The following is a 57671-nucleotide window of genomic DNA, read 5'->3' on the forward strand; positions in this document are numbered from 1 at the left end:
TTAACCACAACCTCCCCGGATGTGGGTTTCAATATACCGTTGAAGTGAAGAAAGAGTGTTGATTTACCAGCACCATTGGGTCCAAGAAGAGCAACGATCTTACCATTATCAACCTTGAAGTTAACGTTTTCAAGGGCCTTCGTACCGTCAGGATACTCATATACAATATCCTTTGTTTCAATAACATTCATTTTATCACCCTATTCCATTTTATACAAAATAAATAACTTTAAATAGTCTGGAATATTTATTAAACTCATTAATTGTTTTATTGTGCTCAGTATGGCCTTGTTTAAAAAAAATGTTAGAAAAAGCTGAGATATATTGTTCTATCAGAAGATACTGAAACTGGCTGTGAGGTAAGTTCCAATTGAGAGTGTGACTTCAAATAGAACTAATAAAATCAGGTTTCGAACTCCCATACTTTTTATGCTTCCAACTTCTCCCATGGTCCTGATTGAACCATCATAGCATCTTGATTCCATTGAAACATATACCTGTTCTCCTTTCATCCATGTTTTTATAAATATGTTGCTTGCAAGCATTCCCATGGATTTGTAGGATTGTTTGAAGCTTGAGTACCCAAGGCGTGTTTCCTGGGAGTGGTACATGTTGATTCCCTCTTCTAAAAACACGAATATGTACCGGTACATGAGCATGGATATTTCAATGACAACTTTGGGAACCTTCAGGCGTTCAAATATTGAAAATAGTTCAGTCATGGGTGTGGTAAGGGCAATAAATGCCATGCATGAAAATCCACCCATGATCCTTGCAAATACAAGGAAACCTCTGTTGAACCCATCCACAGTCACAGCAATGTTAAAAATTCCCATATCATATATTGGAGCACCAACTCCAAAGAACAGGGCCATGAAAACAAAGGTTATAAATGCAAATATGAATGGAACAAAAAGGAACTTCAAATAAAATTTGTAGGGAATTTTAGCAGGAAACAGTATTAATAAGGTTAAAAATAAAAATATGAAAAGGGGTACAATGGGCGATGTGGACACTAAACTCACAAGCATGGTTATTATGGCAAATAGTACTTTAAAGTAGGTATTTACATTTCTAATTCCATTTGAATGAGCATAGTTGTCCAGAGTGTTTTCAAACATCTTATCACCAATCGTGTTCGTTACAGCAGTTTAACTGAGGTTTGCTTCCACCAGTTTTCATGAATCCCTCAGTTTTCCACTGTCTTTCCCATATTATTTTTCAGCTTTCTGAGTTTCCCCTTCTTCTTCCCTTTTTCTCTTCATGTTTGCCTGGCACTGCCAGTATCCAAAAACGTACCCAATTATGATGGCACCTATTGCTGCCTGAAGTGCGAAGAGAAGGCTTTCAATTTCACCACTTGGTGGTTCCCATAATGATTGGGTCCATGGCACGTAACCTGTTGATTCTATCTGTTCACTTCCCTGATCATCTGCTCCACTGAAGTAACCCTGATCCTCACCTTTACCATTGTAAAGAGCTAGTGGGAATATTACAATTACTGCAACCAGAGCCAGAAGGAGGATTGCTCTTTTATTCACCATTTATAATGCCCCCTTCAAGGTTTCCTTGATCTTTGGCCCAATAACCTTTAAATTTTCCAGTATATCTGGTCGAAGGTTCATTATGTACTCGAATATGACCACAGTTAAAAGACCCTCTGCTATTGCAAGTGGTACCTGGGTGTATGCGTAGATCACTATGAACTTCACGAATGCTGAGCCGAAGGTTGGTATTGGGAAAGCCAGTGAGAGTTGTACCGCTGTTGTAACGTAGGTGAGCCAGTCACCTGCAACTGCTGCAAAGAATATTCCCAGTGATGGGGACCATCCTGCTTTCTGACAGCCCTTGTAGATTATCCATGCTGCAACTGGTCCCACAATACCCATTGAAAATACGTTGGCACCTAAAGTTGTTATTCCCCCATGGGCAAGAAGCAGTGCCTGAAAAACCAGTACAATTGCTGCTAAAACACTTGCAACTGCAGGTCCAAATAGTACTGCACCTAAAGCGTTACCACAAGGATGAGAGCAGCTTCCTGTTACAGAGGGCATCTTTAACGACGATAAAATGAACATAAATGCGCCTGAAACTGCGAGCAATGGTTTTGACTCCGGATGTTCTTCTGTTATCTTTTTTATCTGGATCACACCGTAGGCAATGACTGGTAATGCCAGTGCATACCAGAACACGCACCAGTACCACGGTAAGAATCCTTCCATTATGTGCATCTTTTCTATCTCCTTTGATTTTTTTGAATCTGTTTCTTCAAGCTTTTAAACTTTACTTTAATTTTCTAAAAATTTACTTTAATTTAAGTTTTACTTTAATTTCTATAAAGTAAAATTGAATAAATGTTGTATTTAAAGGTTGTTATTCTCTCTTCAAAAAGAAGTGATAGCACATTTTACTGTCCTTTTAAATTAATGAGAAAAATATCCTAAGGGAGTTGTAAAAAGAGTTTTAAAATTAAAAATTTTTTATTATAAAAAGTAATTTTACCCGTAAAAAATGAGGTATTGAAAAAAGTAACCAAAAATTAAGAAAAAGGTATTTAAAATCATTATAATACAAAAAAAACTAAAATTCAGCTTCTTTTTAAAATTGAATAAACAGAGTATGCAGCAGCCACACCTATTAAAAAACCTATGGTTGCAAGTAATCTGTGCCCCTCCAAATTGGTGTCCAGAGGATAACCCATTAAATAGTACAGGAGTTCAATTGAAACCAGACTGACCACTGTGAAGGTTATAAAGGCAGCTGAGAGTTCCCACATCCTCTTTTGATCCATGTTTTTTACACCCTTGAAAAAGAATTTTGTACAGTATCTTATGTTACTTGTTATCTTTACCTTTGATACTGGTTTATTTATTGTATTGTTAATCTTCAATTTAAGATTTGATCCTGAATTTCTTTAATTCAATGGGTTTTGATCCAACTATGCCCAAAAATCATTTAAAGAATTTCAACCCAATAGAATTTCATGGAAGTTAAAAACAGGATAATACTGGCCCTTGACGTTAAAACCATGGAAAAGGCCTTTGAAGTAGCAGATGCAGTTTCAGATTACATAGACACCATAAAAATCGGATACCCACTTGCACTTGCAGAGGGCCTTGACTCAATATCCAGGATCAAGGAGGAGTTCGGCTCAAAGATCATAGCAGACTTCAAGGTTGCAGACATCCCTGAGACCAACAGTAAAATAGCAGATCTCACCTTTGAATCTGGAGCTGATGCGATCATAGTACATGGATTCGTTGGGGCGGACAGTGTGAAGGCCTGCATGGAATCTGCAGATGAACATGGAGGTGAGGTTTTCTTACTCACGGAAATGTCACATCCTGGAGCTTCAGCATTTCTACAGCCTGCAGCTGAGCGCATTGCAGAGATGGGTGTTGAACTTGGCATTGAAAACTACGTTGCACCTGCAACCAAGATCAACCGCCTTGAAACCATCAGAAACATGGTTGGTAGGGATGCATTCATAATATCTCCGGGAGTTGGAGCGCAGGGTGGAGAAGCATCCAGTACACTGGATTTTGCTGATGCTGCAATAGTTGGAAGATCAATCTACCTTTCTCAGGACCCTGAAAATGCTGTTAAGACCCTTATAAATGGAATCAAACTTTGAACCTGCAACTTCATAAAACACATCAAAGAGTATGAAGTAGATTATTGTTTGGGGCTGGAAGTACTGCAGCCCATTTATATAACTTAAGGGTAGAAAGATTTGAAGGAATCCCAGTACTGAGAAAACTAAAACCGCAATTTTAAGGGTGAACCTGTACTCGAAGAAGGTTTCCATAAAACTGCTTTTTTCTGCAATCCAATCATTATCATGCCCAATTTCATCAATGAATGCTGCAGCTGTGCATATTATAAGTGTTATTATTCCTATGGAGGGTATTCCAAAAATAAATAGTATTGTGCTCAGTATAATTATTGAGAGAATGTGGTTTAGTGTGTCAACCTTGAATGCCAGTAAATTTCCAATCAAAACCCCAATGAATATGCATGCTGCATCTGAACTTGAAACAGCAAGGTAACTAATGCAAAGAACGCACAGAAGTCCTGTGGTTACTGCCAGAAATTTGTTGATTTTTACATCAGAAAAATCATCGGACAGCTTCATTAAAAATCCTGCCAGGGCATAAAAAATGAGGTAGAGTTCCAAAATAAACATCACTTCTCTTTTAATTCAAGTATCATATTTTTTTAATTCAATTGTACCATATAACTTCTTATTTCTGCTTTTTATTTATCATTGCCCTTGCACCTGCAACCATAAGTGGGAAAACTATGGTTGCATCCCCAATAACCGTTACAAGGTTTGAACCTGCCTTTGCCTTTGCCCATGACTTGGCCTCCTCAAGGGGTGCACCACTGAGGCTTCCTCCTTCACTGCGATCCAGTGTTATCTGAATACCTGCGTCCACTCCACCCTTGAGGATGTTCGATGCAAGTGCGTAGTGTTTTGGAAGTCCTCCTCCAAGCATTACAGTTGCAACCTTCTTCGAGTCGTACACAATGTCTGAAAGTTCGTGCATGTCTCCTGATGCGTCCAGATGGAGTTCATGGTCCTGGGTGAACATCCAGAGCTGTAGTCCAAGCATGCTGTCGATCATACCCGGTGCGTAGATTGGAACTCCCTTCTTCGCGGCTGTGTGGAGTATTGATGCTTCATCATCCACCATGCCTCCAATTTTTGAGAGAAATTCCCTTATTGTGAGGTGGGATTTTTCCTCGGCAATCGTAGACATTATATCAGTTATTCTGGTTTCAAAGACTTCAAAATCCTCAGATTTTGTGTAAAGGTCTGCTATCCTTCCCATTCCCATTTGACAGAGGTCTTCATCATCCTTCTCAATACCCCTGTAGTGTCTGCCACCGAAGGCTTCAAGGAGGTCATGGGTAAGGTTTGCACCGCTTGTTATCATAACGTCAATGTATCCATCATCTATCAGATCTCTGATTACGTTTCTAAGGCCGCCGGGTACCATGGGGCCTGCAACACTTAGAAAAACTGCCGTGTCTTCATCAGCCATTACATCTGCAAGGAGCTCTGTGGCCCTGTAAAGTCTTCCAGCACCTAGAACACCTGATTTTCCCATTTGTTCAACGAGTTCCAGTACGCTCATTTTGTCCTGGATTTTCATGTGGTTTATCTTCAGTTTAAGCATCTCCAAAAATTTTAATTCAAAAAAGAATAAGATTTCAAGCTGAAATCCCTGTAAAATTCATTGAATGAGTATTGATCTTTAAAAATAGTTTAGGTTTTGATGTATTTAAAATTAATTTTTCCATGAAAAAATTTTATAAAATTTTATAAAAAGTAGTGTGTATTATTTAATTCCTGCTATTTTATCCAGGAGATCCGTTCTTGTAACGATACCAAATGATTTATCGTCTACAACCACGATCAACCTTCCTATATGGTTTTTGTTCATGATCTCTATGGCATCTGCAATCATCACGTCTTTTTCAACGGTTATTAGGTGTTTGGACATGACTTCAGTTACCTGGGAGTGCTCATTACCCTCTGCAAGGGCCTTTGTAATATCGCTGAGGGTTAAAATTCCTAAAATTTTATTTTCATCATCTGTTACTGGCGCTCCCTCTATATTTTCATGGGTTAAAAGTTTTGCAGCTTCTTTTAGACTCATGGAATGATTTATCTTTATGATTTCAAAGGTTGCAATTTCCATGACAGTTTTTTTAGGTATGCTCCGTATTGCAGTTGTGTCGAGAAGCAGGATGTTGTCCATGTCGTCCCTTCCAACAATGACCCCATCAACAATGAGCTTGTTTACAGGTGTTGGTCCCACCCTTATCTTGTCACCCAGGTCCAGGGTCTTGATGTTTCCAACGGCCTTTACAGCTGCTTCACATTCACCTGGATGTGGCACACTTGTGAACTCTATCTTGGCAACTGAAATGTCTTTGAGCTTTTTACCACCTTTATATATGGGTACATGGGATTCCTTGTTGCTGTCTGAGATGTTAAGGGTGTGATAAGCTTTCACAGTTGGTTTGTAACCTCCTCTTGGGCCTGGAACACCTTTTACAAGACCTAAACTTCGGAGAGACTGCATCTGATTCCTTATTGTACCGGGATTACGGTTCATTACCTCAGCTATTTCCTCGCCCTTAATGGACTTACCTTCAGCATTCCTGTACAAATTTATGAGACTTTGCAGTATTTCTTTCTGAACCGATGTGAGCATTCAAACCACCTTTAATATTTATTATTATTTATAATTATAATTATAAATTTATCATGGTTATACATATATAAGTCTTTTTAAATATTTTTGAGTTGGGCTGTGCTGTATGAAGGAAATGATAATTGAGTAATGGACTTTAAGCTCAATATTATTGCACCATAGCTAATTCAGGAAGCTAAAAAAGAGTTTTTCAATGTGTGAATGTGGGGTTGTCGTGAAAGGGATTGGAGACCTTACTTTGATAAATGTAAATATAAACAATAACTACCCAAAATTCCTATAAAAATCAATAATAATATAGTTATTCCAAAAAATATAGAGTCATAACCTTTAAAATAGCCTTTAACAATATTAAGAGCTATGATAGAAGGTATGAGCAAACCTATTAACCATTTTATAGTTCCTTTTTTATTTTCTACATTAGAAGGAGAGTGATTAATAGAAGAGGAGTTAGTAAGATTTGTTTCAGGCTTAAAAAAAATTCTTGTCCTTATTTGTCTAATCAACCTATTTGTTAACTTTATAAAGTTCTCAATAGATTTTATAAGAGAAAGAAGACTTAAAATTTTAGCTTCATATTGAATATGAGGAGGGACCTTAACACCCTGAGATAATGCAAGACTATCCCTTGTAGCATAATGAGTTGGTCTTAAACCACGTATTATATCTCCTTGTGAAAATTTCCATTTAATATTCTCAATTTCTTCGAGAATTTCAATTTCTTTATCAAATTTATCAAAAGTTCTAATAAAAGACAAATCAGAACACACTGAAGTATGCAAATCTTCCTTCTGAATTTTATTTAAAGAAGTTTCAATTTTATTTAAAGAAGTTCCATGATATTTCTTTTCAATAGCCCTAATTACATCAGCATATGTTTTTTCTTCCCAATTGGGTTGAGATCTATGTTGTAAACCCCACTCTGAATCAAATCTTTCATTAATAGGAGGTCGTTCAAAATTTTTATAATATAAATCCGCATGATAACCAATCCAAGAACCACTCCAAGATTCTTGAATTTGATTTATGATATCTAAAAGAGCATTTAAATCTTTTTTATAAGATAAAGCCTTTTTTATATTTTTATTAAAGTTATCTAACTCTTTCTGAAGATTATCAAGAAATTCAATCTTTTCGTTATTTTGAGCCATATAATCCCTAAAATAAATTTAATTGACCTTGAAACCCAATAAATGTTGGAATTGAGTTTAACAAGTTAAATAATCAAAATTATTACACAAAGCCATTATTCTTAAGGTTTAATTAAAATTAGATTAATTAAAAGTAATATAAAAAGTTAATCTTTTATCCCTCCATTTTGAACTTACTATTTTAATAGTAATTACTACTGAAATTCCAGTACATGGACCCTAAAACTATTCTCGAAAAACTTGAAAACACCCTCAAAAATAACGATATTGAGTTTAAGAAAGATATTGAAGGTTTAGGCCAAGTTGATGCAACAGAAAAACGATCAAATGGATACCAATTTACATTACAAGACCACTTGAGAGGTTTAATCTTAGCGTTACTCAGTAATCAACACCCTTGGAAACCCATAGCAAATAACCTTGACAACCTAGAAACAATATTCCTCGATTATCAACCAGAAAAACTCAGAAAAACAGACTCTAAAGACATTATAAATACAAATTAGGGTTATTAACTGTCATCAAAAAGATCGATCTAACCATCTACTCGTATCGCATACATTAATTGATTAAAGTGATATCAAAAAGATCCTGAAAAAAAGAGTTAAGATGGTTTGTGGATTGAATTCAACTCATTTACTTGCTTAATTTATTTTTAATCTTTTTAAATTGAGCGATAAGTAAGATATTGCATAAAAATTGGTTTATACTTGAAAAACAAACTAATAACTTAATTAAAGTTGTAATGGAGGTTGTTTTATGAAGATAAGTGCAAGGAATGCTTTAGAAGGAACGGTTGAAAATGTGGAGATCGGGGCAGTTATGGCCAGTGTAAAAATTAACATAGAAAATCCTGGTGTTATAACAGCTGTAATAACCAAAGAATCTGTTGAAAAGCTTGGAATAAAAAAAGGAGATAATGTTTCCGCAATAATTAAATCAACAGAAGTCATGGTTGGAAAGGATTAACCACCTAAAAACCAATTTCTATTTTATTTTAAAAAGAAACTTGAAAATTTATTTCTGAAGATTATTCTTAATTTGAATATTTAAATTTTTCTTTATTCTACTCAATTCTTTAATAAAAAGCCAAAAAACAGTTATTCAGGCAAAACTAAATCTTTCAAGAATTTAAGAGTAAAATATAAAGCAAAGCACTAAAAAAAGAATAAAAAAGTGAAATATGGTTTATTTCCTTCTTGGCACTATAAATCCACTGATGACAGCTAGAACAGCCAGTATCAAATAGTTTATTGGCATACCTGTTTTCTGCATTCCAATTGTTCCTTCTTCAGTTGATGCTGCTTCTACTGTTGGAGCTTGGAGTATATTTACTCCTGCGGATAGTGTTTGATTTCCATCTGTTCCTGTTACTGTTGCCATTCCAGGACCTTCATCACCTCTTAAAATGGCAAATGCCGATCCAAGACTCCAAGGAACTGTAACAGATTTACTGCCAACGTTACCAAGGTCTGTTTTGAAGGTTACCTCTGGACCGCTGAAGAATTGTGCGGCATCAGCACTGTGATCAACACCATTCGAATCTGTGTAAACATTTACAGTGACCTTAGAGGTTTGACCTGTGTAGATTGTGGACGGATCTGCTGGTTTGATGTTCATGACAAGCCATGGGCTGTACATGGTACTCTGCATATTAGTATCTACGATGTAGATTCTTCCTGCTGCTGGTCCCGAGTTGGAACCCCACCAGTTGAGTGTGGCATTCTGTAAACCACCGTAACGGGAATAGATATCTTTACCTAAACTTGTTGCATTGTTTCCAACAAAGCGGCTGTACTTAACAGTTAAAATATCATAAGCACTGCAGATTGCTCCACCATTGTTGCCTGCAGTGTTTTTGTTGAAGTTACAGCCAGTAATGGCAATACTCCAGTAACTGTATACAGCACCACCATCAGTTGTTGCATTGTTTTGGTCGAAAATACTGTTGTTGATTACTGTGGTTGCAAGTAACCCTGAATCAGTCCAAACGGCACCACCATACTCTGCACTGTTACCTGTGAAAGTACAGTCTGTGATTGTCATTCTTCCATCACAGTGGTAAACTGCACCACCATACTCTGCAGTGTTACCTGTGAAAGTACAGTGATTTATGGTCATATCTCCATCGTTACCAATAGCTCCTCCGTAATCCCCGCTATTATTTTTGAAAGTACAAGAGTTTATCGTCATATTGGCGTTATAATTGTTGTATATTGCACCCCCAAACCCGTTTGTCGCGTTAAAGAATGTTAGGTTCTGGATTGTAACACCAATAGCATTGTTGTAGAATATCTGGTTTCCTGCTCCGTTTATTATGGTTCTGTTCTGGCTTTGACCTTGTATTGTAATTGGCTGGTTAATTGTAATTTGATTGTTTCCTGTTCCACTGTACGTTCCATCTGCAATGTTTACAGTATCACCTGCTACCGCGGTACTTACTCCTTTTTCTATTGTGAGAAAGGGATTTTCTGAGGTACCGTTTCCAGTAGTATCATTTCCAGTGGTATTCACATAAATATCAGCAGCACTAACTGCAGAAACAGAAAGCAAAACAGCAATTAAAGCAAGTGTAATCAGTGTTATTTGTTTTTGCATCTTTTCACCTCCTTCATGCTCGATCATCGTGCCACTCCTTTTAGAGAACCTTGCTTTTTTAATGGCACTTCAGATGAAAGCTGTTTTATGAAAATCTCCACTAAAAGTTACAGCAAAGGTTACTAATGAGTGATACACACTAATATGAAAAGTTGCAATTCATATTAATATTTAACTAAATAAATCATGATACAAACCTTTAAATATTAGACATATCCGCAAAAATTCATTGAAAAAGTGAACATTCCCCAATCTACTATTTTAATTCTTAGACACATTCCATGACAGAACCATTAACAAAAAAAATTCCAAAAAACTAGGATTTTATAATTTCATTACTATCTGGCCAAGATCCATTCTAAAAAATAAAATTATGCCAAAATAAAAAAAAATAGAACAGTTTAATCTTTCTTTTCAATATCACAACCTTATTATACAATCTATACAATTTGTTCTGTTACTCTAAAAGAAGAAATTCTTATTAAAACCCCCACTTTTAGGTCAGTAAGGAAGGAGTAATGTTCTGGTGTGTCATGTAATGTGCACGACAATTGTAGATCTTTTTAAAACTATAAATGGTCCTTTATCCACATTCATTTTTATGTTTGTGTTGCCTTCTCCACTGTAAACACCATTTTGATATGTGAACAGTTCCATTTTCAGCAACTGATCCCACTCCCTTAGCAATTGTAAGGTATGGAGCCTCTGCACTTCCATTGTTGGTGTCTGAACCATTGGTACTCACATAAACCTGTGAAGAAGTTGGCAATGGAGAATCACTGCCACTGGGCACTGAAATCAAAATAGCAAAGATGGCAAGTATAATGAACATAAATCGTGTTTTAGTAGGTTTTACTTGTTTTTGCATCTTTTCATGCTTGTTCTTAATATGATATTATTACATTATCATATTCAAATCAGAATAATACATTCACAATAATAAAACTTATGGTTTTCTCTTCAAAATACGGATGTTCAAAGCAAATAAAGACATTTAAGAAAATTTAACAACTTCCCAAGAAATAATACTTTGAAATTAAACACCTTTACATATAGCAACTAGAATATAAAAATAAAATTCCAGAATACCATGTAAAAACTGATTAACTAAATACAAAACACCACAAAAACATTAAAACTGTTCAATCACAACAAAAAGGACTATTCACAAAGATACAAATAGAAAAAAAGAGATAATTTGAATTTTGCTTCAGATCAGTGAAAAATAACTTTTGACAATCATGATGCGGCATTATAGTTTATGTCAGTGCGTGCAACATAAAAAAACTATTAAAAGCACCATAAATCAATTTAATCAACATATTCCTATTTATATTTTATATGAGAAAATATACGAACGAATTTAGTTGATAATACGTCGCATGTGAGATAAAAAGCAAAAAAAGATTAAAAAACTTTAAAAAATTCAAATAAACAACATTGAAGACGTTTTAAATTATAGGTGAATAAAAAAATGTTAGATATAGCTTTTAAAGATTTTAAGGCCAAAAAAGGCCGCACAGCCATGTGCATTATCGGTATTGTGGTGTGTGTTTTACTAATTGGTACCGTTAACCTGGTTTTGTATGAAATGGAATCCGGACTCAAGGGTGACCTTGGAACAGTCAACGGAAAATTATACTTCGAAAAAAATGGGACAAGCTACCCGCCATCTGGGAGCATAATCTCAGAGAGTCTTGGAAATGAACTATTAAACCGTAGCGAAGTTGATCAGTCTAAGAGTACAAAAGCTTTATTTGTACCAATTCAGGGAAGTGACAATGCTCAGTACACAATGATGGTAGGTATCACACCAGGTAAGGAACAGGCTTTCATACAAAATGCCAAAGTAACTGGTAAAAGTTCACTGGTGGGTGAAAGTGACAATGCCGTTATCATTGGATCAGAAACTGCCAAAAACTACAATGCAACAGTGGGAAGCACAATAACTGTTCAGGGAAACAAATACAAAGTCATTGGCATAATGAAAAAGGTGGGCAGTGGATGGCCCCTTACCATTGACAATTCCATTATCATGTCCCTTTCACATGCACAGTCAGTCATGGACATGTCTGGACTGGTATCCACAGTTATAATCTCACCCACAGGATCCATTGACAATGCAGAGACCAGCCTACAGGATGCATATCCCAATTACACCATCTACTCACAGAAAGACACCCAGAAAACAATTGATGACAATCTAAGCCAGATCAGGATATTCATGAACATGATCAGTACCTTCATATTCGTGGTTTCGGTGATCATCATCATGATCGTTATGATGATGTCAGTCAAGGAAAGGACCAAGGAAATAGGGACTATGAGGGCTATTGGAACCAGTAAAAAGAAGATTTTGGCACTGATAATTTATGAATCACTCATCTTGAGTTTGATCGGTGGTGTTATTGGAATCCTGCTCATGTCCCCTACATACAGCATGTTGGGTGTTTTGATGGGTGCGAAAAATGTCAATTTCCTCAGTTTCAACATACCCAGTGCAATAGTCACCCAAATACTGGCGATAGTCTTTGTCATTGGAACGTTCAGCGGACTCATACCAGCTTACATTGCCACCCGTATCAGTCCCATAGATGCTTTAAGATATGAATAAAGGAGGTGTGTTAAATATGAAAAGTTTAGTAAAGGGAGAAGGACTTTGGAAAACCTATAAGCTCGACAGCACCGAAGTCCACGCCCTTAAAGGATTGAATATAACCGTTGATGAGGGTGAATTTGTATCCATAATGGGACCATCCGGTTCAGGAAAATCAACACTCCTCAACATGATCGGGGGTCTGGACACCCCTACCAAGGGAGATCTTTACATAGGGGATAGAAAAAAATCCTCAATGAAGGATTCAGAACTTACAAAGATGCGAGCAGAGAATATAGGATATATATTCCAGACTTTTAACCTTTTACCTGCCCTGACTGTCCGGGGTAATGTGGAATTCCCCATGAGGAACCTATCCGGTGATAAAAAACTCAATAAACAGTCCAGAATTAAAAGGGCTGAAGAATGTGTAGAAATGGTTGGCCTGGGTCACAGGATGAATCAGCTTCCATCCAAGCTTTCTGGAGGGGAAAGGCAGAGGGTGGCTATTGCCCGTTCACTGGTTAACCATCCAAAATTCATTTTAGCAGATGAACCAACAGGAAACCTGGACAGCATAGCCACTGCTAACATAATTGAACTCCTCCATCAGGTTAACGACGAAGGAACCAACGTGATCATGGTTACCCATGACGTGGAAACCACTAAAGATACACGGGTGATGCGTATTAAGGATGGATTGATCGAAGATTAAATCCACCTTTAACCTTATTTTTTAGTATTCCCGGATATAATATTTTGACCAATAGCATCTCTGAAGCGCCTACCTAAAATCACAAATTAGCCTCATTTTTCATCCCCCTCCTTTTTCTACTGTAGAACTTAATTTTCCAGTGAAGGTTTTAACATATTTATTCATCAGACAAAGTGTTTCAATGATTATAACTGGCTTGGAGTTGGATCTTTTCATTTTTCTTCCATCCAATTGTTCTCACATATATTTAAAGCTCGATTTACAAAATAACATACAGGAGTGATAGTATGGATTTTGAAGATTGTATAAAATTTGCAAATGAAACACCTGTTTGCTACCTTGCAACTGCAGACAGAGACCAGCCCCGTGTAAGGGCACTTGGATTCTGGTTCGCAGATGAAACTGGATTCTACTTTCAGATAGGATCCATGAAAGATATGTACGGACAGCTGCAAGCAAATCCTAAAGTTGAAGCATGTTTCTGGCAGCCAGATGAACAGACAGGGACCATGATGAGGGTTGCAGGTGAAATAGAATTTGTGAATGACCCAGAACTTAAAAAGAAGGTTTTAGAAGACAGACCATTTTTAAAGGAGTTTGGGATGACATTCGATCATCCAGGACTGATAATTTTCAGAATTGCCAAAGGTGAAGCATACTTCTGGACCATGCAGACCAACTTCGAACCTAAAAAGATGATTGAGTTCTGAAATCACTGCAAATCCCAGTTTTGAATTAAAATAAAAGTTATTTTATAATTTATTTTAAAATTAATTCTTTTTTTATGAAATTAATAGGAATAGTACTACTAAATAAAAAAAATAAAAAAGTGAGAGATTTTATTTCCTTCTTGGCACTACAAATCCACTGATCACAGCTAAAATAGCCAGTACAAGATAGTTCAATGGTAAACCTGTGTTCTGCATTGCTACTGTGTTGCTTGTTGTGCTGCTTGCTGCATTGGCAGTTGGAACTTCAAGAATGTTGACACTACCTGAGAGTGTTTGAGCATCAACATTGGCTGTTATGAATGCCATTCCACTTACTGGGTCGCCTGCTGCGTTCCAAGCCCTTAAAACTGCGGTTGCAATACCATTAACAGTGTACTTGGTTATGGTTTGACTTCCAACCTGTCCAAGGCTTGTGGTGAATGTTACCGGAGTTCCATCTGGTACGTGGCCGTTTGCAGGGTCGTGGTAAGTCCCATTACTATCGTAGAGGAAGTTTGCTGTTAATGTGGTTGTTGTGCCCCCATTCATAAGGACCTTTGTTGGATTTAAATTCATAACAATCCACGGAGCATAGTAAGTTGACTCTAAATTAGTTTTATCCGCCCCTACAGTGTTAGGACCACTGTTACTACCCCACCAGTTGTACTTAGCGTCCAGAACCTGACTTGATGAAACAGGTGCTGCAGAGAGTAATTTAGGCATCATACTAGTGGTGTTGTTGTAGTATACTCCATATGGAGTGTTTCCATAGAACCTGTTGAAGTTGATCAATAGTTCGTTGGTAATTGGATTACTGTCTTTCAAAAAACTAAACATTGGAGTCTGGAAGTTTTGGATGTATATGCCACTTCCAACGTTGCTCAGGAACTGGTTACCGATTATCTTATAGGAGTAATTACTTCTTGGACTTAAATACAGTCCTCCACCCAAACTTGCTGATTCTTCTTTGTTTTGTTGTTCAACTGCTTTATTGTTCTTTAATGTACTGTTTGTCATGTTAAACGTAACATCATAACCATAAGGATTAGCTATAGCACCACCACGTGATGCAGTGTTACCCGTGAATGTACAGCTTGTGATCGTTGTAGTAGTCTGAGAATCCATGTAGATGGCACCACCTTCATAATATGCAGTGTTACCTGTGAATGTAGATTCCGTGATTGTTGCTGTTCCATCGCATTGGTAAATTGCACCACCTTCATAAGCACTGTTACCTATGAATGTAGAACGATTTACAGTTAAATTTCCATCATTCATGATGGCTCCACCATATTCAGATCCGGTGTTGCCTTTGAAAGTACAGTCCTTTATTATTGCAGTAGCATCCTCATAGTTGTAGATTGCACCACCACCATAGTTATTGACAGAATAATCGCCATTGTTAGTTCCGTTTATGAATGTTAAATTCTGAATTGTAACAGTTCCACTGTGAATGTTGAATATCCAATTAGTGCCTGCTCCGTTTATTATGGTTCCTGTTTGGCTTTGACCAATGAGGTTCATACTGTAACCGATTGTTATGTTTGTGTTGCCTTCTCCACTGTAAACACCATTTGCTATGTGCACAGTTCCGTTTTCAGCAGCTGATCCAACTCCCTTCTGTATTGTAAGATAAGGAGCCTCTGCACTTCCATTGTTGGTGTCTGAACCATTGGTACTCACATAAACCTGGGAAGCAGTACCAACAGGAATAGCACTGACACTGGATACTGAAACCAGAATAGCAAAAATAGCAAGCATAATGAACATAAACTGTGTTTTAGTAGGTTTTATTTGTTTTTGCATCTTTTCACCTCCTTTATGCTCGATCAGTGTAGCACTCCTTTTAAAGAACCTTGCTTTTTTTAATGGCACACTTGAAACAATGGTTTTAAGTGAAAAACTCCACTAAAAATTGCAACAAAGTTTATTAGTAAGTGATACACACTAATATGAAAAGTTATAACTTATATTAATATTTAACTAAAAAAATCCCAATAAAAGACTTTAAATACTGCAACAATCACCAAAAATTCATTAAAAAAGTGAACATCCTCCCAAGGTAGAATCATATATTTCATCCCATTATCATTTCAGTTTTTAAATACCTTCCCTGAAAAAACACTTATAAATATTAATACCAAAAATTCTCAACCCTTTTAAGATTCCTAAATTCAATTAAATAACGTAATATCGTGAAATATATCTTAAAAATAAGATTTCATGTTAAACATTGATTATACATTAAAATTTAATAAAAAAAAGGTTATTTTTAAGTTTTAATATTCTCCTTAGCTGGATCCAAAGACTGTTCAAAGCCCCTCAACGAACCTAACGATGTAATCAACTGTAATATCCTGCTGTTTTTCCCTTGTTATGGTGCTGTTGTTGTCACCAGCCTGCACACCGTAGTCACCGAAGTTGTAGTGGTTGCCTCCAGGTATGGTTATGAAGGTGGTGTTTGCAGGGAACTTGTCCAGATTTTTAGAGATATCTTCAGCTGTTGCCAGCCCGTCAAGGGATCCCCTGATTGAAAGGGCTTTGAAAGTGGCATTTGATGCATTTGTGGAGGGATAAGCTGCCAGGTATATGACTCCTCTGATTTTATCCTGATGCTTCATGGCGTATTCAGATGCAAAAACTCCACCGAGTGAATGACCCCCAATCACCCATTCATCGATCTCTCCATGTTTAGCTATGACAGCACCTGCTTTATCACTACCAAAAAATGCCAGGTTGAATGGCATTTTAACAATGATTGTTGTGTATCCTTTTTGAGCAAGTTTAGAAGCCATGACTGAGTAAGCTTCAGCCTGAATCTTGGCTCCAGGGTAAATTATGATTCCAGTTGTGCTCTTATTTGTGGTGGGAGTGAATGTGATGTAATCAGAGCTATCTGATACACTGTAAGTTTCTGTTGATTTAAGCGCAGTTAAAGCCTTGCTATCAGCGTGATAGTAATCAGAAACATAGAAAGTGAATGCTGCAGCTATTATGAGAAATACAGCTAAAACAGTTAGTAAAATCAGCTTCTTTTTGGAATTTACATATTTCATGATTATGTCTCCCATTCAGAAGGTACCTGACTCTTATTTTAATTAGATCTACAGCCACTAAACATTTTTTTAAATTCAAAGGCATCTGCAGGAAGTATGACTTAAAATTTTGTCTTTAAGTTCAAATTTACTGATTTTTTTAAGTATTCAAAGTTTGTCACTTGTTTTTTGAAGAAATTCTGTTTATATCTTTTAGATTTCAAACATGAAAAAGATTAGGGTTTAGTGAGATTGAATCTTTGGTTAAATGGATGGATTGATTTGTAAATTTGAAAAAGAGCATCATGAATACAATGCCAAGCCTAATTGATAATTAAAAACATCTAATTTTTTAAAAATTGAGTTTATGCAACTATTTCTAATGTACTGGTATTTCTAAAATTCCCTGCTCGTATTTTTGATGTATTTGATTTTTCTGAACTTTAAAACCGCATTTACTGCATTTAATTGATTTTTTAGTCTTTGTGGGTATCATAACACCCCGATCTTTTTTGTGAATTAACTCACTCATTATTCATCACCTTTTAAGTTAATAGTATCATAGGTTTAATAATTAATAAATATTCCGATTTTAACCGCTCCAAATGGAGTAAAATAACTAGAATGTTGATAGTATAATTAGATCAATAATATTTCATAAACCTTATGTTCCTTTTACAAATTTCAGGACATTAAAACAGATATAAAACTCGGAGAAAGTTTAGAGGAAAATTTATAAAAAATTATAGGATTCAGATCATTTTTAGTTAATAGAAAGGTTCAGTTTTAACATGGAAAAAATGTATCGAATTTTCTTAACTATCCACTACACTACCTAATATGTTTTCAGTAGCTTTAAAGCTTCGGTTTTTTTAAGGGAAGTTTTTCTAATTTTCATGAAACTTTTAGAGGAAATGCTCCAGAATGCCCATAACAATTTATTGGTTCGGTTAAAGATATAAAAACAAAACCCTGTGAAACTCAGTGAATTGGATGAAAAGAATGAGATTTTATGGGTTTGGGAGTAATACTATGACAGAACACAAACAGGTCGAAGTTGAGGTAGATGAAGATTTTTGCATCCTTGTGGATGAGGGACTGGAGGATATTGTTAAGAACTTCTTTCACTGGGAGATCGAAACCTGCAACTCTTGTATAGATTATAAAGGTTCAGTATGGATAGAATTTTGTGACTTTCATGATTGGGAGCAGTTTTTAGAGTTATCATTGAGAAACAACATTGCAGTAAACGGAAATGGTTACAAACGTGAAACTCTATGGACTTTTCTCCAGGAAAAATCCAAGGCAAAGGTTGTATTCGATGAGGAAGTCATAGACAATCCAAATGAGGAAGATGGATTTGTAGGAACAGGAGTTCTTGTGATCTGTGTTGGTTTGAACTTTCCCAATGAACTGCTGAATGAATTTAAAGAGCTGTTATTTGAGGTTTTACCCCTTGAATGATCCTATTTTTTTTAATTCAAGTAGCCAATACACCATCCCATGCCGAGTTTCAAATGGAGTAACAAAGTAATATATTTCACTAAAAGAAGATGTTTTATAATTTGCATCCACATAATTAAGTAAAATACCCATTTATCAGTTTAAAGCTTTGAAGAGGTTGTAAATGCCGTGAATAGAGTGTTTATCTAATATTTTTGGCTTTTGTTTTAGCATATACCTCTTTCATATTCACATTTATCCTGATTTATCGTCTTTCAGACAAGACAGAAATAAAGTCTTTTTATCAATTTAGGAAAAATCTTAAAAATAAGTGATAATGACCAATAAATGCACGTGACAGACCCTTAATCTGCCCATTAAAGACTATTTTAAAACCATTTAAACTGTATTTGAAGAACAAGCTGATCCCCTCTGTGTAGAAAGATTTGGTCAATCGGCCTGACTCGGTAAAGACCTGGAGCTGAACCCCCCCCTTGGGTGCAGCACCCTATTTACTTGTGTAATGACCCAATTTTTACCCAATAAGCTGCACTCCCCTTCACCCCCATTTTTTTCTATGTCTAATATTGTTTGGATTGGACAATTTCAAATGTAATAATAGTTACTATCTTCAATTTCAGCTTGGGGTGCTATACTCAAATATATATTATGTTAATTTTGAAAATATAATATTACAATTTTTTTAAAGGGAGGTTAAAATGCAATTTAAAAGAAAGACTGAGGGAAAAAATTCCATTTCAAAAATTGTTAACTGGAAATTATATATAATTTTACTAATTGCAAGTATCTTTGGAGCGATAGCTATATGGCCATACATTCTCACGCTTCAAGGAGACTTACTTCAAAGTTCATCAATACCTTTATACAAGGTCGTGGCTGCTCAGCTTATCCAGACCATGGCCCTGTCTGCTTTTACCATCTTTATTGGCCTTTATCTTGCCAAAAAAGTTGGACTTGGACTTCCAATCCTTGAAGGATGGCTTGAAGGCAGGGAAGTTAAAAGCTATTTGAAATCCATACTTGGAATATCCATTGGGCTTGGATTATTAGCTGGTATCCTGATAATCGGACTTGATTATTTCTTTTCCTTTGCAGGTGTGTCAATCAATCTAACTCAATCTTCAATAAATCCTCCTGCATGGCAGGGATTCCTAGCATCTTTCTATGGTGGAATAAATGAAGAAATCCTGTTAAGATTATTCTTAATGACTTTCATTGCATGGATAATCTTTAAAATCAAAAAAACAGAGGAAGGAAAACCAACAAACAACGGCATGTGGTTAGCTATTGTTTTAGCTGCAGTTATCTTTGGAGCCGGACATTTACCAGCAGCAATGGCTCTAACAACACTCACACCCCTGGTAATTGTCCGTACCATTATTCTAAATGCTGTTGGTGGAATTATATTTGGATGGCTTTACTGGAAAAAGGGCTTAGAATCAGCTATGATATCTCATTTCTCTGCAGATATCGTGTTGCACGTAATCGTGCCATTGACAGTGTTGATTTAAAGCATAGATTTTAAATCTCTTTTTTTTAAATTTTTTACCAAAATTATGGGTTTAAAATTTTTTTAAGTTCCAGCTTGTGGCTAACAACCCGTAGTTGGGAGGCTATAACATCATAGTTATACGTATAACAAAAATTAGGGTTACACTTCAGAGATTCAAATCATAGGAGTAATGAATTGAATTTTTAAGTGTAAAAAGACCTATTATCCGTAATTTCACAGATTATGAGGGCGGCCTAGGTTCAATTCCCCCAATGGATCCTGTTAATTATCACCCCAAAAATGCAAAGGGGCCTTGGCTTTCAGTTGATTTTCTTCTTCTTTTAACAAAAATAATAACTGATGATAATGATCATACGGTTTCTGCCTGAAAGGGTGCAGGTGAGGGGTTCAGCTTTAAGTAGGACATTCCCACCTTAAGGGGCATTTATGGGCCTTCAGTCTACATCTATATTTATAAGTGTGCTTCCATTTTTAATAAGTGGAAATGAAAATAGATTATTGGATGGTGATAGAGTATGAAAATTAAGTACACTACCCTGATAGTTGATGATATGGATGAGTCAGTTAAATTCTATACAGAAGTTATGGGATTTGAAATAGATAGCCAATACAACCTGGGACCCGCAGGAACAATCACATTACTGAAAGGGGATGGGGATGCTATGATAGAGCTTATAAAAAATCCATTAGATGAAACTGGTCTGTTCTCGGTGGGAATGGATGTTGAAGACATAAACACCACAGTGAAAGAGCTCAAATCAAAAGGTGCCAAAATCACCATGGAACCCACACCAATAACAGTTGGAACCCTAGCCTTCCTAGAAGACCCAAACGGAATCAGAATAGCACTAATTCAACACCACTAATCCCATTTTTTAAAATTTTACTAAACCTCCAGTGGAGCAAACAGGAACTTTGATAACAGGAGGATCTGGGATATAAAAATCCACTTCTTCTGTTATCTACGATTTAAAAGTGCCACGTAACAGACTGCGAATTTTTTGAAGATAATTGAAAGGAATCCGAACCTACCCGTTGGGATTAAATTGCCTAGCCTGGACTTGAAATAAAAAAGGCTTAACAATATGTAACTCCACACCATTTCTACTTTATCAGCTGCCAAGACTCAGGCTTTTTTTTGTAGTTTTCACCATAACTTTTCTACTGTAGAAATTACTCTTTCTGTGAAGGCTTAAACATGTCCATCCCTCAAAAAAAGGTATTTTAAAACTTATTTTTTATTAAATGGTGAATTTCAGATGGAACCCGACCAATGGACTCCAAGAAAATTATATGTGGCTTTGATTATATGTAACGTTATGGCAGGATCAATAAATTTGTGGGGAGGAGCCTTATCTTTAATTTTAGGGGTTGGTGCAGTAATCCTCGCTGCGTTGAATAATCAAAATTGGCCAATGTTCTTATTATTAGCAATATTTATATTTTTAATCACATTTAGCCGGGAACTAAGGTCTGATTCTAAAAAATAAAAGAGTATATAGTAACAAAACCTCAAATGCATGTACTTCATGACCACAATTAGTTCATGATAATCTATAAACCTTGATGTTGCCCTGGCTGAATAGCAGTGTGCCCCTGCTTATCCAAGCAGAGTTACCCATATTCAATGATCCTCCACCCCTGTTGGCTTCTGCAAGGTTGCCTAAAGCTCCGGGCATTTGAGTAGTTGCATTATGGGATGTTCCATCTGGAAGTGAAGGTGGGCTGTTAGATGAATTTCCAGGGAGGGTTTTATTTCCCATATCTGGAGGGCTGTTGGAACTGTTTTTAGGTGCTGTTAAATTGTCTTTGAACTGGGATTGTCTGGAATTTGTGTTCCATGACATGTTAACTCCTCCAAATGGGAATGAATAAGGGAACAGAGGATTCCAGAGGTACTGATAATTGGTGCTGGACATTGAACCCTTTCTGGTCATACTTATTCCATATATGGTTTGATTAGGATATTTCTGTTTTATATCTGTAAGATTTCCTGTTTCTACCTGCATTCCCAGTACGTACTGCACCCAGTAACCTGTGTGATAATCATCAACCATTATTATGCCACTTGAATTAATTTTAGATGGGATATAACTCGCTTTAATCTGCACGAGCTCGTTGTACTGGTCTGAAGTTATACTGGGACCCATATCAGAGAACGTGCCTGCGGCCGTGTAAAAACTGGAAAAAGCAAATAAAACTGCAATTAACGTTACAACACCAATTTTAAATCCTTTTTTAGATGGAATCCTGTTTGAAATCCATTTTTCAATTAGTTTCAGTCCAAGGGGTACTAAAAGGGCAACTGGGACAAAAGCCATTGCTATGAATCTTTCCTGATAATCTGATGGTAGAGCTGCCAGCACCACCAAAATTAGGGTCATGACAAGGTAAGCCAAAGATAAAAACGTCTTTTTACTTACTGTTAGATTTTCGGGTTTTATTTTCTCTTTTAATCCATTGTAAAAGATTTTTATTGCTGCAAAAACCCCTAAAAGGAATGGAATGGTTAAAAATATGGTTAGGTTAATGGATCCAACCACCCGATCCAAGGTACTTGAAGAACCATTTAAGAATGACAGTACAGTGGTGAACTTGGTAAACATTAAAGGATAAACTGTGAAGAGCAGAGCGAGTCCACCTAAAATTAAAGCTGCCACTAAACCGAATATTTTAAGGTCTAATAACGGTAGCTTACGGGTTTTGTAGGTTCTGAAAATTAGGTCGAAAACCAGGAGGAACACAACTATCATCACTGCCAGCATTCCAGTGTAGATGTGGGTTAAAATACTGCACAAAAGTAGTGCAACAGTTATTGTTCCATATTTTTTCCACTCCCCTGTGTTTTCAAGCCATTTAACTGTGAAGTAGATCAAAAGAAGAAGGAAGAAAACTCCCACCAGGTTCTGCATGAAATCTCCGATCATCTGGAAGTATGAAACATTCACAGTCACAAGGAACGCGCTTAAAAGGGCAGGAACTTTGGATTCAATTTTTAATTTGTCGCTGAATGTTTCTGTAAGTAGATAAGCTGGAAACGCCATGAGGGAACCTATGAGTGCCATTCCAATTTTTATACCGAAGAATGGGTTTCCAGTCAATGCCACAAATGGGGTTAATAAATAGTAAACAAGTGGAGGGTCATTACTGGCTGGAAAACCTGTTTGGAGAATACTCAAAATTTTAAGGTTGTAAAACGGGCCGTCCATACCATATGAAAGGCTGTAACGTGTTAATACATACATATCCAGTGCAAATGAGAATATGAATATTGAAAGAAGGATGATTAAGTACGGTTTTTCTCTTATAAACGTTTTGATTGACATAAAATTTTACCTCAAAGATATTCCGGAAATATTCATTGTTAAAATTCACTATAAAACTGATTCACGCATTAAAATAGAATTAAAATTAGATATAACCCTTTTCCCAATTTATACCCGAATTGGATCTAAATATGATTGTATAATTATAGAATCTTTAAATAAAGGTTTTTAAGGTGTTAAAATAAGACAAAATGAAATTTAAATAAAATTTTAAAAAATATTTAACATAAACTTTGGTTTCATATTTAATTTAATACATTATTTGATCAGCTTAAAAAAAGAAGGAATGAAGTTAAACAAAATTTATACCCTTAGATTGAGTTTAATACCTGCTTAAATTTTTCTAATTCCATTTTTACATCTTCTTCAGACCTCATTGCAGCACCGTATAAACCGAATGAAGGCATCACTTCTAGGCCCGCGAATTCAAATATTGTGTGGGTTATTGAACGGAATGCTTCATTTAAGTCACCATGAGGACCTTCAGAAGAGTATAATTCCTGTGGTGACCCTGTTGTGAATGATAACATTGCCTTTTTGCCATTTAATAACCCTTCGTTGTACACTTTTCCTTCACCCATGTTATGAACAACTCCTGGTAGAAAAACTCTGTCTATCCAGCCTTTTAAAATTGCGGGCATTGAACTCCACCATACTGGGAACTGTAAAATTAGTATATCTGCCCATTTCAGTTTTTCAACTTCATCCTGTATATCCTGAGGAAGTGTTCCATTTGCAACAGCGTTGACCTGTTCAATCATAGGATTAAAGCTTTCAGGATTCTTTCTGCTGGCAAAATCCTCTTGATCCAGCACTGCTTTGAAGTTGATCCCATAAAGATCGGATATTTTAACTTCATGGCCGTTATTTTTTAATATTTTAACTGCAATGTCCTTAATGGTCCCATTTAAGGATGTGGGCTCTGGGTGTGCAAAAACTATGAATACATTCATGTTATCACCTCTTTTAATTATCTTATGTTTATGTCAGATCTGACCTAAGTAAATGTTGAAGAGCTTCAGACATCAAAGAGCAGTTTTAAAAATATTGAATTTATAGCCCCCAAAACTGTTGAATACCTATAAAAAAAGTTTCATATTAGTTTCAGGAGATGTAAATACAAAAAAAATATGATTAAATTTTACTGTAGAATAATAATTCATTTAAGTTCAACAATGTGTTAAAAAATGATTTGCTTCATTCAATTTTTAACGTGACAATGTAGTAGTAGCCTTCAGGTGGATTGTCCCTGGCAGTTTTATCAAAAATTATCTCAATGCTTTTTCCAAAGTGTTCTGCTGCAGTAACTATGTGGAAAATACCTATTCCCATATCGATCTGGTTCAACTTCTTCAGCATTCTGGCCTTTAAAAACTTGGATTGAACGCAGTATACATTGATGTTGTTCTTCGATCCTGTGAAAAACCATGGCTGACTGTTTGTAGCTGATGGTGCAATACGTGCAGCTTCCAGAAGATTATTTGCACCTTCAATATCGGTTATTCCATCCATAGATTTTCTCTTGAATTCAGAAACACTGCTTCGATACAGTGCCTCCTTGGGCTTGCCAAAGGCAAGTAAAATTATGAATTCCAGCTTTGAACTCTTTAATACTTCCTTTTTAGGTTTGGGTATTCCCTGCCAGCAGCAGCCGATACCATTGTCTGAAAGGAAAAGATCCATCTGCTGCAGCATGTAACCAATATTCGTCAGGTATCCCTCCTTATTTTCCGAAAATACTGCTATGTAGTGGGGTGCCCTTTTCATCATACGGGTTTTAATCTCATCCCCAGATACAATTTTCAGTTCAGTTTCAATATCTGGAAAAAGGGGAGTTAAGTTGTCCATATACTCTTGAATACTGGAAATATTCTCCTCATCAAGTGGATTCTGATCATAGTTCCGAATTGACTTTCTTTTGAATATAGTATCATAAAAATTCTTTTTTTCCATAAAAATCCCTCTGATTATGTATTATAAATTACATCTGAATCCAGTTACATTCTTTTCTTAGTAATTTTGGATATTTCTACAAAAAGCCAATTTAAATCCTTAAAATACTATTATTATTTATTGAATTAAAAAAAATAAATAATATTTGGTGAGTTTCTATGGATAGTGATGATCTGCTGAAAAATTTGAAGATCGTGTTGATAGTTGCCCTTGTAATTGGAATTGTGGGAGCTGTACTCTATTTAATCTACGGCCTTGCCCTTATCTGGCAGGCAATGGCTGCAGGTATCTTAACGGGATTTTTGGTTTTAATGCTGATTGTGTTCATTGGCCTGTCAATCTATCTTTGGATGAAAAATTTCTTGACTAAAAGAGAATTAAAAAGGGTAGAGATGGAATTAAAGAACTGCAAAGATCAGTTGAAGAAGTTCCATGAAAATCAGGACAAAAACTAGGTTTTACCTTCCAAAATACAAGGCTTAAATAATGTGAAAAACAATGGTACCTTGTAAGATCTGTATAAAAATTCAAGATATAATTCAGGATATGATTTCATGATAAACCGCATCTTTGGTCTGGCTGTAAGGGTTATTCTCAGTGATCCAGATGGTAAAATTCTAATTCTCAAACGATCAACAGATTCTAAGACCAACCCTGGAAAATGGGAGCTTCCAGGTGGAAAAGTGGATCAGAATGAATCATTCGACCAGGCCCTTTTAAGGGAAGTTTACGAGGAAACTGGACTTAAAATAACCCCAGATCATGTTGTGGGTGTTTCAGAGCAGAACCTGCATATAATCCGTGCTGTGCACATTATAATGTCAGGCAGGATCGTTGAGGGAGAGTTAACACTGAGCCATGAACATGAAGGTTATGCATGGGTCTTTTTAGAGAACCTTTCTGACTACGAACTTGCAGACTGGCTTCATGACTTCATAGCTAACCAGAAAAGTTTGATACAAGATTACGATGCACATAAATCTGAACCTGATGATGCTGAGCAGATGTTGAAAAGAGGACTTAAATCACTGACCAAATCTTTAAACCAGTTCATTGAGAAGAATAACCCGAGGAAACCACCATAAACTGTTCATTCAAATTTATTTATTTAACAAAAAATTTTATTTGTTTAAGAAATTATTTATCTAAGAAATTATTATTTTTTTTGCATAACTAAAACTTTTTGAATTAAAACCTTTAGATATTAAGAGTTTTAAGAAACTAAAACATTCTTCCATTGATTTTTAAAGCTACTTTCTTCGCTTATTTTTTGCTGGAAATCCATTTTTATCTGTCCTTTTTGTTACATAATTTATAGATCAAAACTCATAAAAATAATGTGAAGGAGGTTTGAGACATATGGGTGAAATAGAGTTCAGCATGGAGAACATTAAAAAATGCATGTGCACAAAGTGCGATGTGCAACTAAAAAGCCAGTGCGTCAGGGACAAAGAAAAGATCCTGCTTGAAATAACCATGCAGGATCTGGACAGTCCCATGATGATGGGACCAGACAGGGTTCCGGGACTGTACTGTTCAACAGGTCAAGCCACTTGCAAAGATATTGACACCAAAAAGGTTTGTAAATGCAGTACATGTCCAATATGGTCTGAGTATGAGCTTTTAAACTGTGAACCAATGGCTTATTTTTGCAGGGATGGTAAAACCATGAAGAAATAGCTTCTAAAACTTAGATAAGATCGCAGGTAGTTCATATAAAAAAAAAATGATCTTAGACCATTTTTGTTAAAAAAAATAAAAAAGTAATAATTTAAATCTATTTAACGTACTGTTTCACGTTTTTTCTTATTATAGCTGAAGCTCCGTAACTTTTAACTCCCTTGAGCATTTCTGGAAACTTGATCTTAGGAATTAAAACGTTGACCTGGGAGAAGTTTTTACCCTGAACAACTGTGGGTTCGTCTGAGCAGAAACCATTGGATACTAAAAAGTCCTTAACTTCATCCACCTTTTCATTTGATATGTTGAACTTCACATCGAAGTACTTCCTGGCTTTTATTGCACCGAAGAGCTGTTCGAAGATCATCTTTACCTTATCTTCCTTGAATCCACAGCAGCTTGGTCCTGCGTAGAGTCCTGCACTTGATTCCATTATGGTTTCAAGTTCCCTGAGACCTGCTTTGCGGAGGCTGTTTCCTGTCTGGGTGTTGTCAACGATTATGTCAGCACCCTTGGCTATGTATACCTCTGTTGCACCGTCTGAGTTGATTATCTGAACCCTCTCATTTTCACCATCAACAAGTCCCCTGACCTGTACAATTGGGCTGATTTCACCAAATATTTCCCTGTAACCCTCGTTGTTCATGAAGTGCTGTTTTGTGAGGTTTGGATATTCTGTGAAGCACAGTATTGGTGTTTCACGTTCCTTGTTTACCCTGAAAAACTCCGTAAGGGAAGTGTAGGGTGAATCGTTGGGAACTGCCACTATGAGTCTTGTCTGTCCATAATCAAGGTCACCTACCTTTTTTATGGCTCCTTCACTGTTTACAGATTCTTCCTTTACCCAGTCCTCACCTATGATTGCGATGTCCAGCATCTGCCGGACAAGTTCCAAAGGAGCGCTTTGAGGTCTTGTTAAGAATGCTCTGATTTCAGGATCGTTGGATATGTTGATCTCGTTGGATTCATTGCCAGGTTCATATCCTCTAACTTCATAACCTGCATCAACGAATAACTGATGAGTGTTTCCCCTGTTTACATTGTTTAAACTCCCTTTTGGGAGACCTAGTACTATCTTGTCCATATTACCACCAAAATGTATGATCTACTAACTTAATATATCTCACATAGATATAAACATGAAATATTCAAAAACAGATATTGCTAGGGACGATCTTGTTAAAGAGTTTTTCCTTTCAAAAATCAAAAAGTGAGATAAACCCAGTTATTCTTTTTCTTTGGATTGAGAATTTAATTGTTTTAATTCTCGATAAATGAGTTCATTCTGTTTAATTAAAATTTTATTCTGATCTATTAAAGCTTTAAACCCTGCTCCAATCATTTGTTGAGTAGCATTGAAACTTAATAATGTACCAATACGCATCCATTTTGTACCTGCTTCATGATTGGCTAAATTGTTCATGTCACTATAAATGCTTGATATTATCTGCGCTTCACTATCATTAGGGCGAAATAATGCTCCCTTGGGCACAGTAGGTGGAATTGTTGACCCTGTTCGTGATAAAGAGTTATTGCCGCCTCCCGGAGTCCCTACTGTAACATTTTGTGCCCTCAATGCATCTCTTTGTTTTTCAAAATTCCTTCTATCAGATGAAAAAGAAAACCAATTAAACTCTTTTCTTTAAAATGATCATTCAATTTCCATTTTAAATAATTTTTATGAAAATAAAATGAATATTAAAATTAAAAGCTCCAGATATTCAGAGCCGTTTTTGCAAGTTCAGATGATCTATCTTGTATCTGTTTTTTACCCCATTCTTTTTGTTGAGATAAGTGACGATTTAATTTTAGTCCACTATTTTTGAATCCATTTGGATGGTCCTTTTTCTCTTTAAATGTTTTATTAGAATACTCTTGGTTGTAACCAGTTAAGGTTAGATTACCGATAGATTCTAGATACTTATTATGTATAAATTCCCACTCTTCACCTAACTCTTTTTTCCACTCTTTATCAATATTTTGAGGCATAATATGCTCAATTTGCATTTCATTTAATTTTACCATTTCTTTATTTTCAGGGTATCGTTCTATTTCTTCGAGTATGTATCTGAAAACTTTTTTGTAAGAATTACTTTCTTTTAGGCATTTTCTAAACTCATTTCTCTCAGGCATTCTTTGCGTTCCAGCTCCATTAGCTAATGTTTCTTTTAAAGATTGGCTTATGTTAGATTTATCTAGTAACCCATATATTCTTGGGAAATATGAATTCAATGCATTTACTGGAATACCACAAACATTCCTTCTTACCACAAAAGTTTCAATTGCGTGCAAACATTCGACAAAATCTTCTATAAAGAAATTTACATTTGGATTTTTATAATCATCATATAATTTAAGAAGTAGGGGGTAAGCAGTAGTACTGTCGAGACGTTTAAATTTATCGAAATAAACTCTTAATTCTTGCTCTTTCTCAGTTTTAGGGTACAAAAATTTACTATAATATTCAGCAAATCGTTTAAGTCTTTTCATTATCTTAATGACACCCTCTTGAGTCATGGCATTCTTATCTAGGAATTCTTTAAATGTTGTGTATAATCTATTGAACGTTGGCAAGTTTCCATTCATGGCTAAATAATGTCTTATGAAACTATCCATTTTCTTGTCTCGGACTTGCCTTTTACTTTCAAATTCTTCATCTCCCTCTATTAATGTATGTAGAGGTAACCATACGTTTTTATAAGATTCTTCCTGATTTTTTGGATTTAATTTCATAAATAAATAATTTCGAACTAGATCTGATTGGGTTAGTGGAACTCCTGTCCCGTTAAGGGTTTCAAATATTAAATAAGGATCATCATTTTCTTCTAAAGTGATATCAACGATGGAGAAATTGGATAAAATAATATTTTTAATCAAGTCTAATCTTTCAATTTCATTTATTCCCTCAAATTTTTCCGTAAAAAAGCTATAAGTCTCGAAGATTCGGTTTTTTGATTCTTTGATTTCGTTCCCTTCCATAATGCTAAAAAATGTATTTCGATCGTTCTGAGTAGGTATTAATTTATATTTATGGTGAGGATGATGTTGATTCAGTAGGTAGTAATCATCAATTTCAAATTTAGCTATATGTTCTGGATTTAATTCTGTTATTCTTTGTCTAATAGTAGCTAGTATGATATAGATTGTAGTCAATCGTTGTTGTCCATCTACTACAGTAAATTCTGAAACAGTAGAAGCACCCCCATTTGTAAGCATAGTTACAAATGAACCAAAAAAGTGATGTTCCATTTTATAATAATTAGTTTCTGTTTCTTGTATGTCCTCCCACAATCTCTCTAAATCTTTTTTACCCCAAACGTATTCCCTTTGAAATAAAGGAACTATGAATTGTTTACTACCTTCTAAAAAGACTCGAATCTGAGTATCATTTGCTTTCATGTTATATCCCTCTAGAATTTTGGAATGCTTTCCCACTAACTTAACTATTTTTTTCATTCAAGATGATTCAACATTATTATCGTATTAAATAAATTTTAATATATAAAGTAAATAGAATTTTATGGAATTGTAAAATCTTTTTTTGAATGAAGATAATTAAAAATTGGGCAGTATAATATTATATTTAATCTTTATACGTCAAAAACACGATTAATGTGGAGTTATAGGTTCACATACTCAAATATAGAAATAAATGGGAGCAGTGAAGTCCCAATTAACAAAGTTACAAAATCATTCGAGGGCGTGATTAATGGTTTTGGAGATATTAAAATAAATTCTGGAGAAATAGGAAAAGCTAAAATTTATGGATCTGGGACTATCAATGTAAATATTAAAGTTGATAAAGCAGAATTAATTCAGTGCGGGAGTGGAAATATCTTTGTTAAACATGTTACTGAAAGTTCTATAGAACCTCATCAAGATCAGGGACCGTTAATGTTGGTTCAATGGGTTAAATTCAATGTTTTCTTTATTTTCTGTTTTTGACAGTTTCAACCGGATCAATTACATGGAAATGGGCCTTGGTCAAAAATAAGTGGTTGCCACTGTTGCCCAAAAAATATCATCAGACTTAAAAGTTTAAAGTATTATATTCTAGTGAAGGGAGTGATAATGTATGTTAACGTATACAGGATCTTCAGAGGATAGTCCTTTAAGGATTGAAGAAATTGGAGAAAAGGGAGCTAAAAGTTATATTCCAGATTCTTTGTATTTTAGGGAAGATAAACTTCCAGAGGATCGTATTGATTTAGTTAAAGAGATTATGGAAGAATCTTTGGATGAAGAGCCAGATTTTATGGATAAAGATGTTTTATTAGAGATTGTACCAAATCTTAGTAAATCTTTTGTCATAATTTCTTTAGATATATCAGATATTACTGGGGACAAATCAGAAGAATTGGAAAAATATCGGAAAACTTTTGAGGAGCTTTATAATAGGCTCGTTCCAAGGTATTTATTGAAATAATTAATATTTTTAATACTTTTTCTTATTCAGTAATCAAGTTAATTAATAGAACAGGGTTATGATTAAAAATGGTTAGAATTGAAAGTGAAGATTTAAAAGATTATCTCAAAGATATATACCAAAAAGAGGGCCAAAACGTTTCATTATACAAATTAATGGGTTATATAGAAGAGCTTGAAGAGAACTAATTAGAACGCTTTGAAGTAGAATTAGAACGAAATAAAGAAGGTTTAAACTTCAATTTCAATATTGGAGGAACAGTGTATAACTATTTAGTCCCTCAAGAATACATAGAACATACTATCCTAAATTTAACTGGAAGAGACCATATCATCAAAGAGGTATTCCCTCAAATGTTCCAGGACGTAATTATCCAACTATTTTGTAAGCATGACCGACATTTTGACACTTGGAAAATGTATGATAAAATAAATGAATGGTTTGAGCAGTCTTTAAGTGTTTTAACAGTACCTGAAGAGTAGATTTGACCATAAAAGATAATTTTAGACTTTTAATAACTCCTTATATATATTGTTTCATCTAAATCTTTTAAAGCCTTTTGTAGTTGATCATCTATTTCTTTAAAATAAATTTCTATTTCATCATCATTGGGGAGTCTTGATCCCGCATGTAGAGGAACACAATCACTTGTATATTTGTTCTTCCTTGTATAATCATAAAAATCTAGGATTGCTTTTTTAAGTTCTTTTGGAAGATAATAAAATTCATCTGGAGTCTCTCTAATCACTCTTAATCTTTTACATAAATGTTTATTTTTAAAACGATCATCTGGTAAATTATTGTACTCGAAAAATGCAGTCTCCACTCCTAAAACAGCATTACTTTTTTTATCAAAGATCAATTCTTCCCTTAAATTTTCTTTGGCTGAATCTAATTGTTGATTTAAATTTTTTTTCTGCACTTTTAATTGTTTATCCAATCTTCTTTCTGCTGATTTTAGTTGTTGATTTAAATTTTTTTTCTGCTCTTTTAATTGTTTATCCAATCTTTTTTCTGCTGCATCCAATTGATCTTGGTTTCTAATGTTGTTTCGATAATTAGAGTATAATGTACCCGTTATTGCAAGCCCTGCTGTTAATAAAGCGATCGAATTTCCTATGCTAAAACCAGCATAAACTCCTAAGAGATTAACGAAAATTAAAGACAGTGGAATTATGAATGAAAGACTAATTATTATAATATTTTGTATATTCCAAAAAGAATTTTCTATTTTTTTAGATTTTGATTCCATTTGGAATCCCATCCGATTATTTTAAATTAATTTAATTATATTACATTATGTCACTTATTTCTTAAATAATTATCATAGGTATATAATATTTAACAGTAGATATGCTGTTTAAGCAATATTATTACCCTGTAAAGTAAATTTTTAATTCGAAAGTTTGGCGTACTGGCGAAGATGGAAGAATTAACCTAATTAAAGTTCATTGTTCTGTTAGATCCAATGAATCAAGTTCTTCAACAAGTTCATGAGCCCGTAAGGTTAATTCACAAGCTTTAACAGGATCCTCATCCTTATCGGATCAGTACTATTCTACACGTCTTTGATTTCAGTTTTGAGATCATCCATGATCTCTTTTTAGTGGTTTACTAATAAATCCAAAATCTAATATTACTTTTTAAATAAATAAGGCATAAAAAATGGTAGTAAATACAACATTTTTAATGTATTACTTTGTCCATGTTTAAACGAAATAAAAATTAGGATATAAATTTTTCTATATCTTCCTAGGTTTTCTATATCTTCCTAGGGAAGGTTCCAAAGGAATTCTTAATTCTCCAGATCAAAATTCTACAAATAAAAAAAAAATGAAGGGTGAATTGTAAAAAATAAAAAAATTAGAGATTTTCTTAGTTACTACTGAAATCGTAAACTTCTTCGTAGGGCTGCAGGATAACGAATCCTTCTCCTTCAAATTTCATCTGGTAGGTTTCACCGCTGTCTTTGCCTATGAGTGTTTTGAAGTCTATGTTGGTTTTGAGGGACGGGCTTAATCCTCCAGACCATGCAACTGTTGCATTTGGATCAGTCATTACAGGCTGACCTGGTTTTACCTCAAGTGTCATTGGAGTGTAGTGGGTTGTTATTGCCACCATTCCTGTTCCCTCAAGTTTTATGTTGAAGAGTCCTCCTGACATCATGCTTGAGCCATGGCTCATGATCTTTATGTCCCATTCAATTCCATCCTCAAATGCAAGAACATCGTTTCCATTGACGTATATCCTTTCATTTTGAAGGTTCAAAATAGTAACATTTTTACCGTTATCAGCCATGTAAACATGCCCATGCCCGTCAACCTTCATCATGGTGGTGGCTTCCCCTGTAACTGCCTTTTTCACGAATTTTCCAAGACCGTGTTCAAGGGATCCCTCCCTCTTGAAGTTCACATCCCCGGTGTATGCTATCATAGCACCCTTCTTTGCCCATACTCTCCCATTTAATTTAACATCAAGCAGATAATTGTTTTCAAGTTCAAAGGTTTCATCACCTGCATCCTTCTGCATGGTGTTCCTAACAAATTCATTTACTGAATATTTACTTTTGATTTCCTGATTTTGACAGGATATTTGAGATTGAACTTCATTTTCAAATGAATTTAGTTCAGTGCTTACGTTTTCCCCACAATTGGGGCAGAATTTTGCATTTACAGAGTCAGTTCCACAATTTGGACAGTACATATCTATACACCTCAAAGAATTTAATAAGAAAAGTTAGATGAACTGCTTAATATAATTATCCAGTGTAATACCATTACAAATGGTTAAAAAACAGTTTGAAGAACTACCAAAAAAACTGCCCATAAAATGAATTCTGAATCTGCAATTGAACATAAATTTGTCCATGATTTATTATTTAAATTATTGCACGATTTTTTTAAGTAATATGCTGTGTAGAAATAGAATATTATTAATGAGAGAGTTATTGAAGGAATTATTTTAAGGTAAACACCAATTATCAGGGGTATGAATGCTGCAAAGTTCAGAATATGGAGAAATTTAACTGCATTTTCTTTACCAAAGAGCACAGGAAGTGTTTTCAAATTTTCCTCTTTATCAGAGCTGCAATCCTTTAAATCAAAGAATACTGCATTTACCATACCTTTTAATGTTATAAAAATGAATGATATAATAAGAGAAGAGTTAATACCCATTGAGTAATATAATGGAATGAAGAAAGTCCCTGATAAAGACCATGTCAACACAGTGTAAAGGTTCTTAAATAATGGGATTTTCTTCGTTATTCTTTTAAATAAAGTGGCATAAAAAATACCCCCCAATACAATTAAAACTATGAAAACCGTCAAGTGGATGCTTGAGAAAAGTAAAATGAGTAATATGAGCAAAACTAGATAAGTTACCAATATAAAAGGATAAAATCTGTCCTTTTTAAGGTATCTGGCTCTTTCACTGTTGGTTGCATCATCCTTATCCACATCATGATGATAATCATAGCTGTAAACTATTAGAGGTAAAAGATAGGATATTAGAAGTAGTGGAATAGTTGCGTGGGTATCTGTAAGTTTTGAAGTTGTTAAAATAAGGGAAGGTGCCCCTAATGCAGTTAAATATCCTCCATGAATGATTTTGTTTTTAAGGATGTTTACGTATCGTTCATGGGGAGTTATTGAATGTTCATACGAATACATCAAACCCCTTTTTACCGTTTCCAGTAATCAAACAACAGATTATCCTTCTCAGCCTTAAGGTGTATTACTATAATATTGAATCATATTTTATATTATAATCTTTCGGATTTACTCTCGATCTTCGCTACTTCTTCATTCAATTCCCCCCACTTTCTAGCTTAAACCCCCAAAAAACATATTAAATAAGAATGATAAAATAATATTAATTTGATGAGGAGACTGAGTTTATGAATGTTTTTGCAACCCTGTCATTCATTGCTTTCATGCTATGCTTTTTCATGGGCAACTTCATCTATCATAAAAATTCTGATAGTTCCCTAAATAAGATGGTAGCTGTTTTATGTATTTTGGTAGGATTTCTGGCATTTGTGGAGTTTGAATACAGGCAGGTGGTTGACTTTCAAACTGCTTACTTCTGGTTGAAGATCAGTGGACTGTGGCCCTTAGTACCCGCCATACTTCTGCATATTTCCCTCATATTCACAGAAAAAAAGAAGATCCTAAGGAACAAACTCACCTACATCGCAATATATGCACCTGCACTGATAATATCAATTTTCGCAATTAACACCCCAATGATGCTTGAAGGTATTTTAAAGGAGTACTGGGGCTGGACTTATGTCTTTCCAAAAAATTCTCTACTTTTTGGTTTAATGAGTATCTGGACAATAATCTGTACCATAATCTCCGGAACTCTATGCTTTTTACATTATCTGAAATCCCATCACATTGAAAGGATGCATGCAAAGTACATGCTTGCAGGCCTTTATCTACCACTGCTTGTAAGCTTCTCAAGCGATTTTGTGTTCCCCACAGTATCTGTAAGGGTGCCTGAAATGACCATGGCCATGTCAACACTTGGTATCACATTCATAAGCTATGGAATATGGAAATACGGGTTCCCAGCCCTTACTGCAGCATCAGTTGCAGATGAAATAGTTTCCACCATGTCTAACTTTTTGATACTTCTTGATAGTCAAAAAAACATAATTACAGTTAACAAGGCCACGTGTAATCTTCTGGGCTACGATAAAAATGAACTGGAAGGATTTTCTGTGGGAAAGATCTTTGCAGATGAAAATCAGGAAAGGTTGATATTCATTGGAGATTATTTAAATGCAAAGAGAGGACCGAACTCCATGAATATGGAATTGAACTTCGTTAACAACTTTGAATTAAATCTGAAATCTAAAAATGGCTTTAAAATCCCAGTTATCATCTCAAAATCATTTATAAAAAATGAAGAAGGTTTGATTGTAGGTATCATACTCATTGGAAATGATATCCGTGATATTAAATCCATTGAAGATAAAATTGAATCTGCACTTGAAGAAAAGGAGTTGCTACTTCAGGAAGTGCATCACAGGGTTAAAAATAATCTTCAGATCATATCCAGCCTTTTGAGTCTTCAGTCCAACTACATCAAAGAACCCGAAGACCTGGAAATATTCCAAAATAGCCAAAATCGTGTTAAATCCCTGGCATTGATACATGAGAAGCTTTACCAATCCCCAAATTTTACCCACATCAACTTCGAAGATTATATTTGGAGTTTAATGAGTTATCTTCTAGGTTACTACAAACCCAACAGTATCAAACTGGAAATTGATGTTAAGGACATATTCATGGGCATTGATACTGCAGTTCCCTGCGGCCTTATAATAAACGAACTTGCAACGAACTCCATAAAACATGCATTTCCAAATTCCATGCCAGGTACAATTAAGATTGGGCTTTACTATAATAACTCGGAATTTGAACTCGTTGTAAGGGATGATGGGATTGGTTTTCAGGAGGCTATCAATTTTGAAACAACTGAAAACCTTGGATTAAGACTTGTTTCTGCATTAACTCAACAAATTAACGGGACCATAAAACTGAATAGAATTAATGGCACAGAGTTCAGAGTTAAGTTTCATGAAGTGGAGTATGCAAAGAGAATTTGAATGAAATAATTTAACATCATTCAAGACCCCAATTCGGGATCTAAATTTCAACTATTATTTCATTTCTCCTTAAAAATCCGGGCACTAGAGGGTTGTTGTACTGAGCCACTATAAAATTTGATTTGGGTTTTATTCCTTTTTTATCCAGATATTGTATCATTTCATCCATCTTTTCCTGTGCAAGATCTTTTTTAACCCTTCCTGAAAACTTCAAAACCAGTGCATGCTGATTTTTAACCTCTTTAAATTTTATTCTATCATCCTCTGGCTCTGGAAGGGTTTCAAGTTCATATCCTTTGGGAATTGTAAATGATATTCTGTGGATGTTTTTTCCCTTCTTCTCATGAGTAACAGGAGCTGTCATAGATATTTTCTCAGATTCAACCAAAGCTTCCTGTGTTACTGGAGCTGCCATTGAAATTTTCTCAAATTCTCCTTTAGATTCTGAAACATCTTCCTCAGATACCGGTGCTGTCATAGATATTTTAGAGCGTTTCCTGTTGGCTCCAAATATGTACTTTGCAAGTATGGAGAATCCTCTTCCAATGGAATCATCAAAATCTCCCTCAACATCCACCTGTGCCAGTATGTAAGGGTCATAGTTTCTGATTTCAAATTTACCATCTTTACTCTCAACACTGAACTCAGGGCTTTCAACCATTCTCCAACCCCCAATTGGTTAATTGAAGTAAAAAAAATTCTTCACCATTTAATAATATTGTAAATCAAATAATAAGTAACTAAAGATTTCATCATAAAAAGGAGGGGTTTGACATGGATAATGATGAAAGGAAGGAAATAATGTCTAAGTCTCCAATTAGTTTTGAGGGGCTTCGAAAACTGAATATAGGTGCTGGAACCCTGCACCTCATTCAGGGGATTTTAATGATTGCCCTGGGCCTTCTTCTGACTTGGAACAGGGATATATACACGTTTTACCTGAAGTTTCAGGTTATACCACCGAACGTGTTCAAGGTTGCACCAGATCCAAGTGTGATATTTACTGTGGGATACTTGGGAGTTATCCTAGCATCGTTTCTGCTCATATCAGCAGCGGCACACTTCATAATCGCTTTTTTAAGAAACAACGAGTACAATGAAAACCTTAAAAAGGGAATGAATCCCTACAGATGGTACGAATACGCCCTTTCAAGCTCCATAATGATTGTGATACTTGCAACTTTTGTTGGAGTCTGGGATCTATGGTCTCTGGTGATGATATTCATCCTAAATGCCATGATGATCATGTTCGGCTACCTCATGGAGAAGATCAACCAGTACCCTAAAAAAACTGACTGGTCACCCTACCTTCTGGGATGTGTCTCTGGACTGACACCGTGGATAGTGATTGCAGCCTACTTCGTAGCTGCCCTTGGCTCATCAGCAACCAAACCACCAACCTTTGTTTACCTGACCCTTCTCATTTACTTCGTAATGTTCAACACCTTCTCAGTGAACATGGTGCTTCAGTATAAGGGTATCGGAAAGTGGAGGGACTACCTCTACGGTGAAAGGGTTTACATAATCCTCAGCTTAATCGCAAAAACTGCACTGGCATGGCTGGTATTTATAGGGATCTTTGCTCCGTTCTAATCAGAGAACACTGTTTAAATATCCAAAAATGATTTTATACCTTTTTATTTTTTTAATTAAAATTTGTTGTATTAAATTAGTAAAACTTGGTAAAATAAGGATTTAAACCCCTTAAAAATTAAATTGGATGAGTATTCGCCGTTTATTTCATGGAAAGTCCAGCTTCATGTCCATGTCCATTAAATCTTCAAGTGCCTCCACGAATTCCATGAAAGAATCTGGAAAGTCGTTGGTTCCTGCAGATTCAATTTCCATGTCTTCAATGGATATTTGAACCTTCCATTGGGTTCCATCAAAACAGCAGAGATCGTAGTGTTCATTCCACTCCCACAGTCCCATATCCTCCATCTTATGCCAAAAGTCTTCCCATTGGTTTTCACTGGGAGTTATGGGCTCTGAAATACCATCAATATTTCCTTCTTGGTAGATCAGGCAATTATTTTGGAGTTTTACTGAAAATCTCTCTTTTGGATAGATAATTGAACCATACTCCACCACAAACTTTTCTGGAATCATATCCTGCATGTTCATCCTAATCATTTAATTATGGCCTATTTAAGCTCTTTACCCACATTAAATGCCTTTGCCAGATATTTTCCTACAGAGTAGTAGGCTCTGCCTGCAGGGTCGTATATGAATGGTTTTATCTTGTTTATGTCTGGAATTCCATCTGGATCAAGGGCTTCCTCATCCACCTTAACATCCATTATCTCACCGTTGAGTTGGACGTGCACCCCCAGATCTGCTGTTTGAACCAGTTTGCACTCGAGAACCATTGGGAACTCTTTAACATAGGGGGCATCCACTACTTCACTTTTAACTGGAGTTAAACCGGCTTTCTCAAATTTATCCGCGTTCCTGCCTGATACTATTCCGGAGTAATCTGCCTCCTTAACATGTTCCTCTGAGGGTATGCTTACTGTGAAGGCCTCCCTTTCAAGTATGTTTTCATAGGTGTATCTGTGCTTTTGAAGTGAAATTGAAACACACGGCGGATTGGAACAGGATATACCTCCCCATGCTGCTGCCATTATATCAGGTTTTCCAGCTTTGTCGTAGGTCCCAACTATGAAGACTGGTGTTGGATAAACTATTGTTTTTGCTCCTATTGATCGTTTCATACGCATCATCTCCTAAAAAGTTTTTAAATTAATTATTTAGGGTTTTGAATGATTTAAATGATTATTTTTAAAATTATGATTTGAAATATGTTTTAAAGGTAAATCCCCTACCAATGTTCGTAACGTACAATCTGGGACAGTTCCTTACGTGTTTTAGGTCTTATTTCATCATCAGGATAGCCCAGAGTTGTGAATAAAATTGGTTCAACACCTTCAGGTAACTTCAATACACTCCTAGCTGCATCTGCATTGAAAGCTGCTATCCAACAGGTTCCCAGCCCTAAACTGGTTGCTTCAAGTATCAGGTGATCCATGGCTATTGTAACATCCACTTCACTGTAATTTTTACCGTCACTGCGAACCCATCCCTCTTCAGGCACTGCACATGCACATATCACTATGGGTGCATGGGTGAACCATTCTGCACCGTAAATAGCCTTTAGCTCATCTTCTCTTCCACTTGTTTTAATAACTATGAATTTGAATGGCTGTTTGTTGGCTGCTGTTGGTGCAATACGTACCGCTTCCAATATTTTTTCGAGTTTTTCAGTTTCTATTGGTTTGTTTTTATATTTACGTACGCTGTACCTTCTCTCAATTAAATCCATAAACTTTATTAGAACACCTCCAAAAAATACATCATTTTTCATGCTTTTTTCCAGTGCAGGAGTTAATTCAAGTTCTTACTTCAAATTAACACGTATACGAAAATATTTAGGCACTGTTACTTTGAACCCATTCCCCTATGTAAAATATGAAAATAAATTATTGCAGATGGATATTAATATATAAATTGTTTTATAAATTGTTTTTAAATAATTTTGTTAATAATATCTAATAAAAATGGAATGATCAAAAATTTTTACAAACAATGGGCATTTAGAGTAGATATTAAACTAAGAATTTATAAAATTAGGAATATCAATTTCAGCAATGCCCAAAAAACATAGATCATCAAAATAGCCTTATTAAGTTAAAAAATTAGAAAAAATAAATTTAATGTGCATAAATCACTCATAAAGTTTCAGGAGGATTTAAAGATGAAGATCAACCTAACAGAAAAATGTCCAAAGTGTGGATGTCAGGATAAAACAATTGAAAGAAAAATACGTGATGAACACCTTGCTTTTGCCACTACCGGAACTGTTGTATGCTCAAAGTGTGGTTACGTTTTTAATTCACCAGATGATAAGTAAAGAAAAAGATGAAACTGAAAAATGAATCAGATTTACCTGTGAAGATCAAAGGAAATTAGAAACCAGGATTTTAAAATAGGTAACTTATTGTGTTCTGTGAGTTTAAAACACTTCAGTTAAGGGAACTTCCATTTATCCTTTCATAGCTTCACCATTTCAAAATTTTAACATTAATTAGTTTTAATTAAAAGCTGGCCAGATTAAAATGAGAAAGTTATTGTGGTGGGTGATTGCAGGCACAACTGGGGGCCCTAACCGTGCCAAGATAATTAAAGAGCTGCATGAAAGGCCTTACAATGCTCATCAACTGGCTGAAAGATTGGAACTTAACTACAAAACTGTGCGCCACCATCTCAAAGTTCTGGATGAGAACAATTTAATCACATCATCTGGAAAGAAGTATGGTGAGCTTTACTTCCTTTCGGATAAGATCATTGAAAACTACGATGTTTTTGAGGATATATGGAAGGAACTGAAATATGGATCAGAAAAGGAACAACCCCAAAATCCATAAGCGTGAATTAAAGATTAAGATGATAGTAGAGAGGATAAGAACATGTTAACACCCTATGAAATCACTGCAATTATTTATGTGGCTTTAGTAGTTGGATTGATAAACATTTTTTTGCTCTTAGACCTCCTTTACTCCTATTGGAACACTTATAAAGAGTTAGAATCCAAATTTACAGTGGGACTCATCTTTTTTACTTCATTTCTCCTGCTTCAAAACGTTTTAGCATCCATTTTTATTGCAGTACAGCTTATTTTACCTCCAGATTTTAATGGTTCGGAACTTGGAAAACCACATCTTCCACTACTTTTGATCAATTTAATCCAGTTAGTGGCTCTTTCCATACTTTTGAGGATAACACGGAAATAGGCTAATGTTTTCATAAGTTTATAATTATTATCTCTATTTTTAATTAATATCTGAAAAATGTTCAGAGTATGTGCTGAAATTCACAGTATTATTGTAATTTATGCATAATTTATGTGTGATTTGGGCATATCTATTTCATACAACTCCAACATAAATAAATTATATGTCATACTTAACACTAATTCTGAAAAATCCATTCAGAAACAAAACCCGGACCTCCCTTTCAATCATTGGAATTGCAATAGGGATAACTATCATAGTGGCCATGGGCATGATCACAAATGGGCTTCAAGCATCCACCCAGACCACCCTCAAGGCAGGTGCGGCTGAAATCACTGTGACACATGCAGGTTCCAATGCATTTGTTTCAAGCGGAGGTACCATAGATCAAAGCCGTGTAGCTGATATTAAAGGAATTGGTGGAGTCAAAGATGCTGCAGGTATTTTAAAGGTTAGTAACTCCAGCACCACTTCTGGAACTTCTTCAAGTTCGTCTGCTAGTCCCGCAGGATCTGGAGGATTTGGAGGTTTGTCAATAATTGGTATTGATAATAGCCAGCTGAGCCTTGCAGGTATAAGTGCTGATAACGTCAATGGAAGTTTGTTCAGTAATGGAAGTACAGATGAAGTTATAATAGGTAAAACCGCAGCTCAAAGTCTTAATAAAACTGTTGGAGATACCATAAACCTTTACGGGAAAGACTTCAAGATAACTGGAATTTTTGAGACTGGAAACTTCATACAGGATGCAGGAGTTTTCATGCCCCTTAACACCCTCCAAAACTTGACAAGCAACACCAACAAGGTCAGTAACATATACGTTAAGGTCAAAGACAATGCAAATGTAACGCAGGTAAGTAAATCCATTGCAGATGCCTATCCGAATGAGCTGTCAACAACAACAGCTGCAGATCAGGCCAACAGAATAAGTCAAGCTATGGGAACCATAGACACAGCTTCCTGGGCAATTTCACTCCTTGCAATATTCATTGGTGGAATTGGAGTTATAAACACCATGATAATGTCAGTATTTGAGAGAACAAGAGAAATAGGAGTTCTTAAAGCTGTTGGATGGAAAGACAGGAGAATCTTGGGAATGATACTCGGTGAATCCATCGTACTCACACTCATAGCTGCAGTTGCAGGTACGGTTGTTGGAGTGGTAGGAGTTGAAGTTCTACTGTCCTTTTCAAGCAGCACAATAACGCCGGTATTTTCAATTGACATATTAATACGGGCCTTTGGAGTGGCCTTGATCGTGGGGGTTCTCGGTGGACTGTATCCAGCATACCGTGCCTCCAGATTACAACCAACAGAGGCTCTGCGCTATGAATAAGATTAAAACCAATACAACCAAGATAATCAACATCAAAAACCTTAAAAAAGGCTACGATAACAACCAAATAAAAGCTTTGAATGGTGTTGACCTTGAAATAAAAGAAGGAGAATTTATAGCCATAATGGGACCTTCAGGCTCTGGTAAATCCACACTACTCAATATGATAGGAGCACTGGACAGAGCAGATGGGGGATCCATAGAAGTTGCAGGTATCGATCTATTTAAAGCCAAAAATCTCAGTGAATTTCGCTCCAAAGAGATAGGCTTCGTTTTCCAGATGCACAACCTCATACCCAACCTCACGGTAATGGAAAACGTCGAAATACCCATGTACGAGACATCCATATCCTCAGATGAAATGCATGAAAGGGCTTTGGAACTTTTAAAAGCAGTAGGCCTTGAAGACAAGGTCAATCAAAGACCTACAAAACTTTCAGGCGGTGAAAGGCAGAGAGTAGCAATAGCCCGGGCTCTTGTTAACCACCCCTCCATAATTCTAGCAGACGAACCCACAGGTGCCCTTGATTCAAAAAATGGGAAGATAATACTCGACCTTTTGAAGGACCTGCACCAAAGGGAGAACGTGACCCTCATAGTGGTAACTCACGCACCAGACGTTGGACAAATGGCTGAAAGGACCATAGAAGTTCTTGATGGAAAAATAGTGTCCAAATAGAAATATCCAATTTCTTTTAAACCTTTTTTTAAATTTTTATTTTTTTTTAAGATTAAAAGGTTCATTTAAAATTGAAAAAACAGATTTTAATAGATCTGATAAAATAGAAATTAAAATAGTAGTTTTTAATCCAACAAATATCGATTTTTAAGGGTTATATCCTAATATTTGCAGTTTTTATGATTTTTAGATCATGAGGGGATCATGAATCACATGCCAAACATTTTAAAGAAGCTAAAGGTATTGAAAAGTGTTATAGATCTTTATATTTTAATTTAAACCCATTAAAACTGTTTAAGTACACTTTGAATGGATCCATGTATTGGTTGTTATATTACAAGCATGACATGGAGTTAAGAATGTATTTGATTAGTTCTCTTTTTTTGAAAATAAGGTTTGAATGGGCTTATTTACTGAGAATGGAAACCCAAGTAACTGGTCCATGATCATCCATTTCAATTCCCATTTAAAACGTTTAAAATTAAAAAAAGAGTTCTATGCGTGCCTTTTTTTTGATTTTAGACCAAAAGCTTTATATGTTATTGTGAGGTACCTAAGTTGGTGCCAAAAAAGTCCTACATTACTCTTTTATAAAGTAGGGCGTGGAGGCGGTACAATTAAGCGAAAATCATTATTTGCACTACTATGCGCAATAGGCATGGTTCTGTGCATCCTGCCGGCAACACTGGCAGTAAATACATCAAATACTTCACAAGAACCTTCTAAGGTCACTTCAAGTGAAGTTAAAGAAATTAAAGAAGTTAAAAAATTAAATGCAGCTTCTTATTACTACAAGAAAGTTGTTAAGTACAAGAAGGTGGCTTACTACAAGCACCACAAAAAACACTACAAGTACAAGAAGGTTGTAACCTACAAAAGGGTCTACAAAACAGCGAAAGCAGCTTCAACGTACAAAACTGTTAAAAAGGTCTACAAATCTGTTGCAGCTTACAACGTGAAGAAAACTTCAATTACTGCAACTGCAACTGCAAAATGTTCCTGCGGTGCAACTGGAAATTACAACTACCACACAGCAAGTTTTAAAAACTACTGTCCGCACTGCCACAAATCAGGAGTTCTCGTATGGAACCCTAAAGGAACAGCAGAGGGCGAATGGACATGTTCCAGCTGTGATGCAGACTACTGTGCTGCAGACGGTAAGGAAAAAGTTTACAGGAGCCCAAAATATTTAAAAAAAGCTTAAAAGCTTAGAATAATATCTTCAAAGCCTGTTAACCCAAACAGGTTTTTAATTTCTAATTTTTTTTAATGTAATTTACTGATAATAAGATAATGAAACTGAAGATCATTGATATTCTATTTTTTAAGTCAGAATTTTTTTTTAATTTATTGAATCCAATTGGGTTGTGTAGGATGTTGAATCCTATAAAAAAATTCCCTTAATTAAATTCTTTAATTTATTCATGAAAAAATCCTTTTATTAAACACACACATTTAAATCCACTGATTATTTTGAATAAACATATTTTGAATAAACAATTTTTTTAGTTACTCCACTTCTCAATAAGAGTACGTATCCATGTTGTACATCCTTAAATTAGACATTAAACAGTCCATGTAACGGGTTAAAAATCTTAATTTGGCCGTGGAAGTCATGGGGTTGGGGTTTTCTGAAGATTTTGAAGTTACTCAACTTGATTGATTAAAGCAATTGATTAAAATAGAAGTAGAAATAAATTTAAAATAGATATTTGATTGGATTTATAAAAATATTTTAGTGAGGTTGTTGAAACAATCTTTAAAAGAGGGTATTCTAATAATTTTTTTGAAACATTTCTTAGATTAACAAAGAATTTTCAATTGGAACAGATTTATTTCCACTAAAACCTATAAATACTAGGAAATAGTAACAAATGTAATCTGAAAAGGAATGTGCTTAAATAAAATAAGCTCTCAAATTAAATAAAATAACTATTAAAATAATTTGAAGGTTGATAAAATGATGGTTAAGGAATGGTGCATGTACTGCGGGGAATGTGCAGGTGTATGTCCCCGATCACTCATAGAAGTCCGGGAAACAAGCTTAATATTCAACGAAGAAGGATGTAAAGACTGCCAGATATGCGTACAGGTATGTCCTGTGCAGGCTTTAAGCAAAGAGGAATGATTAGAGGAGATGAAGATATGAAGTTAATTGAGACTGATGTTCTTGTGATAGGTGCAGGTCCAGCTGGTTCATCCACTGCAAAACACGCAGCACTTAACGGTGCAGACGTTATTCTAATGGATAAAAAGTCAGAGATAGGATCACCTAAACGATGCGCAGAGGGTGTTTCCAAGGAAGGGCTTGAAAAACTTGGAATTGAACTGGATCCTCGCTGGATTACAAGGGAAATAAAGGGTATTCGCCTTGTATCACCAAACGGAACAGATGTCTGGTTGAACGATGAAAAGGTCAAAATCCCCGAGGCAGGATTCATACTGGAGAGAAAGGTCTTTGATAAATACATGGCAATGGATGCAGCACGTGCTGGGGCCAAAATAATGGTCAAAACCCTTGCAAGGGGGATGAGAAGAGATGGAGATGCTTACATTGTAAGCTGCCAGCACATGGATGAAGACTTTGAGATCAAAGCCAAAATTGTGGTTGGTTCAGATGGACCTGAATCCCGTGTTGGAAGATGGGGTGGCCTTAAAACCACAGTTAAACCAAAAAACATGGAATCTGGTGTTCAATTTGAAATGGTTGGCCTTGAACTCGAAGATTCCAACTCCCTAGAGTTCTACTTTGGAAGTGTTGCCCCTGGTGGTTATGCATGGATATTCCCAAAGGGTGATGACATAGCAAACGTTGGATTAGCTGTTTTAACAACTGAAACTGATAAAAGTGCCTACCAGCACCTTGTGGAGTTCGTTGAAAAATGTCCTGCAACACAGAATGCTCAGGCAGTTGAACTGAACATAGGCGGAGACCCTGTGGGAGGTATGCTTAAAAATCTGGTTGCAGACAACGTTATTATAGTTGGAGATGCTGCAGGTCATGTTAACCCACTTACAGGAGGGGGAATAAACTCTGCACTGGAGGCTGGAATGTATGCAGGTCAGGTAACTGCTGCAGCCATTAAAGATGAGGATTACTCCGAAAAAAGACTTAAAAAATACCAGAAAAAATGTGAAGAAAATATAGGTAACTCCTTTGATAAGTACGCTAAAACCAAGGATTACCTTTTATCTGTTTCAGATGAAGAACTGGACAAAGTAGCAGATGCATTCCAGGAAATTGAACTGGACAGTATAAACACACGAGAACTCATCAAAGTCCTGGTAAAGGTTTCACCTAAAGCACTGCTAAAATTAGGGAAAATATTTTAATTGAAATATTAATTCAATTTAAGTATTAAAATAATCCCTTTCTATTTTAATTTTTCTAGTTTAATGAAGGGAAAATATTTCCTTATTTTTTAATTTTTAGCAGTTTAATTCTTTTAAGGATCAACAACCCTACGATCATATGATTTTTACACAAAATTTGTGATACATGAATATTTGATAAATAGAGGGTTAAATTTCCGATTAAATTAAATAGTTGAATTAAGCCAATAATATCAGCATGCTTATCCAATTACATTCAATTCAATGTTTTAAAAGATTATGTACAGTATGCATATCAAAAAAAACACCAGTGCAACCTGATGATACAATCTGTCAGCAACGTACATCATCGCATCCTTCTGGATAAAAAGGGATAAATAAAGGGGTATTGCTGCAAGAAATGCGGGTAAGACTGCAATTGCAAATTGTACAAGGTTCATGGTTCCAGAATAGAGAATATATATGAGTGTTGCACCGGCTACCGTTCCGACAACACTTGCCTGACCCATTTTGGATTTGTACATCACGTATGTGGCCATTCCAGCCATGTACATAAAGAAGTAAACACTCATTGGAACCAGGAAAATGTTGTCAAGGAGTACACAGCAGGATGCTATTCTCAAAACAGAATTGGTTGCAGTACTTGCAAATGGGGCTAAAAGTGTATCTTTAAGCCTTATTGGAGGTACAGTATATAGGACCTGGTTTAAAAGCATCAGAGCCATTATGAGTGTGAAAACGGGTTTCATGAATGCAAATGATATCAGGAAGACTGCTGTAATTACAAAGCCACAAAAGAGCATCACCCATTTCTTTTCTATGCTATTTTGTATGAATGCCCTCCCTTTTTTTGTTACATCATTCATATCAAGTTCAAGATCTGTTAGGTCGTTTAAACTGTAAAGGGCACCCCACAGCAGAGATACCAGGAAAAGACCTCCAAGTATTTCGTAAGGATTTTTTAGGGTTAAATTTGTAAAATAAGCATATGTTAGGGCTAAAAGATACATGTTAACAGTTTTAGATGCCCATGTTATACGGGTTGACTTTATAAGGGTTTTTATCATTATATAATCCCCAATTCATAGATTCAGTGTTTATCTAAAGCACAGCTTGCAAATCAAAAGCCAGGATCATCAACAGGAAACAATCCATTACTTGTAAATGGAAGTGCAGAACTTGAATCATGCCAAGTTTATTTAGTTTTATTGTAAATGGATTAAAATACTTTCCAAATTATTAGTTCAATTCAAGTTAATGATCAATTCCTCAAAAACCTTTTTTCTAATGCTTGACATATAAACCTTGGTTTGTGTCCATATTGTTTAATAAGATGTTTTACAGTTTTTTCGTTGACATCAAAGTGTTTCTTCACGATCTTCACAACTTCATCCATTGAGTATGAGATCTCAACAACTTCAAAGAGCAGTGCAAGAATACCAATTATTAAACGGGATAATGGTCCAAAGTCCGTGAACAAATCTTTTTTTTCACTTTTAACATGAATTCTCCATGCAGTCTGAAGAACCACATTCATGGCTTTAAAATCATTTCTGCAGGTTAAATATTCCTTTAAACAGAGAAAATAGAAATAAAATGATTTAAAACCTTTATAATTTGTCCACTGGCTGAATCCCACTGTTTTATCATCTAAAACGTGCGAATCATGAAATTTATCTGCAAAGAGCACTGCATCAAAGGTTTGAAGTTTTTTATAAACTTCACCTCGAGATTCTACCTGAAATTCATCCTTTAAATTCCTGAAAATCCTGTTAAAAACATCTTTTGAAGAATCCTCAAGATTTTTAATATCCAACTCAACATCGTAAACATTCAAAGCCAATTCATCAACTGCGAAGTAGATATTTACGGATTTACCAGTTCCTGGAGCCCCAATTACGTGAACAATTTTTCCTTTATGCGTCTTAAGATCTTCAAGGATTTTATAAAGTTTTTTATAGGAACGTGTTTCAACGAAGCTTCCATTGTCTGCATTGGATGTAACCTTGTAGTTTTCCATGATAAAATATTGATTTTTACGAGTATATAAACACGAAGATTGAGATAATTTGCTCTTTAGTAATATTATCCATTTTTGGGTGTCCTGAAAAATTTTTTCAACTGAGTTGATCCACAAGAATTGGTGAATTACAAATGAAAGTGCCCGTTCCCATAAATACATGAAAACCTATGGTTTTATTAATTTTATAAATCATAATTATAAGCAGAAAATGATTAAATATTTTTGAGGGGTTTAAATGGCAAAATATAGGTGTACAGTCTGTAACTACATATACGATGAGGAAGTTGAGGGTGTTAAATTCAATGATCTGCCTGAAAATTGGAGATGTCCCGTTTGCAACTCTCCAAAAAGTGCATTTGTATTTCTATGTGAAGGTAAAGCATGTGATGGGTCTGAAGAAGCAGATGAAAATAAAACAGTTTCAGATGTTATGGTTGCACAGATGGTGGAGTGGGGTGTTAAGTACGTGTTTGGAATACCTGGAACTTCTTCACTGGGTGTTGTTGAGGCCATACGTAAAAATGATGCCATCAGCTACGTACAGGTGAGACATGAACAGGCAGCTGCACTAATGGCTTCTGCCTACGGTAAGCTCACAGGACATGTTGCTGCATGTCTGACCATTGCAGGTCCAGGTGCAACTAACCTTGCAACAGGACTTTACGATGCAAAACTGGATCATTCCCCTGTTCTGGCCTTGACCGGTATGGTGAAAAGGCAGCTCATTGGTCCTGGTTCCTTTCAGGAGATAGATCAGCACGCTTTCTTTGAACCTGTGGCTGTTTTCAACAAAACACTCATGTCAGAGGATCAGACCACCAGCCTTACAACCCTTGCAATTAAACATGCCCTCCTTGAAAGGGGAGTTTCACACATTGGAATACCCAACGATGTTCAAAAATTTCCATGCACTGGTAAAGTAACTCCTTTTAAAAATAGAATGCCCAATCAAGCAGTTTTACAACCAGATTTCATTGTGGAAAGGGCTGCAAATTTGGTGGATAATTCAAAAAGGCCAGTTATAATAGCTGGTTTTGGGGCAATGGGTCATGGTGATGAACTTTTAGAATTTGCAGAGAAGATAGATGCCCCCATCACAACAACCTTCCGGGGAAAAGGTGTGGTTAATGAGTACAATCCACTTTACGTTGGAAGTCATGGAACAATAGGTTCAACAGCTTCAGCAGAACTTGTGGAAAAATCTGATCTCCTCGTGGTGGTTGGATCCTCCTTCTCAGACATGACACAAATACCTGAGAAGAGGGCTGTTCAGATCGACATGGACCCCCTGATGATAGCCCGTAGATATCCTGTTGAAGCTCCCATGCTTGGAAACAGCTCAGAACTTCTCCCACGCTTAATAAAAGCTGTTGAAGGTAAACAAAGACCAGACTACATGAAAGAAATTGCTGCATTGAATAAATCCTGGCTTGATCTTCTTGATGAAGAGACTGATGCCTCAAAATCGCCTTTAAGACCCCAGTACATAATAAAAGTTCTGAATGAAAAGCTTGCAGACGATGCAATTGTATCCCTGGATGTTGGTGAGAATGGATGGTGGTTCGGCCGTAACTTCTTTATGAAAGAAACCCAGAAACTTCTCATGTCCGGCTACCTCGCCACGATGGGATTTGGATTGCCTGCAGCTATTACAGCCCAACTGGTTTATCCTGAAAGGCAGGTTACATGTATAAGTGGTGATGGTGGTTTTTCAATGGTTATGGGGGAGTTTATGACTGCATGCAAATATGAACTGCCCATCAACCTGTTCGTAATGGATAACAGGCAGCTTGGAATGATCATGCAGGAGCAAAAGGTTGAAAATTATCCCAACTGGCAGACTGACCTTCACAACTGCGACTTTGCAGAGTATGCAGAAAGCTGTGGAGGTCTTGGAATAAGGGTTGAAAGTCCTGAAAAACTTCCAGAAGCAGTTGATAAAGCTTTGAATTCAGATAAGCCTGTTTTAATTGACATTGAAACTGATCCTAGAAGATTTATTGGATCTGATTGAGATGAAACCTGAAAATGTAGATTATGATTGAAGATAGGGGATATAATTTTTTAAAGAAACTTCATGCATACAAGAATCAGGAGAGTTGAAACATGGTCCAGGATTCATGGAAAGTACTTTCAAAGGTAGAAGATTCCAGGGAGAATCGGGCTAGATGTCCCTGCCCATTATGCCCCAGCTATTCAAACTGCGGTGGCGAAATACTTTACTGTGGCATAGGGCCCAGTAAGTCAGATGTTGAAATTCAGGGTTGTGTATGCAATAAATGTGACATTTACATTGAAAAAGGGCTCAAAGGAAACTATTACTGCACCAAAGATGTTGTTGGAAGGAACAGTAATTTTATGCGTAAAAAAGGATCATATGAAGACCCTGAAAGTTACAATAAAATGGTTAACATTAAAGATGAATGTTCCACTGGACGAAGCATGGTAGGTTCAATGGGATCCGCAAAGAAACTGCCTGTTTCATTTGAAGATATCCATTTTATTCCAGCCCAGGTGAACAAAATACCCCTGAACCTTGAGGAGGCTGTTAACACAACCATATGTATAGGTCCCTCATCAATGAAACCCCTGCAGCTTTCATCACCCATAATAATTTCAGGAATGAGTTTTGGTGCAGTGTCAATGAATGTTAAGCTTGTGATTGCAGAAACTGCTTCAAAGTTGAATGTTGGATTCAACTCCGGTGAAGGCGGTATAACAAAGGCTGAGCTTGAAATGGCACCATCTCAAATGATGGTTCAGTATGCAACTGGCAGATTTGGAGTTGATGAAGAGATACTGAAAAATGCTGTAGCAGTTGAAATACGCTTTGGACAGGGAGCTTACCCTGGAAAAGGAAGTTACCTTCCTGCAGAGAAAATGAACCAGGAGATAGCGGAACTCAGAGGTCTTGAACCTGATGAATCTGCCTATTCTCCTGCACACCATTCAGATATATTGAACCCTGGAGATGTTGTTGAGAAGGTTTCATGGCTTCGTAAGTTAACTAATGGGGCCCCAGTAGGTGCTAAAATTGGTTGTGGTGATATTGAGGGAGATATTGAGGTTCTTGTGGATGCTGATGTTGATTTTGTAACCCTTGATGGCTTTGGAGGGGGTACTGGTGCTACCGATCTTTACGTTAGGGAAAACGTTGGAATACCCATAATTGCAGCACTTCCAAGGGCTTATAAATATCTTGATGAGCTTGGAGTGAAGGATGGTGTCTCAATTCTTGCAGGAGGGGGTCTGCGCAGTTCTGCAGATTTTGCGAAGTGCCTGGCCCTGGGTGCAGATGCAGTTTCCATAGGAACTGCAGCACTCATAGCACTGAACTGTGAACAGTACAGGGTATGTTACAGTGGATCATGTCCCACAGGAGTTGCAACCCAAAATACTGAGCTTATAAAACAGTTGAACGTTTCTGATGGAGTTAAAAAACTTGAAAACTTTCTGAAGATTTCAACAAAAGAAGTAGCAAATCTCACACGCATAACTGGGAAAGAGAAGATTTCAGATCTGAATATGGATGATTTAACTGCAATTACACGTGAAACTGCATTTGTAACAGGTGTGAAATATATCAATGGCCAGTGCTTGAGGTGAATTACTATTTTTAAATGGATATAAATAACTTTTTTTTAGAGTAAACTTCATGAATCCAGTGTCAGCGAACCATTTAAAACCCTGATGGATCAAAACATGAACAAAATATTGGATAAATTTTTGTAGTTAAGGTGATGAAGATATGGATGAAATTGATATTGAATCTGAAAAAGTATTTGATCTAACATTTAATGCCATACCTGACCTTATAACACTCCTTGATAAGGATCATAAAATTTTAAGGATTAACAAGGCTATGGCAAATCGTCTTGGAGTTTCACCTGAAGAATGTGTTGGTAAAATATGTTTTGAAGTGGTTCACAACAGAGAATGTCCTATAGAAAACTGTCCCCATGCATTGTTACTGGAAGATGGTTCAGAACACGTATCTGAAGTGAAAGAAGATAATTTAGGAGGATTTTTCCTTGTAACTGCCACTCCAATAGTTGACAGTTCAGGGAATACATTGGGGAGTGTTCATGTTGCAAGGGATATTACACAGCGTAAAATTATGGAGGATGAACTTCATAAAGCCCTTGAGGATAAGGACGTACTTATTAAAGAGGTGCACCACAGGGTTAAGAACAATTTGATGATCCTATCAAGCTTGTTAAACCTACAATCCCGTTACATAACCGATGAGAAGATCCAGAATATTTTCAAGGAATGCCAGGATCGTACAAGGTCCCTTGCAATTATACATGAAAAACTGTACAGATCAGAAGATCTTAAAAAAATAAAGATCAATGAATACATTGAAAGCCTTGTTTCAAGTCTTTATCACAGTTACACACTGGATTACAATAGAATTAAGGTCAGGGTGGATGTTGAAAACCTTGAATTTGATGCAGACACATCCATTCCAATTGGGCTCATAATAAACGAACTTTTCACCAATGCAATGAAGCATGCATTTCCAGGAAATAAAACTGGGCAGGTAACTGTTGAACTGCATTCAGAAAATGATGAATTTAAACTTGAGGTTTCAGATGATGGAACTGGTTTTCCTGAAGATTTAGACTATAAAAATGTTGATTCTTTAGGTTTACGACTTGTTAAGAGCTTAACCGAACAGATAGATGGAAAACTTGAGCTTGAACATGGTAAAGGTACTCATTTTACCGTGACATTCAGAGAACTGTAAACCCTACCCCTAAAAAAGTCTTTCTCCCTTTTTTTCTATTCCATTTGTATAAAATTTTATTTTTCTATAAAAATTATGGAAAACATGCAGATTTTAAGAGTTAAAACCTGTTTAAACCCACTGAATTCCCTCATTAAACCCCCCAAACTTTTTTTTAAAGTCCTTCAAGAGTTATTTTTTAAAAAGGATACCTTTAAAATTTATTTCATTTCAAAGGCCATGTTACTTCAAAGGCTGTTCTGAAAAGGTCAAAATATATATTCCTTACTTGAATATTATTTAAAAGAGTTCTTTAAAAAAATTTTATTTAAAAGTTTCTCTAAAATCAGTTAATTGATGTGAATCTGATTTTAAAATTTTGATCTCATAGGTTGGTTGTTTGAATGGATTTAAGGGGTAATGCAAATATTGAAGCTCAAGTTGGAACACTGCGAAAGAATCTTCTAGATTTAAGTATGAAAAATCAGCTTTTGAACTTCAGACCCTACACCAGATCCATAAAGGTGGAAGATGAAATACCAACCGAAGTTTACAGCATCCTGGTTTTAAATGAAAAGAAAATGCAGTTTCTTCCAAGGGCAGAAAAGGATGAAACAAGAGATTCTGAAGCCATTGATCCAAAAAAAGAGGAAAATGGTCAGATATCAGGAAATGCCCCAGATTTTCAGGATGATCCAAATAACATGGATAGGAATCATGAAGAGAAATCCATTCTCTGGAAGCTTCCAGAACCCCAGTTAAAGGTGGCAGAAAAACACAGTGACCTTCTTCTTCAGACGAATTTAACTGCAGAAGAACTGCAGAAACGTCTCTTCCGCATAGGTCAGCAGTCCAGATCCATGCTTGAAGAACAGGGTTACAACATCCTTTACCTTGCAATGGGTTTTCTGGAATGGGTGGAAAGTCCAGATTCTGAAAGTGTTAGGAAAGCACCCCTTGTACTTGTACCTGTAGAACTGGAGCGTAAAAAGGTTAAAGGTCCTTTCAAGCTCAAATGGACTGGAGAAGAAATAATTACAAACATTTCACTCCAGGAAAAGCTCACAGAACAGAACATTGAACTACCGGATTTTGAAATGCCTGCTGAAAAATCTGATCTTTATGACTATTTTAAGGCAGTTAAAAAGGCAATAGGAGTAAATAAGGATTGGAAATTGGTTTATGAGAGTTACCTTGGATTTTTCAGCTTCACCAAATTCGTTATGTACAAGGATCTGGATCCTGAAAGCTGGTCTGGAGAGTACCTTGAAGGTAACCCCATAATAAATGCCATATTCGATCCATCCGGAGATACATATGATGAGGGGTTCCTTCCAGAGGATGTTGATAAAAAATTACGTTACAAAGATGTTTATCACATAGTTGATGCTGATTCTTCCCAGATCGCTGTTATAGAAGATGCCAAATCTGGTAGGAACATGGTGGTTGAGGGGCCTCCAGGCACTGGTAAATCTCAGACAATTGTGAATCTCATAGCTGAATTGATAAGTAATGGAAAGACTGTGCTTTTTGTTAGTGAAAAAATGGCGGCTTTAGAAGTTGTTAAAAGTCGTCTGGACAATATTGGACTGGGGGAGTTCTGTCTGGAACTTCACAGCCGTAAATCCAAGAAGAAGGATGTTCTGAATGAACTTGAAAGAACACTCTACAAAAGAGTTAAGCCCCAGGTATCCCTTGAAAATGAGTTTCAAACCATTGAAAGACTCAGATCAGAGTTGAATGGATACAATGAAGTTTTACATGAACCCTTTGGTGAAATTGGACTTTCTCCATTTGAACTTTTTGGTATGAAGGAAGAATCCCTGAATTATTTCAGGGAAGCAGGAAGGGAAATGCCCAGGGTTAGATTTCAGTCCCCTGAAAAGTGCAGTTTATCCCAGTACAATGAAACAGCTGCAACACTTAAAAGTATTGAGGAACTGGTTAAGTTTTTGAAGCCCATATCAGAAAATCCCTGGAAAAACTGTATGCCCTCCAATCTCCTCCCATCAGATGAAGATGAAGTGGGATCTCTTCTTAAAAGAACTGAGCTGTCCCTTGAAAACCTTCAATCTGAATTGGAATATCTTTCTCAAGTGACTGGACTTGGAAAACCTCAAAACACTAAAAAAATTTCTGAATTCATTTCTTCTGCAGAGCTGCTCTCCAATTCAAAAAAATTATCCATTGATGTTCTCACAAACCCTGAGTGGGATGGAGGTAATGGACTTGCCCTTGAGTTAATAAGAAACCTTGAAACATTTAAGGAGTACAGGGAGGAGTTGTCCATGTTCCAAAGGGACGTGTTAAATATGAACCTTCAACCCCTCCTTAACGAGTACCGTGAAAATTCTTCAAAACTGTTGAGATCCTTTAGGGGAGGATATAAAAAGGCGAAGGAACATGTATCCTCATTATACATAGGTAAAGTCCCAGAAAAAGATGAAAATGTTATAAATGACCTTGAATCTGTTGTTCAATGTCAAACAGCCCTTCGTAATCTGGAGGATCTGGAAGAAACAGGTCAAAAATTGTTTGGAAATTACTGGAAGGGATCGGACAGTGATCCAGAATCCCTGAAACAGTTAATTAAATGGATTGTTCCCTTCAGGAAAATGATGGCAACAGGTAAAGCTAGTATTAAAACAGTTGAACTTGTAAGTTCTGGAGTCGATGCTGAAGATACATCCACATCGATACAGAGGATACATATGTACTCAGTGGAAATGTTGAAGTACATCCATGAACTGGACAGTTACCTGAAAATCGATTTTAAGTCAATATTTGGTAAAGGTCTTGAAAATACATCATTTAATGAAATAACGGCCCAGATCAAAGGTTACATTGCCGGACTCTCATCACTGCAAAAATGGTCCCAGTTCCTTGAAATTTTAAGGGAAAGACCTAACACAATGGTCGATCCCCTGATTGAGTTGGTAACCCATGATGAAATTGAAACAGAAGATCTCATACCCTGTTTCAGGGGAAATCTTGCAGATGAACTTCTGAGATCTGTTTTCAATACAAATCCCCTTCTCTCAGGATTTATAAGTGAACTTCATGAGGGTAAAATAGAAAGATTCAGTGACATGGACAGAGAAATCATCTCCCTCAACAGGAAGAGGATCTCTTCCAAGCTTTCAATGGAGAAGCCAAGTTTGAATGGTGCACCTTCAAGAAACTCTGAATTGGGAATCCTTTTAAGTGAATTCAACAGAAAAAGAGGACATATGCCCATAAGACAGCTTTTATCCAATACCTGTGGTCTGGTTCAGAAGATCAAACCCTGCTTTATGATGAGCCCACTTTCAGTGGCCCAGTTTCTGGATCCACAAAACTCCAAGAACGTCCGCTTCGATGTGGTTGTCTTTGATGAGGCGAGCCAGGTTAAGCCTGAAGATGCACTTGGAGCATTTTTAAGAGGTAATCAGGCTGTTGTGATGGGTGACACCCGCCAGCTGCCACCAACTTCATTTTTCGATACAATGGCAGATGCAGATGATATTGATGACTATGAACTTTCATCCATATCAGATATGGAGAGCATACTTCATCTCTGCAAAAGGAGCTTCCCAACTAAAATGCTGCACTGGCACTATCGCAGCCGGCATGAATCACTCATAGCACTTTCAAATCAGGAGTTCTACAACAACGAACTCCTTATATACCCATCACCCTGCCATGATACAAATAATATGGGTTTGAAGTTTCAATATCTTCCTGAAACAGTTTATGATAGGGGTAGAAGTTCTGCAAATCGTATGGAAGCT

General features: G+C 36.0%; 57 protein-coding genes (1 of these 57 running past the window's edge). 29 read left to right on the plus strand and 28 right to left on the minus strand.

Annotated features, from left to right (window positions below; all coding sequences use genetic code 11):
• The 5 genes from J2756_RS02705 to J2756_RS02725 all read right to left on the minus strand — a co-directional run.
• Positions 1-191: ATP-binding cassette domain-containing protein (locus tag J2756_RS02705; RefSeq protein WP_209582334.1), on the minus strand; the 191-nt coding region annotated here is incomplete at its 3' end.
• A gap of 141 nt (positions 192-332) precedes the next feature.
• Complete coding sequence (gene cbiQ, locus J2756_RS02710; protein ID WP_209582343.1) at positions 333-1121, minus strand: cobalt ECF transporter T component CbiQ; 789 nt, start codon at positions 1119-1121, stop codon at positions 333-335.
• 93 nt (positions 1122-1214) lie between these two features.
• Positions 1215-1544, minus strand: coding sequence for an energy-coupling factor ABC transporter substrate-binding protein (locus tag J2756_RS02715; protein WP_209582346.1), 330 nt, complete (start codon positions 1542-1544; stop codon positions 1215-1217).
• Positions 1545-2231 carry a cobalt ECF transporter S component CbiM gene (gene cbiM, locus J2756_RS02720; RefSeq protein WP_209582349.1) on the minus strand — a complete coding sequence of 229 codons (687 nt, stop codon included), beginning with the start codon at positions 2229-2231 and terminating at the stop codon, positions 1545-1547.
• 356 nt (positions 2232-2587) lie between these two features.
• Positions 2588-2791 (minus strand): hypothetical protein, encoded by a 204-nt coding sequence (locus J2756_RS02725; protein ID WP_209582352.1) that lies wholly within the window; start codon positions 2789-2791, stop codon positions 2588-2590.
• Positions 2792-2983: 192 nt separating this feature from the next.
• On the opposite strand from J2756_RS02725, the gene pyrF reads away from it, so the two are divergent.
• The gene (gene pyrF / locus J2756_RS02730; RefSeq protein WP_209582355.1) at positions 2984-3634 is read left to right on the plus strand and encodes an orotidine-5'-phosphate decarboxylase; all 651 of its coding nucleotides are present in this window, start codon (positions 2984-2986) and stop codon (positions 3632-3634) included.
• On the opposite strand, the gene J2756_RS02735 is transcribed toward pyrF, so the two are convergent.
• The 4 genes from J2756_RS02735 to J2756_RS02750 form a co-directional block, all read right to left on the minus strand.
• Entirely contained in the window at positions 3569-4186 is a 618-nt protein-coding gene (locus tag J2756_RS02735) for a hypothetical protein (RefSeq protein WP_209582358.1), read from the minus strand. The genes pyrF and J2756_RS02735 overlap by 66 nt on opposite strands.
• A gap of 58 nt (positions 4187-4244) precedes the next feature.
• Positions 4245-5159 (minus strand): deoxyhypusine synthase, encoded by a 915-nt coding sequence (locus J2756_RS02740; RefSeq protein WP_209582361.1) that lies wholly within the window; start codon positions 5157-5159, stop codon positions 4245-4247.
• A 186-nt stretch (positions 5160-5345) separates the two neighbouring features.
• Positions 5346-6227, minus strand: a complete 882-nt coding sequence (locus tag J2756_RS02745) for a CBS domain-containing protein (protein WP_209582368.1) — start codon at positions 6225-6227, stop codon at positions 5346-5348.
• 233 nt (positions 6228-6460) lie between these two features.
• Entirely contained in the window at positions 6461-7378 is a 918-nt protein-coding gene (locus tag J2756_RS02750; RefSeq protein WP_209582372.1) for a hypothetical protein, read from the minus strand.
• A 212-nt stretch (positions 7379-7590) separates the two neighbouring features.
• Between J2756_RS02750 and J2756_RS02755 the strand changes: the two genes are divergently transcribed.
• Both J2756_RS02755 and J2756_RS02760 read left to right on the plus strand, forming a co-directional pair.
• Positions 7591-7884, plus strand: a complete 294-nt coding sequence (locus tag J2756_RS02755) for a hypothetical protein (protein ID WP_209582375.1) — start codon at positions 7591-7593, stop codon at positions 7882-7884.
• 253 nt (positions 7885-8137) lie between these two features.
• A complete protein-coding gene (locus tag J2756_RS02760; protein ID WP_071906411.1) occupies positions 8138-8347 on the plus strand; it encodes a TOBE domain-containing protein in 210 nt (69 codons plus the stop codon).
• 219 nt (positions 8348-8566) lie between these two features.
• On the opposite strand, the gene J2756_RS02765 is transcribed toward J2756_RS02760, so the two are convergent.
• Both J2756_RS02765 and J2756_RS02770 read right to left on the minus strand, forming a co-directional pair.
• Complete coding sequence (locus J2756_RS02765; protein ID WP_209582377.1) at positions 8567-9976, minus strand: right-handed parallel beta-helix repeat-containing protein; 1410 nt, start codon at positions 9974-9976, stop codon at positions 8567-8569.
• A gap of 583 nt (positions 9977-10559) precedes the next feature.
• Positions 10560-10745, minus strand: coding sequence for a hypothetical protein (locus J2756_RS02770; protein ID WP_209582380.1), 186 nt, complete (start codon positions 10743-10745; stop codon positions 10560-10562).
• A 705-nt stretch (positions 10746-11450) separates the two neighbouring features.
• Here J2756_RS02770 and J2756_RS02775 point away from each other — a divergent pair.
• The 3 genes from J2756_RS02775 to J2756_RS02785 all read left to right on the plus strand — a co-directional run bounded on the left by J2756_RS02775 (position 11451) and on the right by J2756_RS02785 (position 13997).
• Complete coding sequence (locus J2756_RS02775) at positions 11451-12590, plus strand: ABC transporter permease (RefSeq protein WP_209582382.1); 1140 nt, start codon at positions 11451-11453, stop codon at positions 12588-12590.
• A 16-nt stretch (positions 12591-12606) separates the two neighbouring features.
• On the plus strand, positions 12607-13287 hold the full coding sequence (locus J2756_RS02780) for an ABC transporter ATP-binding protein (RefSeq protein WP_209582384.1): 681 nt from the start codon (positions 12607-12609) through the stop codon (positions 13285-13287).
• Between the two features lie 287 nt (positions 13288-13574).
• Positions 13575-13997 carry a pyridoxamine 5'-phosphate oxidase family protein gene (locus J2756_RS02785; RefSeq protein ID WP_209582386.1) on the plus strand — a complete coding sequence of 141 codons (423 nt, stop codon included), beginning with the start codon at positions 13575-13577 and terminating at the stop codon, positions 13995-13997.
• Between the two features lie 129 nt (positions 13998-14126).
• Here J2756_RS02785 and J2756_RS02790 read toward each other — a convergent pair whose 3' ends face one another.
• Together J2756_RS02790 and J2756_RS02795 are read right to left on the minus strand one after the other, a co-directional pair.
• Positions 14127-15803 (minus strand): hypothetical protein, encoded by a 1677-nt coding sequence (locus J2756_RS02790; protein ID WP_209582387.1) that lies wholly within the window; start codon positions 15801-15803, stop codon positions 14127-14129.
• Between the two features lie 506 nt (positions 15804-16309).
• On the minus strand, positions 16310-17053 hold the full coding sequence (locus J2756_RS02795; protein WP_209582388.1) for an alpha/beta fold hydrolase: 744 nt from the start codon (positions 17051-17053) through the stop codon (positions 16310-16312).
• A gap of 1011 nt (positions 17054-18064) precedes the next feature.
• On the opposite strand from J2756_RS02795, the gene J2756_RS02800 reads away from it, so the two are divergent.
• From J2756_RS02800 to J2756_RS02815, 4 genes are all read left to right on the plus strand, one after another.
• Positions 18065-18496, plus strand: a complete 432-nt coding sequence (locus J2756_RS02800; RefSeq protein ID WP_209582389.1) for a hypothetical protein — start codon at positions 18065-18067, stop codon at positions 18494-18496.
• A gap of 698 nt (positions 18497-19194) precedes the next feature.
• Positions 19195-20007, plus strand: a complete 813-nt coding sequence (locus J2756_RS02805; RefSeq protein WP_209582390.1) for a CPBP family intramembrane glutamic endopeptidase — start codon at positions 19195-19197, stop codon at positions 20005-20007.
• A gap of 517 nt (positions 20008-20524) precedes the next feature.
• Entirely contained in the window at positions 20525-20875 is a 351-nt protein-coding gene (locus J2756_RS02810) for a VOC family protein (protein WP_209582391.1), read from the plus strand.
• Between the two features lie 393 nt (positions 20876-21268).
• A complete protein-coding gene (locus J2756_RS02815) occupies positions 21269-21499 on the plus strand; it encodes a hypothetical protein (protein WP_209582393.1) in 231 nt (76 codons plus the stop codon).
• Between the two features lie 54 nt (positions 21500-21553).
• Here J2756_RS02815 and J2756_RS02820 read toward each other — a convergent pair whose 3' ends face one another.
• The 3 genes from J2756_RS02820 to J2756_RS02830 all read right to left on the minus strand — a co-directional run bounded on the left by J2756_RS02820 (position 21554) and on the right by J2756_RS02830 (position 25288).
• Entirely contained in the window at positions 21554-23335 is a 1782-nt protein-coding gene (locus tag J2756_RS02820) for a glycosyltransferase family 39 protein (RefSeq protein ID WP_209582395.1), read from the minus strand.
• A 311-nt stretch (positions 23336-23646) separates the two neighbouring features.
• Positions 23647-24288: an NAD(P)H-dependent oxidoreductase gene (locus tag J2756_RS02825; protein WP_209582397.1), complete on the minus strand. Its 642-nt coding sequence runs from the start codon at positions 24286-24288 to the stop codon at positions 23647-23649.
• A gap of 244 nt (positions 24289-24532) precedes the next feature.
• Positions 24533-25288, minus strand: a complete 756-nt coding sequence (locus J2756_RS02830; protein WP_209582399.1) for a nitroreductase family protein — start codon at positions 25286-25288, stop codon at positions 24533-24535.
• A 158-nt stretch (positions 25289-25446) separates the two neighbouring features.
• Here J2756_RS02830 and J2756_RS02835 point away from each other — a divergent pair, with 158 nt between their 5' ends.
• From J2756_RS02835 to J2756_RS02845, 3 genes are all read left to right on the plus strand, one after another.
• Positions 25447-25743 carry a hypothetical protein gene (locus J2756_RS02835; RefSeq protein ID WP_209582401.1) on the plus strand — a complete coding sequence of 99 codons (297 nt, stop codon included), beginning with the start codon at positions 25447-25449 and terminating at the stop codon, positions 25741-25743.
• Between the two features lie 99 nt (positions 25744-25842).
• Entirely contained in the window at positions 25843-26373 is a 531-nt protein-coding gene (locus J2756_RS02840; RefSeq protein WP_209582403.1) for an NUDIX hydrolase, read from the plus strand.
• Positions 26374-26647: 274 nt separating this feature from the next.
• Positions 26648-26968, plus strand: coding sequence for a DUF2769 domain-containing protein (locus tag J2756_RS02845; protein WP_209582405.1), 321 nt, complete (start codon positions 26648-26650; stop codon positions 26966-26968).
• Positions 26969-27065: 97 nt separating this feature from the next.
• Here J2756_RS02845 and hisG read toward each other — a convergent pair whose 3' ends face one another.
• The 3 genes from hisG to J2756_RS02860 form a co-directional block, all read right to left on the minus strand.
• Positions 27066-28052, minus strand: a complete 987-nt coding sequence (hisG, locus tag J2756_RS02850; RefSeq protein ID WP_209582407.1) for an ATP phosphoribosyltransferase — start codon at positions 28050-28052, stop codon at positions 27066-27068.
• A gap of 141 nt (positions 28053-28193) precedes the next feature.
• Positions 28194-28544 carry a hypothetical protein gene (locus J2756_RS02855; protein ID WP_209582410.1) on the minus strand — a complete coding sequence of 117 codons (351 nt, stop codon included), beginning with the start codon at positions 28542-28544 and terminating at the stop codon, positions 28194-28196.
• A gap of 128 nt (positions 28545-28672) precedes the next feature.
• On the minus strand, positions 28673-30367 hold the full coding sequence (locus tag J2756_RS02860) for a DUF262 domain-containing protein (RefSeq protein WP_209582412.1): 1695 nt from the start codon (positions 30365-30367) through the stop codon (positions 28673-28675).
• 213 nt (positions 30368-30580) lie between these two features.
• On the opposite strand from J2756_RS02860, the gene J2756_RS02865 reads away from it, so the two are divergent.
• Together J2756_RS02865 and J2756_RS02870 are read left to right on the plus strand one after the other, a co-directional pair.
• The gene (locus tag J2756_RS02865) at positions 30581-30913 is read left to right on the plus strand and encodes a hypothetical protein (RefSeq protein ID WP_209582415.1); all 333 of its coding nucleotides are present in this window, start codon (positions 30581-30583) and stop codon (positions 30911-30913) included.
• 130 nt (positions 30914-31043) lie between these two features.
• Positions 31044-31394, plus strand: coding sequence for a hypothetical protein (locus J2756_RS02870; protein ID WP_209582416.1), 351 nt, complete (start codon positions 31044-31046; stop codon positions 31392-31394).
• A 511-nt stretch (positions 31395-31905) separates the two neighbouring features.
• Here J2756_RS02870 and J2756_RS02875 read toward each other — a convergent pair.
• The 3 genes from J2756_RS02875 to J2756_RS02885 form a co-directional block, all read right to left on the minus strand.
• On the minus strand, positions 31906-32646 hold the full coding sequence (locus J2756_RS02875; RefSeq protein WP_209582417.1) for a hypothetical protein: 741 nt from the start codon (positions 32644-32646) through the stop codon (positions 31906-31908).
• A gap of 623 nt (positions 32647-33269) precedes the next feature.
• A complete protein-coding gene (locus tag J2756_RS02880; protein ID WP_209582418.1) occupies positions 33270-34097 on the minus strand; it encodes an AIM24 family protein in 828 nt (275 codons plus the stop codon).
• Between the two features lie 83 nt (positions 34098-34180).
• Positions 34181-35065, minus strand: a complete 885-nt coding sequence (locus tag J2756_RS02885) for a UbiA family prenyltransferase (RefSeq protein WP_209582419.1) — start codon at positions 35063-35065, stop codon at positions 34181-34183.
• Between the two features lie 227 nt (positions 35066-35292).
• On the opposite strand from J2756_RS02885, the gene J2756_RS02890 reads away from it, so the two are divergent.
• On the plus strand, positions 35293-37011 hold the full coding sequence (locus tag J2756_RS02890) for a histidine kinase dimerization/phosphoacceptor domain -containing protein (RefSeq protein ID WP_209582420.1): 1719 nt from the start codon (positions 35293-35295) through the stop codon (positions 37009-37011).
• Positions 37012-37051: 40 nt separating this feature from the next.
• On the opposite strand, the gene J2756_RS02895 is transcribed toward J2756_RS02890, so the two are convergent.
• The gene (locus tag J2756_RS02895; protein ID WP_209582421.1) at positions 37052-37672 is read right to left on the minus strand and encodes an SOUL family heme-binding protein; all 621 of its coding nucleotides are present in this window, start codon (positions 37670-37672) and stop codon (positions 37052-37054) included.
• A 113-nt stretch (positions 37673-37785) separates the two neighbouring features.
• On the opposite strand from J2756_RS02895, the gene heR reads away from it, so the two are divergent.
• Entirely contained in the window at positions 37786-38604 is an 819-nt protein-coding gene (gene heR, locus J2756_RS02900; RefSeq protein WP_209582422.1) for a heliorhodopsin HeR, read from the plus strand.
• Positions 38605-38751: 147 nt separating this feature from the next.
• Here the strand turns inward: heR and J2756_RS02905 are convergent, their stop codons facing one another.
• The 3 genes from J2756_RS02905 to J2756_RS02915 form a co-directional block, all read right to left on the minus strand.
• Entirely contained in the window at positions 38752-39135 is a 384-nt protein-coding gene (locus J2756_RS02905; RefSeq protein WP_209582424.1) for a hypothetical protein, read from the minus strand.
• Positions 39136-39155: 20 nt separating this feature from the next.
• Positions 39156-39725: a flavin reductase family protein gene (locus tag J2756_RS02910; protein WP_209582426.1), complete on the minus strand. Its 570-nt coding sequence runs from the start codon at positions 39723-39725 to the stop codon at positions 39156-39158.
• 107 nt (positions 39726-39832) lie between these two features.
• Complete coding sequence (locus J2756_RS02915; protein ID WP_245315914.1) at positions 39833-40333, minus strand: nitroreductase family protein; 501 nt, start codon at positions 40331-40333, stop codon at positions 39833-39835.
• Between the two features lie 432 nt (positions 40334-40765).
• On the opposite strand from J2756_RS02915, the gene J2756_RS02920 reads away from it, so the two are divergent.
• The 8 genes from J2756_RS02920 (at position 40766) to J2756_RS02955 (ending at position 47149) form a co-directional block, all read left to right on the plus strand.
• Positions 40766-40921, plus strand: a complete 156-nt coding sequence (locus J2756_RS02920; RefSeq protein ID WP_209582428.1) for a TIGR04165 family Cys-rich peptide — start codon at positions 40766-40768, stop codon at positions 40919-40921.
• Between the two features lie 205 nt (positions 40922-41126).
• Positions 41127-41435 (plus strand): ArsR/SmtB family transcription factor, encoded by a 309-nt coding sequence (locus J2756_RS02925; protein WP_209582430.1) that lies wholly within the window; start codon positions 41127-41129, stop codon positions 41433-41435.
• Positions 41436-41477: 42 nt separating this feature from the next.
• A complete protein-coding gene (locus tag J2756_RS02930; protein WP_209582433.1) occupies positions 41478-41801 on the plus strand; it encodes a hypothetical protein in 324 nt (107 codons plus the stop codon).
• A gap of 163 nt (positions 41802-41964) precedes the next feature.
• A complete protein-coding gene (locus J2756_RS02935; protein WP_209582435.1) occupies positions 41965-43137 on the plus strand; it encodes an ABC transporter permease in 1173 nt (390 codons plus the stop codon).
• Positions 43130-43816, plus strand: a complete 687-nt coding sequence (locus J2756_RS02940; protein ID WP_209583177.1) for an ABC transporter ATP-binding protein — start codon at positions 43130-43132, stop codon at positions 43814-43816. Before J2756_RS02935 ends, J2756_RS02940 begins: the two co-directional genes overlap by 8 nt.
• Positions 43817-44360: 544 nt before the next feature.
• On the plus strand, positions 44361-45020 hold the full coding sequence (locus tag J2756_RS02945; protein ID WP_209582436.1) for a hypothetical protein: 660 nt from the start codon (positions 44361-44363) through the stop codon (positions 45018-45020).
• 756 nt (positions 45021-45776) lie between these two features.
• Positions 45777-45944: a 4Fe-4S binding protein gene (locus tag J2756_RS02950; RefSeq protein WP_071906387.1), complete on the plus strand. Its 168-nt coding sequence runs from the start codon at positions 45777-45779 to the stop codon at positions 45942-45944.
• A gap of 17 nt (positions 45945-45961) precedes the next feature.
• Entirely contained in the window at positions 45962-47149 is a 1188-nt protein-coding gene (locus J2756_RS02955) for an NAD(P)/FAD-dependent oxidoreductase (RefSeq protein WP_209582437.1), read from the plus strand.
• Positions 47150-47418: 269 nt separating this feature from the next.
• On the opposite strand, the gene J2756_RS02960 is transcribed toward J2756_RS02955, so the two are convergent.
• Positions 47419-48216: a UbiA family prenyltransferase gene (locus J2756_RS02960; RefSeq protein WP_209582438.1), complete on the minus strand. Its 798-nt coding sequence runs from the start codon at positions 48214-48216 to the stop codon at positions 47419-47421.
• Positions 48217-48410: 194 nt separating this feature from the next.
• On the minus strand, positions 48411-49169 hold the full coding sequence (locus J2756_RS02965; protein ID WP_209582439.1) for a hypothetical protein: 759 nt from the start codon (positions 49167-49169) through the stop codon (positions 48411-48413).
• A gap of 238 nt (positions 49170-49407) precedes the next feature.
• On the opposite strand from J2756_RS02965, the gene J2756_RS02970 reads away from it, so the two are divergent.
• The 4 genes from J2756_RS02970 to J2756_RS02985 form a co-directional block, all read left to right on the plus strand.
• Positions 49408-51186, plus strand: a complete 1779-nt coding sequence (locus J2756_RS02970; protein WP_209582440.1) for a thiamine pyrophosphate-dependent enzyme — start codon at positions 49408-49410, stop codon at positions 51184-51186.
• Positions 51187-51278: 92 nt separating this feature from the next.
• On the plus strand, positions 51279-52778 hold the full coding sequence (locus tag J2756_RS02975) for a glutamate synthase-related protein (RefSeq protein ID WP_209582441.1): 1500 nt from the start codon (positions 51279-51281) through the stop codon (positions 52776-52778).
• A 142-nt stretch (positions 52779-52920) separates the two neighbouring features.
• Complete coding sequence (locus J2756_RS02980) at positions 52921-53922, plus strand: PAS domain-containing sensor histidine kinase (protein WP_209582442.1); 1002 nt, start codon at positions 52921-52923, stop codon at positions 53920-53922.
• A 383-nt stretch (positions 53923-54305) separates the two neighbouring features.
• On the plus strand, positions 54306-57671 hold the 5' portion of the coding sequence (locus tag J2756_RS02985) for a DUF3320 domain-containing protein (RefSeq protein ID WP_209582443.1). It continues 1872 nt past the right edge of the window; only the first 3366 of its 5238 coding nucleotides appear in the window; the start codon lies at positions 54306-54308; its stop codon lies beyond the right edge, outside the window.

The organism is Methanobacterium aggregans (genome assembly GCF_017874455.1).
GTDB classification, from domain to species: Archaea; Methanobacteriota; Methanobacteria; order Methanobacteriales; family Methanobacteriaceae; genus Methanobacterium_C; species Methanobacterium_C aggregans.

Bases quoted from the DNA above. Each gene is read 5' to 3' on its own strand.
- cbiQ (WP_209582343.1), bottom strand. From the start codon at position 1,121: ATGTTTGAAAACACTCTGGACAACTATGCTCATTCAAATGGAATTAGA.
- J2756_RS02715 (WP_209582346.1), bottom strand. From the start codon at position 1,544: ATGGTGAATAAAAGAGCAATCCTCCTTCTGGCTCTGGTTGCAGTAATT.
- cbiM (WP_209582349.1), bottom strand. From the start codon at position 2,231: ATGCACATAATGGAAGGATTCTTACCGTGGTACTGGTGCGTGTTCTGG.
- J2756_RS02725 (WP_209582352.1), bottom strand. From the start codon at position 2,791: ATGGATCAAAAGAGGATGTGGGAACTCTCAGCTGCCTTTATAACCTTC.
- pyrF (WP_209582355.1), top strand. From the start codon at position 2,984: ATGGAAGTTAAAAACAGGATAATACTGGCCCTTGACGTTAAAACCATG.
- J2756_RS02735 (WP_209582358.1), bottom strand. From the start codon at position 4,186: ATGTTTATTTTGGAACTCTACCTCATTTTTTATGCCCTGGCAGGATTT.
- J2756_RS02740 (WP_209582361.1), bottom strand. From the start codon at position 5,159: ATGAAAATCCAGGACAAAATGAGCGTACTGGAACTCGTTGAACAAATG.
- J2756_RS02745 (WP_209582368.1), bottom strand. From the start codon at position 6,227: ATGCTCACATCGGTTCAGAAAGAAATACTGCAAAGTCTCATAAATTTG.
- J2756_RS02750 (WP_209582372.1), bottom strand. From the start codon at position 7,378: ATGGCTCAAAATAACGAAAAGATTGAATTTCTTGATAATCTTCAGAAA.
- J2756_RS02755 (WP_209582375.1), top strand. From the start codon at position 7,591: ATGGACCCTAAAACTATTCTCGAAAAACTTGAAAACACCCTCAAAAAT.
- J2756_RS02760 (WP_071906411.1), top strand. From the start codon at position 8,138: ATGAAGATAAGTGCAAGGAATGCTTTAGAAGGAACGGTTGAAAATGTG.
- J2756_RS02765 (WP_209582377.1), bottom strand. From the start codon at position 9,976: ATGCAAAAACAAATAACACTGATTACACTTGCTTTAATTGCTGTTTTG.
- J2756_RS02775 (WP_209582382.1), top strand. From the start codon at position 11,451: ATGTTAGATATAGCTTTTAAAGATTTTAAGGCCAAAAAAGGCCGCACA.
- J2756_RS02780 (WP_209582384.1), top strand. From the start codon at position 12,607: ATGAAAAGTTTAGTAAAGGGAGAAGGACTTTGGAAAACCTATAAGCTC.
- J2756_RS02785 (WP_209582386.1), top strand. From the start codon at position 13,575: ATGGATTTTGAAGATTGTATAAAATTTGCAAATGAAACACCTGTTTGC.
- J2756_RS02790 (WP_209582387.1), bottom strand. From the start codon at position 15,803: ATGCAAAAACAAATAAAACCTACTAAAACACAGTTTATGTTCATTATG.
- J2756_RS02795 (WP_209582388.1), bottom strand. From the start codon at position 17,053: ATGAAATATGTAAATTCCAAAAAGAAGCTGATTTTACTAACTGTTTTA.
- J2756_RS02800 (WP_209582389.1), top strand. From the start codon at position 18,065: ATGACAGAACACAAACAGGTCGAAGTTGAGGTAGATGAAGATTTTTGC.
- J2756_RS02805 (WP_209582390.1), top strand. From the start codon at position 19,195: ATGCAATTTAAAAGAAAGACTGAGGGAAAAAATTCCATTTCAAAAATT.
- J2756_RS02810 (WP_209582391.1), top strand. From the start codon at position 20,525: ATGAAAATTAAGTACACTACCCTGATAGTTGATGATATGGATGAGTCA.
- J2756_RS02815 (WP_209582393.1), top strand. From the start codon at position 21,269: ATGGAACCCGACCAATGGACTCCAAGAAAATTATATGTGGCTTTGATT.
- J2756_RS02820 (WP_209582395.1), bottom strand. From the start codon at position 23,335: ATGTCAATCAAAACGTTTATAAGAGAAAAACCGTACTTAATCATCCTT.
- J2756_RS02825 (WP_209582397.1), bottom strand. From the start codon at position 24,288: ATGAATGTATTCATAGTTTTTGCACACCCAGAGCCCACATCCTTAAAT.
- J2756_RS02830 (WP_209582399.1), bottom strand. From the start codon at position 25,288: ATGGAAAAAAAGAATTTTTATGATACTATATTCAAAAGAAAGTCAATT.
- J2756_RS02835 (WP_209582401.1), top strand. From the start codon at position 25,447: ATGGATAGTGATGATCTGCTGAAAAATTTGAAGATCGTGTTGATAGTT.
- J2756_RS02840 (WP_209582403.1), top strand. From the start codon at position 25,843: ATGATAAACCGCATCTTTGGTCTGGCTGTAAGGGTTATTCTCAGTGAT.
- J2756_RS02845 (WP_209582405.1), top strand. From the start codon at position 26,648: ATGGGTGAAATAGAGTTCAGCATGGAGAACATTAAAAAATGCATGTGC.
- hisG (WP_209582407.1), bottom strand. From the start codon at position 28,052: ATGGACAAGATAGTACTAGGTCTCCCAAAAGGGAGTTTAAACAATGTA.
- J2756_RS02860 (WP_209582412.1), bottom strand. From the start codon at position 30,367: ATGAAAGCAAATGATACTCAGATTCGAGTCTTTTTAGAAGGTAGTAAA.
- J2756_RS02865 (WP_209582415.1), top strand. From the start codon at position 30,581: ATGTGGAGTTATAGGTTCACATACTCAAATATAGAAATAAATGGGAGC.
- J2756_RS02870 (WP_209582416.1), top strand. From the start codon at position 31,044: ATGTTAACGTATACAGGATCTTCAGAGGATAGTCCTTTAAGGATTGAA.
- J2756_RS02875 (WP_209582417.1), bottom strand. From the start codon at position 32,646: ATGGAATCAAAATCTAAAAAAATAGAAAATTCTTTTTGGAATATACAA.
- J2756_RS02880 (WP_209582418.1), bottom strand. From the start codon at position 34,097: ATGTACTGTCCAAATTGTGGAACTGACTCTGTAAATGCAAAATTCTGC.
- J2756_RS02885 (WP_209582419.1), bottom strand. From the start codon at position 35,065: ATGTATTCGTATGAACATTCAATAACTCCCCATGAACGATACGTAAAC.
- J2756_RS02890 (WP_209582420.1), top strand. From the start codon at position 35,293: ATGAATGTTTTTGCAACCCTGTCATTCATTGCTTTCATGCTATGCTTT.
- J2756_RS02895 (WP_209582421.1), bottom strand. From the start codon at position 37,672: ATGGTTGAAAGCCCTGAGTTCAGTGTTGAGAGTAAAGATGGTAAATTT.
- heR (WP_209582422.1), top strand. From the start codon at position 37,786: ATGGATAATGATGAAAGGAAGGAAATAATGTCTAAGTCTCCAATTAGT.
- J2756_RS02905 (WP_209582424.1), bottom strand. From the start codon at position 39,135: ATGAACATGCAGGATATGATTCCAGAAAAGTTTGTGGTGGAGTATGGT.
- J2756_RS02910 (WP_209582426.1), bottom strand. From the start codon at position 39,725: ATGAAACGATCAATAGGAGCAAAAACAATAGTTTATCCAACACCAGTC.
- J2756_RS02915 (WP_245315914.1), bottom strand. From the start codon at position 40,333: ATGGATTTAATTGAGAGAAGGTACAGCGTACGTAAATATAAAAACAAA.
- J2756_RS02920 (WP_209582428.1), top strand. From the start codon at position 40,766: ATGAAGATCAACCTAACAGAAAAATGTCCAAAGTGTGGATGTCAGGAT.
- J2756_RS02925 (WP_209582430.1), top strand. From the start codon at position 41,127: ATGAGAAAGTTATTGTGGTGGGTGATTGCAGGCACAACTGGGGGCCCT.
- J2756_RS02930 (WP_209582433.1), top strand. From the start codon at position 41,478: ATGTTAACACCCTATGAAATCACTGCAATTATTTATGTGGCTTTAGTA.
- J2756_RS02935 (WP_209582435.1), top strand. From the start codon at position 41,965: ATGTCATACTTAACACTAATTCTGAAAAATCCATTCAGAAACAAAACC.
- J2756_RS02940 (WP_209583177.1), top strand. From the start codon at position 43,130: ATGAATAAGATTAAAACCAATACAACCAAGATAATCAACATCAAAAAC.
- J2756_RS02950 (WP_071906387.1), top strand. From the start codon at position 45,777: ATGATGGTTAAGGAATGGTGCATGTACTGCGGGGAATGTGCAGGTGTA.
- J2756_RS02955 (WP_209582437.1), top strand. From the start codon at position 45,962: ATGAAGTTAATTGAGACTGATGTTCTTGTGATAGGTGCAGGTCCAGCT.
- J2756_RS02960 (WP_209582438.1), bottom strand. From the start codon at position 48,216: ATGATAAAAACCCTTATAAAGTCAACCCGTATAACATGGGCATCTAAA.
- J2756_RS02965 (WP_209582439.1), bottom strand. From the start codon at position 49,169: ATGGAAAACTACAAGGTTACATCCAATGCAGACAATGGAAGCTTCGTT.
- J2756_RS02970 (WP_209582440.1), top strand. From the start codon at position 49,408: ATGGCAAAATATAGGTGTACAGTCTGTAACTACATATACGATGAGGAA.
- J2756_RS02975 (WP_209582441.1), top strand. From the start codon at position 51,279: ATGGTCCAGGATTCATGGAAAGTACTTTCAAAGGTAGAAGATTCCAGG.
- J2756_RS02980 (WP_209582442.1), top strand. From the start codon at position 52,921: ATGGATGAAATTGATATTGAATCTGAAAAAGTATTTGATCTAACATTT.